We start from the raw sequence: 57110 nt of genomic DNA on the forward strand, positions 1-57110 counted from the left end.
ACAATATATTTTCAAAAGAGGCAAACCCTAGAGACACGGATACCCCATAAACAATTCCATCGTACGGTTCATCAAAATCAACAAGATGAAAAATAAAAACATATAAAATAAACCACTTAAAAAATTCTTCTAACAACCCATATGCAAGCATTGATTGAAGGAATGTGGATGAAAAAATATTTTCTTTCTCAAAAACATACTGTATAAACATAATTGGAAACGTTATTGCCATCCCAAAGATAAAAGCACGCAATACCGTTCTAATCGGCTCTGTCTCATATTGGTCACGTAAATAAAAATAGCTGAGCAGCGCAAAACCCGGGGCAATTGCTGCTGAGATAATCGCAAGCATAGAAGTGCCTCTTTTCAATCTGTTTTTATCATCGTATCATGGAAAGTGAATGATGAATATAGAGATAATTGTAAAAAAACTCGCTGGAGGGAAAGAAATGTCAAAAAAACAAATATTATTAATACACACAGGTGGAACGATTTCAATGGCTGAGGATCGCCAAAGCGGTGCCGTTTTGCCGGGGCAAGAGAATCTAATGGTAGAACAATCGACAGAGCTTAGTGATTATGCTAATTTGCTAATTGAGGCGCCATTTACGCTTCCCTCCCCTCATATAACTCCTGATCACATGCTTTCGATTAAACATTTGATCGAAAAATACTACCTTGAATCAGGTATACAAGGCGTTGTCATTACCCACGGTACAGATACACTTGAGGAAACCGCCTATTTTCTTGATCTAACCGTCCGTTTGTCTATTCCCATTGTAGTTACCGGGGCTATGCGATCATCAAATGAAATAGGCTCAGACGGCTTATATAATTTAATTAGTTCAGTGCGTGTAGCAGCTTGTGATGAGGCATATGGCAAAGGTGTGCTTGTTGTCCTAAATGATGAAATCCATACTGCTGTTAATGTCACAAAAACACATGCAAGCAATGTATCAACCTTTCAAAGTCCTCAATATGGACCGATTGGAATTGTCACAAAGGGTGGTGTGATTTTTCACCATACTCCAAAGCTAGATAAAAAATATACGCTAACCGAAATTAATAAAAAGGTGGCCATCCTCAAAGCCTACGCGGGTATGGATTCAACGTTACTTTCAGCGCTTCTGGATCTGGGGTATGACGGCGTCGTATTAGAGGCATTGGGTCAGGGAAATCTTCCGCCTCTGACGGTCGATGGAATTAAAAATTTGATTGACGCTGGAATACCGATTGTTTTAGTTTCCAGATGCTTTAATGGAATTGCCCAGGACGTATACGGCTATGAAGGAGGCGGTCGACACCTTAAGGATATGGGTGTGATTTTTTCTAACGGGCTAAACGGTCAAAAAGCACGTTTGAAGCTAATGATTGGTCTTGCTCAATCAAATAATCGGCAATATATCGCTAATATGTTTGAACAATAAAAAACAAAACCATCTCGCACAAGCTGTGCGAGATGGTTTTGTTAGGAGAGGGTACAACCGACAATCACATCCCTATCGTTGAGCTATAATTGCATTTGCTATTTGATCGCCATGAAATCTGCCGTTTTCGATAAAGATTTCATTTGCATTATTTCCAGCTGCAATAACACCAGCAATATATATACCTTTCACATTTGTTTCCATCGTATGAGGATTAAAAATAGGTCTTCCTGTTTCTTCATCAATCTCTATACCCATATTACGCAGAAATTGATGATCAGGATGGTAGCCTGTCATCGCAAACACAAAATCGTTTGGCATCGATTTTTTTTGACCTTGATGAGTATAATGGATTCGATCTACTTCAATTTTCGTTACGCACGATTCAAAAACCATGCTGATTTTTTCATTTCTTACGAGCGCCTCGAATTCTGGTAATATCCATGGTTTTATACTATCTGAGTATTCATTTCCTCTATAAAAAACCGTCACTCTCGCACCTGCTTTTTCTAGTTCAAGCGCAGCATCAACGGCCGAGTTCTTTCCTCCTATTACCGCCACATCAGTATCAAAATAAGGGTGCGCTTCTTTAAAGTAGTGAAGAACTTTGTCAAGGTTTTCACCTGGTATTCCCATATAATTTGGATGGTCATAATATCCGGTTGCAATCACAACTTTTTCAGCTAAATAATCTTTTTTCGAAGTGTTAACGATAAACCCACCCGAGGAATGTTCAGCAATACGATTGACAGTTTCAAAACGATTAATCCGAAGCTCCATTCGCTTTACTACTTCTCGGTAGTAAACCAAGGCCTGGTTTCTTTTAGGTTTGTGCTGCTCAATGATAAAAGGAATCTCCCCAATTTCCAATTTTTCACTTGAACTGAAAAATGTTTGATGGGTTGGATAATGAAAGATCGTATTTACGACATTTCCTTTTTCTATAACTAATGGATTTGAGTAATTAGTTTTTAGTGCAATTGCTGCTGAAAGCCCACATGGACCCCCACCAACGATTATTACTTTTTCTTTTTGCATTGCATGATCACTCCTGCTCTCTGCAACTCAGCTTTATTAAGACAAAAATCCCCTATTTTATGTATGATAGGGGATTTTTATCATCTTTTCAATTATGTTGTCTGCCAATTTTTACTTCAAGTCTAGGTTTTATGAACCCACTTAATCTTTTCTTTATTTTACCATTATAAAACACAAACACCTGGAGAAAAATACATTCATTTCTTTTCCACTTAGAAAAACTAAAGCTTGTTGACAAGCCATTTTTCCCATTCATTCTTCGTTTGACCAACGATGTGGTCTTCGTATGTTACTTTTAGTTTTTGCGGAAGAGAATCTACTGCAAATCCTCCAAAACCAATAGCTAATTCTGGCTTATCATTCTTCAGTCGATCAATAAGTGTCAATGTTCTTTCAATATTTTCTCTCATTGTACAAGAGAGAAATAAAAACTTAGCATCCACTGTATCGATCACGATCTCCAAATCTTCTTCAAGAATACTTGAACCAAGATAAATGACTTCGAATCCTTTTCTTCTGACAAAAAATGTAAATATCAAAAGTCCAAGCTCATGCCATTCTCCCGGGGCACACACAGCAACCACTTTTGGTAAAATCCCATTATGGGGAAAAGAATGCATCATAATTCCGATTCTTGATCGTAAAATTGATGTTGCAAAATGCTCATGAGCAGTTGTGATCATTCCTTTTTCCCATAAATCACCGATTCTTACCAGGAGCGTTCCAAGAATTTCAACGAGAACTTTATCAATGGTATAGAAGGAAAAAGCTTGATTAATCAAATCATGCGCTTTATTTTCATCAAATTTTAGCAAGGCTTCAAGTAATTCGTCTTGAATGGCTGCAGCCCGATCCATTGTTTCTTCTACAATATCATGCGGTTGTTCCATTTCTTTCCTATCAAGCAATGACACAGCCTGACTAATGGTAAATCCTTGATTGACTTTATCAACGAGCCACTTAAGAATTCGGACATGTTCATCCGTATATAAGCGATGACCAGAATCATTGCGTACAGGTACAATCATATTGTACCTTCTCTCCCAAGCACGCATCGTTCCTGGCTGAATACCGAGCATATTGGAGACGGCTTTTATATTATATTTACCTTCATCGATCTTAGCCATCTTACGTCTCCCAACTCCTCATTTAGAACTTCTCTCAAATTATAGTCTGAAGAGCTGGTTGTGTAAACTTTGTATAGGCTAAAATATAAAAAAACAATCTTTGTACAACTATAACAAAGATCGATTTTTCACCGTAATATGATGCACTTCAGACTTTGCTCCTAGCCTAAATGGCAGAAGCGTTGTTCCGTATCCATTACTGATTAATTGATATGTATTGTCCTTGACCAATAATCTGCCCTTTTCATATGGACCAAATCCGAAAACTCTGATTTGGCCTCCATGAGTATGCCCGCTAAGGACTAAATCAATCTGATTCCCGCCTGATGTTATACTATCAAGGATTCTTGGGTCATGACTCAAAAGGATGACAGGTAGATCATCCGTAATCTCTTTGTAAACAGCTGATAAATCATCCTTTTCATAGTTTATATCTCCTACCCCTGCAATCCATATTGCAGTAGATTCATCCAGATGCCATTTAACAGCTCGATTTTGCAGCGTTACAACATGGTTGCGATCTAACAGGGACTGCAGCATAAGCTTATCGACTTCTTCATCGTTATTCCCATAAACAAAAAATACAGGACCAAGCTTTCGCAAACACTTGATATTATGCTCAACCTGAGAAAATGAAACATCTTTTTCCATCAAATCTCCGCCGATCATCACTGCATCAACAGATAATTGTAAAGATTGTAACCATTCCTCAGAAAGCTTTCTTCTGTGAATATCAGATAGATAAAAAATAGAAAGTTCCTTTGATGATGTATAGCGGTCTAACTCGATCACAGTTATTTTTAAGTTTTTAGCATACGCTTCTTTCACCATATATAAACAAACTGACAAAACCATTAAGAATAGGCTGATTATGTTTTTCATCTTAACCTCCAATAAAAGTTCCGATTTACATTTTCTCAGTAAAAAAACATTCCCCCTACTATTAGGAGCAGGGGAAATGATGTTGATTGCGATGTTTATCTTCTTTGATATCTAAAATACGAAAACCGGATTTATTTAGCTTTTGGAGAAAACGATCCACATTATCTTTTTTCTCTATTTTCAAGACAATTCTCCTAACTAATTTATCTGTCTCATCAAAGGTGACAAGAGAAATAACGGATTCATGAAACTGATGTATGTTATCAGCCAATTGTGAAATTATTCCTTCGGTTTCGACTGAGGTTAACGCAATTCTAACACCTTTTTTATGCATTCCAAATGCACTTTGGAATTGATTCAATACATCCTATCGAGTCACAATTCCTTTAAATAGACGATTTTTATCAATTACGGACAATAATGGGAAATCCTGCAGCTCATACAATGTCTTTTCAAATATTTCATCACCATTCAAATAAATATTCTGGTGTGTCACTATATAGGCAGCCGTCATTTTTTTATAAAAGTTTTCTTTTGACTCATTTGATTCAAAGAAGGCTTTATAGAGGTGGTAGCGTGTCGCTACACCAACATAATGGCCACCTTCTAAAACGGGTAATCCTTATACTTGATGTTCTTCAAAAATGGACAGAACTTCCTTAACAGATCATGCGCTTGCACTGTATAACATTTACCCTTTGGAACGATAGCACCCTTGACAAACATCTGCTTCACCTCAAATTTACATTGATAATAGGAACTTCGACATAAGGTCAGAAAACTCCTTTTTCACATAAAAATATCGAGGTGTTTACTGAGAAGGGATTTTTAAAATTTGTCCAGCTTGAATATCGTTACTCGGAAGGCCATTTAACTCTCTAATTTCATTTACTCTGTTACTGGAACCCAAGTAGTTCATTGTAATTCTAAACAAAGTCTCGTTAGGCTGAACGGTATGAGTAACAAAAGCTTCTTCTTCCGCTGTTACCTCTTCCAACTCTTCAACAACCGGTTCTTCTTCTGGCTTTTCTTCTGATTCTTCTGCCTGTTCTTCTGCAGGAGGGGCAACGGCCTGTTCGCTTGGCTGAGGGATGGTATCTTCTACTTCCTCATCTGCGGGTTCTGTATTTTGTTCTTGATCTCCTGCTGCTTGATTCGATTGATTTTCACGCTGATTTTGTTCTAATTGATATGAGTCACTTTGATCAATAATTGTATTTGTTTCACCGCTCGAAGAGTTAAAGAAAAACAGATACAATAGGAAAACCGTGAGCGGCAATAAAAAAAACGATGCCAGTAGAACTCTAATTAGAGGAAATGGTTTTTTTTGTGACGCTTTTTCTGTGCGTTTTTGACTATGCAGCTCTAATCTCGAAAGCGCCTCATTCTCAACTTCGACTTTTTCTTGTTTCTTTTCTATTGGATCAATTTTTTGGCGTGACTTATTTGCCTGATCCCTATATGGGTCTTGTTTCATGTGACTCCCCTTCTTTTCTATTTTTATGTAGTGATTGTTTCATAATAACAAGGCCAAGTAGAAAATCCACAATAAAATGGAGGATAATCGTAGCCCAAAGGCTTTGTGTCCAAGCAAACACTGCCCCAATAATAAAGCTAAGTATAATAATATTTACTGCTAGATACCAATGGTTGAAATAACGAATATGTATCACCGCAAAAATGATACTTGCACATAAAATACCGAAATTAGCTTGTATAACCCCTCTAAACAGCAATTCTTCACATACAGCTATGCATGCCGCCAGTTTTGCGATTTTCCCAGGACTCAATGAAGAGAATATTTTTTCGTTAATCCCACCATCATCATAATAGTGCTGTGGCAGATGTTTCATTAAGAATAGGTCAGCTAAAACGATCCCTATTCCAGCACTCACTCCTGTAATAATAATCATTGGATTTATTTTTAGAAGGATTAAAAATTCTTTCACATGATCAAACGTAAATACCGCTGCAATGATGCCAATTACGAATAGTAAAACTTGTGTGAAAAAAAGTTGTCTGTAAAGTTCCTCTCCTGTCATTTGCGCAATCAGCTGTTGTTGTTTCTTCATTCAAGATCAGCCCGTAATAATTGAGTTAAACGGTCCTGCCAATTTGGCCAAAACGCCTTTGTATATTTCTCGGTGATAACGTCATAAAATAATTCAACCGAAAGTCCACACTGATCACAGCATTTTTCAGATGCTGATGCAATTGTCTGATCAAATGCTTGTGATAATAATATTCTGCGGCATGATGGAGCGTTCACATAGCTTTTCATCACATTCAGTTTACTAAGCTTTTCTTGTAATCGGTCAGTTAATTGTGTGTTAACCACGGAAGGCCAGTCAAGCGAACCTTTTACATGCATTTCATAATAGCGGAGAACTCTTAATTGTATCTCTGAAAGCCCGATTAATTCAGCTAGTTCGTTTTCTCCCAGATTTTTTTTTCTCACTTCCATATAACTTTTAATTTGTTGAAATGCAGGTCGCTCCTGCTCTAATAAAATCGCTGCAATCTCTTCGTCTCCCTTTGAATAAAAAAGCAATGCCAAACTGTCCTTGCCATCACGGCCTGCTCTTCCAATTTCCTGTGCATATGCCTCCATACTCGATGGCATATGAAAATGAATCACAGTTCGCACATTTTCTTTATTAATTCCCATTCCAAAGGCGCTTGTTGCGAAAACCCAGTCTAATTGACCGTTAATAAACTGGTGCTGAATTAATATTCGCTGATCCTGATCCATCCCCCCATGGTAGCTGGCAATTCGCTTTGTTGTTTTAGAATTTAGATCATTCGCTAGTTCATCAGCAATTCTTTTACTCGAAAAATACACGATTCCAGGTGAACGAACTGCCTTTATGAGAGCTGTCAATTCCTTTACTTTATCGGAAAAAGTAGTGAACTTTTTTACAAACAGTGCAATGTTAGGTCGATCAACTGGAAAAACCCATTCATCAGCTTGATCAATTTGAAGGCATTTGCGAATATCTTTACGTATTTTCTCCGTGGCAGTTGCTGTTAGGGCTAGAGTTATCGGATTATGCAGAGCTTCTTTTATAGAACCAAGCTGAAGGTAATCAGGTCTAAAATCGGGACCCCATTGCGAAATACAATGGGCCTCATCCACTACAAAAAGCTTTAGGGATAGTGACTGCAGTGCTCGTATAACCTCTTCCTGACCCAGCATTTCAGGTGATATAAAGATAAACCGATATTGTTTAATTTGCTCAAGTGCCCTTTTCCTATCTTTATAGGGTAAAAAAGAATTAAAAGCTATCGCTCTTTTTTCACCACGAACTGTTAGTTGCTCCACTTGATCCTGCATAAGAGAAAGAAGCGGAGATACAATTAGTACAGGCCCATTAAGCATATAGGCAGGAAGCTGATAGCATAAGGACTTCCCTGTCCCAGTAGGAAGCATAGCAATAGTATCTCTTCCTTGCAAAATACTGTTAATCACTTCTTTTTGCCCTTCTCTGAATGAGCTGTATCCGAATATTTTTTTAAGTAGCTCTTCCACTTATTATTCTCCCTTCGATCCTTAACCAATACAAGACGAATTTGAAAAAAGCTTACGCCTGGCAGCTGCTCTTTCATTTCCCGCAGTCTACTATGATTAGCACGGGACACAACAGACCTGATCTCCTTTTGCAGAGGAGGATTCACATAAGAATCAATTGGGAAATCAGGGACCATTAAAGCCAGTTCAATAATATGATCTTCAATCGTGCTTTCTTTTAATCGACGAAGGAGGGCAATCTCATTTATCAGTTTGTTCTTTTTTACTAGATGATATGTTTTCTCTGTTGAGGAGGTTAAAACTAGTGATTTTTCAATACCATCCTGCAAAATATATCTTAACAGCCTGCATTTTTGAGGGTTATTATTTATGATTCCGATACTGTAATGAACGATATTTAAAAATCGAAAATGAGCTTCGTCTTCATTGACATTAAAATGCATAGCAAGCTGCTGAAGCGTTTCTCCAACCAACTTATATCCTGATAATTGGTGAATAAGCCAGTCTTGTTTGTCAGGAAATGTTTCTTGATGGCATATAAACGAAAGCTCCTTATGTAAGTTTTCTGTCCAATGTTTACGGTTATTTTTCCAGCTATTAAAGGTCTTTCGAACCCACCCTTGAATGTTCGGATCCCGCTGGACTGGATAAAACCGTTGTTCATCATGATTGAAATTTGATAATGATTGCACAAGCAGCGTTAACCGTCTCCAAAATAAGGTGGCTTGATCATGATACGCCCAACCTTTGAGATTTGACGGGAAAATATGATTTAAAAAAAAATCATCCACCTGAATTTTTGCCGTTTCAGTTATATCATAACGATCTTTTCCTTTTTCAAGCAAATATCCTTTTTCTCTCAGGCTGCTAACATTATGATCAAATCTCTCCCTTGATAGAGATGGAAATACTTGAAAAAACTCAGTAACTTCATATAGATGGGCATCCTGAATGGTTTGAGACGTCTTCTTACCAGTAAGTAAATGAAATACCGCTGAATGGCTCCGATCTCCTTTAAACGCTCGAAAGCACGTAAGTAAAATGGCTTCTAAGTATGTCATCAATAAACCCCTTTACCTAATCGATCTCACTCTATTTTATCATGAATTTGTCGATCTTTGCCGGTTTTCTTTCCTATCCAGAAGGGTAAATATAAAGGCAAGTAAACATAAAGGATAAGTGGGAAAAACTTTTTTTGTTGAAAATGTTAACGAAGCACTTTAGAATAGTAAGTGATACATTTCACGATGATATAATGACAACGTTTCAAATGATTTATTGACCAGGAGGGGTAACAATTGGCAAAATACACGATTGTTGATAAGGATACATGCATAGCATGTGGTGCTTGCGGAGCAGCTGCTCCAGATATTTACGATTACGATGATGAAGGTATTGCATTTGTCATACTTGACGACAACGAAGGAACTGTTGAAGTACCAGACGTTCTTTTTGACGATATGCTTGATGCATTCGAAGGCTGCCCGACTGATTCAATCAAGGTTGCTGACGAACCGTTTGATGGAGATGCATTAAAATTTGAATAATACTTCACTAGATGCCGAGCAAAGGATTTAATAAATCCATGCTCGGTTTTTCTATTTTAAAAGCTTCATCTTTTAGTCGCTGTTTGTAAAAGCCAGTCATACTTACACGAATTTTTCTAGCGGAGATAGATGTTGATCGATCCTATTATAACAATGGAATTGACGAGTGCAGAAATCAACCACTTCTTTAACACGTCTACCATCACCCTTTAATTCTCTGATGCATTCCCACTAAAATAACAAGTAAAAATGCCGGCGAGTAAATTTCATCTCGCAGGCATTTTGGCTTTACTGGCTATTTGGTCAGCCCTTATTCAATGATTCCTTTATTTATCCCAATAGGAACTGCTATCGGATGAGTGAAAAGGAAGCCATCTAATGAATCAAGCCCGACATTTTCAAATTTCACCTCTTTATATCCAAAGGATTTTGCTGTTAATAAAAGAACTTCTATTAACGGAAGAAGATCTTTTTCTCCCATAGATTCCGGGATGAGTTCTTGATCAAATGAGATGTTTAGTAAATCTCCTGATTCTTCAAATGACGCTGTCACATCTTTTGGAATTACAGCCGAATAGCGGTCATTTGGAGATTCACGCATTGCTTCAAAGGCAGCATCAAACGTTAAAAAGGATTGATGAGAGGGTACATAATGGTACTTCCCACTTTCCATCTTCATAATATAATATCCTTTGCTCTCCAGCGATAACTCGATTGGCTTCATTTCTTCGAACGAACCGATTTCGGCCGGTAAACCATCTCGATTGATCACGTTAATTTTTTCATATCCACTATTCATAAACGATTCTTTGAGTACCTCTTGAAAAATTAATTCTGCAGAGGAAGATTGACCATACAGCTCTTCATTTTCAACTGTAAAAAAAATGGTCTCTCCCCTAGCACTAAAATTCCCGGTCATTGGATGATACGATACTAATCCCATTCCTTCTTCATCGATCCTGTCAGCCCACTCATTATATAGCGTAGCAGCATCTTGACCTTCATCCCTTACAGGCAGCTTAAAAGTAAATGAAATAACAATTCCATCTTTTGTAACTAAGCCAACGGTTAAATTAGCCATACCATTCAGCTCATTTGCATAAAGCGCTTTTCCTATCGGTACTTCAGGTTGCTGCATCATGGAATATGTGGAGTCATCATTATTTTCAATTGATCTTTCCATTTGAATGCTTGCTTCATCTGTGCTCTGAGTGGATTTTTCGGATAGGTTCTCAGAGAAGCTATCTGCAATCTCATAATCTGCTGCGTTTTTATCTTGATTATTTGAACGGTCTTCACCGGTAAAATTACTATACTGCTCAGATCCTGACTCTTTGCTTACATCTGATAATTGAACATTCTCATTAAGATTGAAGAAAGAGGGAATTACGAGAAATAAGAACAGCAGTGTGGCTAAACCTGCCAAAACAGATGCCCATATGCGCTGATTGGACCTGGTTCTATCTGAACGCTTTCGAATCGAATTATATACATCTTCTGCTCTCGTTTCACTTTTAATCGAAGGCAGCTTTCTTAATAGGTTCTCTATTTCTTCATCGCTCCAAATTGATTTTTTCACCCTTTTCTCCCTCCTTCCTTTCAACTTCAGACATTTTATCTCGCAGTACTTTTATAGCCCTGTGCTGTGTTGTTTTTACTTTTCCTTCTGTCCACCCAAGTACTTCCGCTGTCTCGGCTATACTTAGCTCTTGTATATAACGCATTATTACAACTAATCGTTGATCGGTTGTACAGCTGTCCATACATTCATAAAGCCTTCTAATTTCTTCTTTTTGCTCAACAATTTCCTGAAGAGGTGGGCTTGGAGCAGAAATTTCACTTTTCGACCAGTCAAAATGTTCTAGAATGCGCTTTTTTAAAGTAGATTGTTTTCTAAAATGATCGATCGCAACATTTTTTGCAATCGAAAAAAGCCAAGTTTTCTCTGAGCTTTTCCCTTGAAAGCTTTTATATGACTTCAATACTCGAATAAATACCTCTTGCATAAGATCCTCTGCCGTATCACGATCTCTCACTAAATAGATCAAAAACTGAAAAATGTCCTGCTGATAGTCCTTATATAATCGTTGAAACACGGAGTTCATCACTCTTTCCTCCCCGTTCACTCTATTTGTCGTATTATTCTTTAAAAAGTTTCACATACATCCAACTATATCTCTTCTCTAAATAAAATGGAAGATACTTCAGATTTTCTATTTGTCGATTAACGTTTTTTAAATAAATCTTAGTCAATGGTTTTAGAAATAAGAGTATTTATATAATGATAAGGCTATGTTAAAGATCATTATTGATTTTTGCACGATGTTGATTGGAGCGTAAGGCGTAAGACGCTTGCTTAGATAAGCGATTCAAAGGGAAAGCCCACCGAGGAGCGACGGACCGCCCGCGGAAAGCGAATGCCTGCGTGCTGCAATCAACAGGCAGGTTTAGCAGAACTAATCATAAAAAACCAACTCTGTATAGAGTTGGTTTTCTTATGATAACATCATTTGAATTTATCATGATTTTTTAGCTTTATTTAAAGAGTTTATTAATATAAATTATCCTATGGTAAATAAAAGCGGAAAGTAGTTCCTTTGTTGAGTTCACTTCCTGCCTTGATCGAACCATGATGAGCTTCAACCAGGTTTTTTACTATCGCGAGACCAAGACCTGTACCTGCTCTACCTCTTGTTCTTGCTTTATCGGCTTTATAAAATCTTTCAAAAATAAAGGGCAAATCTTCTTCTGGAATACCAATGCCTGAATCAATAACCTCCAAACATAAGCCTTCAGCAGTTTCAGATATGACCACCTCTACCTTATCTCCATCGTACGTGTGGCGGAGTGCGTTGTCGACTAAATTCGTGATCACCTGTTCAATTCGGTCCGGATCGAATTTCCATTCCATCTCGCGGGGAATATGCGACACAACTGCCAACTCAACATTTTTCTCCCTCGCAACGCCTTGGAATTTATGCACAATTCTTTCTATGAATGAATACACGGGTGTATCATCCATTTGGAGTGTGATGTGGCCAGCTTCCATACGGGCAAGATCTAATAGCTCGTTCACAAGTCGTCCCATTCGAAGAGATTCATCATAGATAATTCGCGCAATTTCCCTTTTTTCCTCTTCACTCTGGGCGATGTCATCAACAATCGCCTCGCTATAGCCTTGCAGCATTGAGATGGGTGTCCTGAGTTCATGTGATACATTGGCGATAAAATCCTTACGCAGCTTGTCAAGACGGCGTTCTTCTGTCATATCCCGTATGACAGCCACCGCCCCGCGCACCGCTTTATCGCTCGACAAGGGACTAATAATGGTCACAAATGTCCTACCTTGAACAATAATTTCACCACTCTGCTCCTCTTCTGTTTCCATTACTAAGTTCAATAATTCTTTAAAAGTTGTCGGAATAGCTTCTTTTGGTGACTTGTCCTGGTCAAGATACCAATACTGGAGAAATCGTTCGGCAGGGGGATTGGTAATTAATATGGTCTGATCACGATTAAATGTGATAACACCATCTGCCATAGAGCTTAAAATACTAGAAAGCTGTTCTTTTTCCTGACTTAATGCATCTAGATGATGCTTGAGCTGTCTTCCCATTTGATTAAATGCTGTTGCAAGCTCTCCAATCTCATCTTGTGTTAAAATTGGAACTTTTGTATCAAATTTTCCTCTTGCTACTTCAAATGCTCCCTCTCTCATTTTTCTAAGTGGAGCCGTAATTCTTGTAGATAAGAAAAATGCGAAAATTGTGGTTAAGATAATCGCAATTCCAGCAGCAAGAACGATAATTCTTGTTGTTTGTTCTGTTGTCTTTTGAATTGCCTCAAGGGATTGGTAAATAAACACCGCTCCCTGTTCCTCTGAAGATGGTTCGATCGGGACACCAATAACTTTCACATTATCATAACGATTAGACGTCATATCATTTTCAAGAGACAGTTCTTTTTTCACAACATTATTTTCCCTCAAAACAGATGTAAACATTGGATCATTTAAGATGCGATTATAGAGGCTCTGATTGGATGGCAATGATGAACCGGAAAAATACGTACCTTCTTCGCCAAATACGATGATTGCATAAACTGGTTCGTCAACTATCTCTTTCACAATTTGCAAGCTTAAATCTCTATCTGGGTAGCTTTCAATAATTCTTGCGATTTTTTCAGCTTCATAGGTCAGCGATTCTTCTACTTCTTCGACATGATAGTTTTGGAAAAATTCCAATAATAGTATGGTTAAAATAAATAGCACAAAGGAGACAAGCAGCAGAATAGTGATCCACAGCTTGCCTACAACACTACGCCATATCCTCATTCATCTAATACCTCGAATTTGTAACCAACTCCCCAAACCGTTACAATCATTTTACCAGCTTGTTCAGAAACACGATTCAACTTTTCACGGAGTCGTTTAACATGTGTATCTACCGTTCTTAAATCACCAAAAAATTCGTAATGCCAAACTTCTTTTAGTAATTGTTCGCGGTCGTATACTTTATCCGGACTTTTTGCCAAAAAAAGCAGCAGCTCGTATTCTTTAGGCGTTAATGTTACCTCATGACCATCGGCAGTTACTCTGTGCGCGTCATTGTCAATTACTAAGTGAGGGTATACGATCATATCCTTTGCTTTTGTATCTGTTTGTATATAATTTGTTTTAGATGATCGTCTTAATAGCGCTTTCACCCGCAGCACAACCTCGCGTGGACTGAATGGTTTGACTATATAATCATCCGTTCCTACTTCAAATCCTTGTACCCTATTGGATTCTTCACCTTTCGCCGTTAACATTATGACAGGTGTCGCTTTAACTTCACGTAGTTCTTTACACACTTCAATCCCATCTTTACCCGGCATCATTAAATCGAGCAAAATACAATCAAAATCCTCTTCGATTGCCATTTCGAGTGCTTGATCACCATCTTCTGCTTCTTTTACGGAATAACCTTCTCGTTCTAAGTACATTCTTAACAGTCGGCGAATTCTTTCTTCATCATCCACTACCAATATATATTCTGTTTCATTCATTTTTGCGTTTCCTCCTTAGACGTTTAAGCATGGTATGATCACAAAATTATGATTATTGAAAACAAGCCCCCACATAACGTGAGGGCAATTATAGTGTGTTGATTAAGCGTAAGAGTGCAAACCTGCAATAATTAGATTGACAGCAACCAGATTAAACATAATAATAACAAAACCAATTACAGCCAGCCAAGCAGAGCGATTTCCTTCCCAGCCGCGTGTCAGTCTAAGATGTAAAAAGGCCGCGTAAAATAACCACGTGATTAGCGCCCATACTTCTTTTGGATCCCATCCCCAGAAACGAGTCCATGCGATCTGTGCCCAAATCATTGCAAAGACCAGCCCACCAAGTGTAAAAACTGGAAAACCAATCAACACGGAGCGGTATCCGACTTCATCCATTAAATTCAAGTTCACTCTTTTAACAAGCGGCTGCAGCAGAGCTGAAACGCTTTTACGTGAAATTAAACGAGTAAGCAGGTATAGAACGGTTCCCACAATGAATGACCAGATAACTGTATTCAGCCTTGAAGCATTCACAATAGCTGGCATCTCTATAGAAGAAGCAAAGGCCCCTTCTGTCAGGAGTTCACCTTGATTTGGTGTAACCAGTGCAGGCATTCCATACTGTGCCACTTCCTGCTGCTCTTCAGTATTTACGTATGTAAACTCTGTTTGATAGCCTGCCAGCTGAAAGGTTGTTGATGATGCAACGAAGCCAACTACAATGACTAGACCATAAAGAACTGCTTCAAGCCAAAAAGTTTGTTTCCCTTTTTTTGTTAAGTCTACATCTTTAAGAAGATAGATTAACCCTGCAACAAAACTAATGGCTAAAATGGCTTCACCAGCAGCAACTGTTGATACATGAATGGCAAGCCAATCACTTTGCAGTGCTGGAATAAGCGGGCTAATATCCCGTGGAAACATACTTGAATAGGCAATAATCAATAATGCAATTGGAAGTGCAAAGACACCCAATACATGTACACGGTAAATAAAATAAATTATGATAAACGCTGCAATAAGCATCATCCCGAAAAAGGTAATAAATTCGAAGAGGTTGCTTAAAGGTGCATGTCCAGCTGCCATCCATCTAGTAATAAAATAACCTAGCTGTGATATAAAACCTATAATTGTTATTGTAATGGCAATTGTTGCCCATCTATTCTTCCCAACTTGTTGCTCTCTTGTTTTTTTGGATTTTATTGATCCTGCAAAAAATGCGGTCGCAATTAAATACATCACAAAGGCAACGTAAAGCAATGTGCTGCTAATGCTTGCTAGTTGTGTCAAGACTATTCTCCTCCCCTGCCTCACGAGCTTTTATGTTGTTATCCTCAATCTCTTGTTGATCTGTAATTTCTTTCAATCCAGTACCTTTAAATGCATGAGCTACATCCTTTTTTATACCAAACCAGTTTTTATTTGTATGACCAGCAGCCAATAACCTGCCGTCATCTGTTACTTTAACCCATAGACGACGATGGTTCCAGTATGCACCTTGAACAACGCCGATCATAAAAATTGCGCCTCCTAAACCTAAAATCCAAAGGGTCAAGTCTTTTCTAACGGTTAAACCAGAAACATTTCTGGTCTCAATGCCTGCAAAGTTAAGTTTGTATTCGTTTTCTCCGAGCGGTTCAAGGTTTTCTTGAATGGCAATAAACGCCACTTCACCCTCAGGCTTTTCAGGTGAAAATAACTTAAACAGGAAAGCAGGATTATTCGGTACAGGAGATTGGCTTTGAGGTTCCCCGTTTTCAAATCCTGTGAAATCAGCATAATAACCCATCAACTCCGCACGGAAGCCTTCGTTTAGCTCATAAACGTTTTGCGGTTCAAAGAGGTCTACTGTGAGCGAGCCAACATTTTCTTCCGTCTCTTTGTTCGTCATATTAAAAGACATAGAACGAAATTCATCCAGTTTGTAATTAACTTGATAAATCGCGAAATGATCAAACTTTAAAGGTTCGTTTACTTGAATAGCTTTTTGCTGTACAAGCTCCAGCTCGCGTTGATCACCAGCAATCCCTTCTTCTTCTCTTTTATAAAGCATCGCATCTGTCTGGAAATTTTTTACGATAGATCCAACTCGATCAATTGCTGCGTTAAAAACCTCTGGATCTTCGTCGGCATCATAGAATTCAACAACGAACTTTTCGCTTTCCAAAAAATACTCCTGGTCAGTGCCCGGGATTGCCACCGTATCACCTTCGCGTATCCAAAGCGTCTCATCTACGTACATGCCTGGAACAAACCTTAGCATAGCTCCGATTAAAAAGATGATTAGACCTGTATGATTCACGTATGGACCCCATCTGGCGAAACGTCCTTTTTCTGCTAATAGATGCCTATCAATCTCTTTTACATTATAGCGCTTTTCTTTTAGCTGCTTCTTAATCGCAGCCATGGCTGCATCTGGGTCCTCTACCTTTTGTTCTGTATATAAGCGCTGCCTTTTCATAAATGATTCGTGCCGATTCACTCTCTGATTCTTTAACGCTTTATATAGAGGGACTACCCTGTCCAAGCTTGCAATAATAATAGAAATACCAATCGCAGCGATTAGCAGCATATACCACCAAGAATTGTAAAGATCATGAAAGCCTAGCACATAATACACTTTACCAAACCACCCGTAATGTTCTTCATAGTATTGCTCGGGTGGAATTAGCGGTGGAATAAAAAGCACTTGGGGAAGAATCGTTCCAAGTGATGATACAATTAGTGTAATTACAATTAACCATACTCCCACTTTAACCGAGGAAAAGAAATTCCATACTTTGTCGACGACTGAAGCATTATAGGTTTGTGATCGCCTTGCCGTTCCTTCATAACGCATGACATCACTTGTTTTTTTGTTATCAGCTGCTGTAGTGAGCGCACGGCCACAAGCGTTGCAAAGCTCTGTACCTTCAGGATTTACATGGCCGCATTCACATTTTATTTCCTTCATGCAAAAGACCCCTTAATTTATGGTTTGATCATGTCCATGTAAGAAACGATATCTTCCTCGGACATCTCTCCTGTAATAACTTTGACTATTTCACCCTCTGGATTTATGAGTAATGTTGTTGGAAGCGGACCAATTGTATACGCATTTTGGACGTCTTTTTGTGTATCAATCACAACCGGAAATGATAAATTATACTGTTCTGCAAAATTACGTACCTGATAATCGGATTCTCCAACATTTACCGCGATGGTTTGAACACCTTGGTCTTTAAATACATCATATTGGTTTTCCATGTAGGGCATTTCCTTTTCACAAGGTTTACACCATGTTCCCCAAAAATTCAAAAACACACCTTGTCCTTCGTAATCCGATAATCGATGGGTTTCTCCATTTAAATCGGTTAGGGCAAAATCAGGCGCATGATCTCCAGCCTTTACGAGATAACGTTCATCCCCTGCAAGCGTAGAGTAGAGCGTGTATACTACAGCTGCAATCAAGACAGCTAGGATCGAGACCCGCATTATAAGTCGCCTTTTTTTGCGATCGCTCATCTTGATGATCCTCCTTTACGGTTTGTGCTACTTTTTCGTCATGCAAACATTCATTGTCATTATAGCATTTACTTGAAGAAATCAGTCGCTAGTATATGAATGAACTGTGAAAACTACAATCTTTGTATAAGATTGTAGTTTTTTGTAGGCTTGCTATTCAATTTATTTTGTTCCGCTCTCAGCCAAAGCTCGAAGCTGTTTTACTTCATGAGGAGTCAGCTCTCTCGCATCACCAGCATTTAATCCTGCCAGATTCAAAAAGGCATATCGCTCTCTTTTTAGTTTTTGCACAGGATGCCCAATGGCGTCAAACATTCTGCGAACTTGTCGGTTACGCCCTTCATGAATGGTTATTTCTATAATTGTTTTATCTTTTTTCTTATCAGCTGACAGCACTTTAGCATTCGCAGGAGCCGTCATTCCATCCTCAAGCTTAATGCCTCTCTCAAGCTTTCTTAGTGACTCTCTTGATACAAGCCCCTTCACCCTGGCAACATACGTTTTGTGAATTTCATATTTTGGATGCGTAAGCAAATGGGCAAACTCCCCATCATTTGTAAGAAGAAGCAAACCGGATGTATCATAGTCTAAGCGCCCTACAGGGTAGATTCTTTCCTGAACATGCGGGAAAAAGTCAGTTACTACTTTACGCTTCTTATCGTCGTTAACTGCCGATATAATGCCTGTTGGCTTATAAAGGAGAAAGTACACTCTATTTTCTCTTTCTATCTTGATTCCTTCAACCTCTATTTTATCTGAAGGCCCTACTTTCACGCCCAGTTCCTTGATGACGGTACCATTTACTTTCACTTTGCCTGCTTGAATAAGTTCTTCTGCTTTTCTGCGTGATGCGACACCAGCATGTGCGATCACTTTTTGTAAACGTTCCATTTCATTGCACCTCATTTTAAGAGTTGTCTATCCTTAGTGAATTATGGCACAATCCATTGGAAAAGCAAACAAAAGATGACAAGAAAAAGTCAACGATCCCTTATATGGTGACGTTTTTTCATAATATTTGGTGAAGAAAAAGCTATTGGAAGTCACAAATAAATACTCTATACTAAAAGATAGCAATGCGAGAAGGATAATGGTGATACATATGGAATACAGTGTAAAGGTTGATGCATTTGAAGGTCCCTTGGATCTATTGCTTCATTTGATACAGGGGTTGGAAATAGACATCTACGACATCCCAATGGCGGATATTACGGAACAATATATGCTCTATATTCGCGCCATGAATGTGCTTGAATTAAATGTAGCAAGCGAATATTTAGTAATGGCGGCCACTCTTCTGGCGATCAAAAGCCGAATGCTCCTTCCAAAGCATGAAGAAGAATGGAATGACGATGAGCTTGACCTTACAGAAGAAGATCCTCGTGATGAACTGGTCTTACGCCTAATTGAGTACCGTAAATATAAGATGGCTGCTGTGGAACTAAAAGAAAAAGAAGAATTAAGAGGCAGTGTTTTTACAAAAGCACCTTTAGATTTATCGGAATATGAAACACAAAAAATTGACTCAACAGAAGGTCTCGATGTAAGCCTTTATGATATGCTTGGCGCTTTCCATAAGCTGCTGAGAAGAAAAAAACTGCAAAAACCCTTATCTACACGGGTAACGAGACAAGAAATATCCATTGATAAAAGAATGAAAGAAATTATGATGGATCTCAGGAAGAACCTTGGACAAAGAAAATTTCAAGATCTCTTTCCCGTTGCAGAAAAATCACATATGGTCGTATCGTTTCTTGCTGTTCTCGAGCTAATGAAAAGAAACGAAATATATGTGCAGCAAAGCAAGAATTTTTCCGACATCTTGGTAGAGGCAATAGAAGGAGTGACAATGGTTGGACAAGCATGAAGCACAAAGTATTATAGAAAGTCTGCTTTTTGCAGCTGGTGATGAAGGTCTTAATACCTCACAGCTTTCAAATGTATTGATGATCGGTGAAGAGGCTATTACAGAATGGATGGGTGAACTAAAGAATAACTATATAAGTGATGCCTCTAGAGGTATTCAAATTGTAGAGCTTGCCGGGACATTTCAATTGGCTACCAAAAGAGATCATGCAAATTATATTAAAAGACTTGTGGAAAGCCCATCAAATTCCAGCCTATCCCAGGCAGCGCTCGAAACATTGGCAATCATTGCCTATCGTCAACCGATTACAAGAATCCACATTGAGGATATTCGCGGTGTGAAAACAGACCGCCCGCTCCAAACACTCGCATCAAAAGGATTAATCAAAGAAAAAGGACGAGCTGAAGGGGCAGGGAGAGCCATACTATACGGAACGACAGACGAATTTCTCGATTACTTTGGTCTTAAAGATTTATCCGAGCTACCGCCGTTGCCGGAGGATGTTAAGGATTTAGAGGGTGATGAGGAAACCGATCTGTTTTTTAAATCCCTTCACAATACACTAACAAATGAGTAATGTGAGAGACTCCTTGTATGATCTATACAGATATCCATCTAACTAATCTGCCTTGAGGAAATGTTAATTTAGGAGAGACATGATGATTAATAAATTGGTGCAAACAAAAATTAAGGACGCTTATACGTTTCTTGGTCATACTGTACAAGAGCTTGAAACATTTCTAAACTGTGTAACGCTTGAATCACTTTTAGCAGAAAAAAACGGCGATATTGAGTATTATAAAGGGGTTATGAGCGGATTAAGAAGACTGTTGGTTTATTGCGAGGAAGGCTATGACGCGACGAGTATAATAATGAGGTCCTCTCCTTTTTCACCATCGTCAGCTGAGCATACCCTTTATGGTGTATATCATAAATGCATTCAAGAATTTTACGCTCCGCACAATGATTTATGGTATGAAGACAGTCGTTCTGCCTTCACAGGGAAACAAGCAATTCACTTCAGACAAGCGCTTCCAGAAAGCATTGAACGATTACTGCTTCGTTTAGAAACTCCCTTCCAAACACTCCGTGAAGAGCTCGAATATTATGATACGGAATTTCGCACGAAAATGATGCAAACAAATAGATAAATATTAATGATCTCAACTGGTTTCTTCCTGGCAAACTGCCTCTGGAAGAAACCGGTTTTTATTTTTGTCATGAGTTCTCCATTTTCACATAGGCTATTGTTATCATGATTAGATGGACGGTGAATATGGTGAAAAACGTGTTTCTTTTGGTGCTGACAATCTTTATTGGTCTTCATGTTTTCGTCACTCCTTCAGTTGCCGTATCCCCCCCGTCCCCTTCCGCTATTCAAGCGATCCTCATTGAGGCAGAAAGCGGACGAGTTTTATTTGAAAAGGATGCCCATTCTGAACAGCGGATTGCGAGCATTACTAAAATAATGACCGCACATTTAGGCGTTAAACATGGAAACCTAAATGATTTAGTGACAATTAGTGCAGCAGCCTCCACAACAGAGGGATCAAGCCTGTATTTAAAGGCGGGACAAAAGGTTACCTTGAATGATTTATTGTACGGGTTGATGCTGCGCTCAGGAAATGATTCCGCAGTCGCAATTGCTGAACATATTAGCGGCTCAGTAGAAGAATTTTCAAAGCTAATGAATAAAGAAGCAAAGCGGCTTGGAATGAAAAACTCACATTTTACAAACCCACATGGATTAGATCTTGATGACCAGCACTACTCAAGCGCCTACGATATGGCCCTGTTGACAAGGGAAGCTATGCGCGATGATACATTTAAAACGATTTTTGGCACAAAAAGTCATCGAGCAGAAAGTATTGAACCCAACCCTGTATGGGGAAATAAACATCGTTTAGTCAATGGTATGTATCCTCATACATCCGGTGGTAAAACTGGCTTTACCAAATTGGCTGGTAGAACGCTTGTTACTTCTGCTAATCATAATAATATGTCTTTAATCGCTGTAACCCTTCGGGCATCAAATGATTGGAATGACCACATGAGCCTTTTTGAATACGGATTTCATACATACGAAAATAAACAAATACTATTTCCTGGTACACTCCCACCTTTTCCAGGTCAATCTGCTACAGAACAATATACACTTGTGAATGGATTTAACTATCCCCTCACAAAAGAAGAATCAACATCACTTATCATTTTAGCGAGGCTATCACCAGACAAGGACCAGTCTTCTAAAGTATTGGTGAAAATGGGAGATAAAATCCTGTACGAAGAGCCTTTAATCAAAGAATACAGGGAGGCAGAACCATCTTGGTGGCAAAATTTTATCAAAAAAATCCAATTCTGGTAGGTAAATTTTATGGTTAACCTAATATGGATCTTCATGATTCTCTTTGGCATTGTATACAGTATTTTTAATGGGACAATTGATGATGTGAATACCGCTATGTTCGAGGCTTCTACCCAGGCTGTACAGCTTATTATCGGCTTTATCGCTATTTTCACCTTTTGGCTTGGAATGATGGAAATTGCAAAGCGTGCAGGATTATTAGATCAGCTTACCAGGCTAACCCGTCCTTTGCTTAGAAAAATTTTTCCCGATTTATCCCCATCCGACCCGGCATTAGGGTTTATTATGTCTAATTTAACAGCAAACTTCTTCGGTCTTGGCAATGCTGCAACTCCATTTGGCTTGAAAGCAATGAGTGCGCTGCAGGAACAAAATCCAAATAAAAATAGCCCCTCTAGATCAATGGTTACGTTCCTATGTTTGAATACTGCAGCTCTTACTCTTTTCCCAACAACTGTTATTTCTTTAAGAATGTCACACGGAGCCCTTGATGCTATGGACATCGTGATCCCCGCTTTTCTAGCAACCTGTGGATCGTGCATAACAGCCCTACTACTTGATCGTCTTTTCTGGTCATTCTCTAAGCGAAGAAAGAAGGTGTAGAAATGTCCATTCTCGCGATCATTTCTTCATTATTTCTTCCAGCGTTAATTTCGTGTATCTTACTGTTTGCTCTTTATAAAAAGGTAGATGCATACGGAGCATTTACAGAAGGTGGAAAGGAAGGTATACGGCTTTCCATCTCCTTGCTTCCCTTCTTACTCGGCATGCTTGTTGCAATCAATATACTTCGCGCCTCGGGGTTCTTAGATGCTTTTAATCACGCATTAGCACCTATCCTCTCTTTTTTTTCCTTACCGCCTGATTTATTGCCTTTAATGTTAATCAGACCCATTTCAGGATCTGCTTCACTCGGCATGCTTGCAGACTTAACTGCCACCTATGGTCCAGAGCACTTTATTTCCAGGGCTGCAGCCATTATTCAAGGCAGTACAGATACGACGCTTTATGTTCTTACTGTATATTTTGGTGCAGTAGGAATTAAAAAAATGGGACGAGCCCTTTCAATTGGGCTATTAGCTGACGTAGCAGGAATGACAATTGCAATCATTATTACAATCTGGTATTTTTCTTAGTAGTGTATCGAACGTGTCTTATGCTAGTATATAAATTACGAAAGGAGGCGGTATAATGACTAAGTCCTATCCGGATGCGTTCATAGAATATCTTGTTCATTTCCATGGCGATCGTGATTACTTTGAATGTCATGAGGTTCTTGAAGAATATTGGAAGACGCACACGCCAATGGCCCGCGATTCAATTTGGGTTGGGTGGATTCAGCTTGCAGTAGCACTCTACCATCATCGAAGAAATAATATGAACGGGGGGCTTCGAACCCTTGATAAAGCAATAATGAAGTTTCGTTTACACGAGGATGAAATCGTTTCTTTCGGCATTGAAGCTACAACGTTTTTAGAACGATTACAGTCATTAAGAGCCTCTATGGCCTCCCATACTCCTTATATTAGTATTCAATTACCCATACATGACCGAGAGCTTGAGAAACATTGTCTCTCACTTTGTGAAGAGCGAGGGTTTCTTTGGGGAGATATAAGTGATTTGAAGAATCCGATGATCGTAGAACGACATAGTCAGAGAGACCGAACAGAGGTTATCCACGAGCGTTTAAGCGAATTAGCGAAACGGCACATCCACAAAAACCACTGACTATTTTAAACTACACCTCCAATTGTTAGACAAAGCTAACAATTGGAGGTGTAGTTTTTTTATGACAAAATATTCGATAGAAACCAAGCTAGCGGAGAATTTCTTTGGCTTATTAAAGTCTGAATTACTTTATTTAAAAGAATTTGAGAGTATAGAGCAGTTTAAAATAGAATGGGTGAATAACATTTATTACTATAATCACAAACGGATTAAGCCAAAATTAAAAGGCATGAGCCCGGTTCCATACCGTACTCATGCCCAAGTAGCTGCTTAAAATCCAAGGCTAGCTTTATGGGTTCAGATCATTTTAAGTCAGTGGTTTTTCATTATCCATTCCAATTTTAAGCTCTTCCTGTGTACACTTCGTTAGGAAACCTTCTGTAAAGGATGTACTAATAAACGATTTATCTGAGTACATGTCCTGCAGCGCATTAATCATCTTTTTTCCGACACCTTCATTACGGTGTGACGGACTAACAGAAATATGCTGAATGAGCACCTCATGAGCGTCAAGTTTAACACCAACAAGTCCGATAATATCTTCTTCTTTCCATAAAAAAAGCTGACAGTTCTTTTCCTCTTCATACATCTTCATGGACTGCTGAAGCATTTTTAAATCCTTTTCGGTCGGCATAAAGGACATAAGTCCCATTGCGATTTTTTCAAAGGATTTTTTGTATCTTATTAGCATAGCTACCCCTCATTGTGGTTATGATATTGTGTTTTTAGTGACAAGCAGGAAATTTAACTTTTTCCTCAATCGTTCTTTATCATACTAAAAAAGGGTGAGTATTTCAACCGAGTAGAAACGCATTCATTCCACAATAAAGAACCAATAATAGGCTCCCCATCCAATCGCGATTATAAGAAGAGCAATAAAAAGAAAAATATTTTGTTTCCGCATTCTTACACTCCCAGTTTACATAGTATTTTTACTGTAGTTTTTATATCCATCTATTCACTACGTTCTCAAACTGTTTTATGGAGCGGTACATCTAAGCGGAGTAAATCTTCGTTTGTTTCTCTTTTTATAACTAGAGATGCATTTCCATTTTCGACAAAAACGACAGCTGGTCTGGCAATTCGATTATAGTTATTAGCCATTGCATAACCGTAAGCCCCTGTGCAAAATACCGCTAGAATATCTCCAGGAGAAGCTTGTGCAATCGGCAGATCCCAAATAAGCATATCACCTGATTCACAGCATTTCCCTGCAATTGACACTGTATTTTCTCTTTTAGCTTCAGGCTTATTCGCTATAACAGCTTCATACCGTGCATCATATAGAGCAGGACGAATATTATCACTCATTCCACCGTCTACAGCTAAATAAGTGCGAATATCCGGAACTTCTTTTGTAGAGCCAATCGTATAGAGAGTGGTTCCTGCATCACCGACTAAAGAACGTCCTGGTTCAATCCAAATTTCCGGCATATTAAGTCCTTTTTCACCCATCATGCGCTTTACTTCCCCAATGATATCTTCCACATAATTAGAGGGAGCAATCGGTGTATCCTCTTTAGTATAACGGATTCCAAAACCACCGCCCAAATTGAGCACCTCTGAAGTAAATTGATACTCTTCATGCCATTCAGCAAGTTTTTGTATCATTTTTTCAGCAGCTTTAATAAACCCTGTTGTTTCAAAGATTTGAGATCCAATATGACAGTGCAAGCCCATCAAATGTAATGATTGATTATTTAATGCATGATTTAACGCTTCTTGCGCTTGCCCATTATGAAGATCAAATCCAAATTTTGAATCCTCTTGACCAGTTAGAATATAATCATGTGTATGTGCTTCGATACCGGGCGTTACACGGATAAGGATCGATGCTTTAACCTGCTTTCGCTCACAGAGTGATTGGAGCAGATTCATTTCATGAAAATTATCCACAACAAAGCAGCCAATTCCATAATCAAGAGCCATTGTGATTTCTTCGGCACTTTTATTATTTCCATGAAAGTGGATTCGTTTAGCTGGAAAGCCTGCTTTTATTGCTGTATAAAGCTCTCCTCCCGAAACCACATCTAGACTGAGCCCTTCTTCTTCAATAAGCTGAATCATCGCGATCGATGAAAAAGCCTTACTTGCGTAAGCGACCTGAGCGGTTACCCCAAGCCTTTCAAAGGTCTGCTTAAATCCTCTTGCTCTCTCCCTGATCAATGCTACATCATAAACATATAGCGGTGTCCCGTATTGTCTTGCTAACTCGATGGTGTCAACTTCACCGATTGTTAAATGTCCTTTTTCATTTGCAGATGACGTTCCGTAGTAATGCATGGTTCAGTTCCTTTCTTTGCAGGACCGATCTTAAGTCCATTCATAATTATAAGAACTGTACCATAATCATGCATTGAGTTGCAACGTCATTCCCCGGTTTTGCTCTGTCTTACTCTATTATTTGTTTTCACAATCATTGGGCGCAGCATAACATGCGTCATTGGCATACGAATCAGGATATGCATGAGCGCTCTTGGACGAAATGGGACAAGCGGCCACAAATATGGACTATTGAAGACTTTCGTCTGGATCAAAAAGAGGATTAATACAGTTACACCTATTACCAGTCCTTCCACATGAAAAATCCAGACAAGCAGCATTAATCCTAAGCGTACAATTTTATTAGCAACGCTTAACTCGTAGCTTGGCGTGGCAAAGGTTCCAATTGCTGCAAGAGACACATAAAGAATAACTTCCGGCACAAACAATCCAACATCAATGGCTATTTGACCAATCAACACCGCTGCTATTAAACCCATTGCGGTCGATAGAGGGGTCGGGGTATGAATGGCTGCAATTCTTAAAAACTCGATCCCTATATCCGCAATAAATAATTGTAAGATTAAAGGTAAAGATGTATCATCCTTCATTCCTAAAAAGGATAGTGCTTCTGGACGGAGTGCAGGATCAATGGCAAATAAGTACCAAAGCGGCAGTAGTACTAATGATGCCACGATGCCTGTAAATCGAATCCACCGCACAAAGGTCCCTACTGCAGGGGATTGACGATATTCCTCTGCATGCTGTACATGATGGAAATAAGTAGTGGGGGTAATAATAACACTTGGAGAAGTATCGACATAAATCAGCACATGCCCCTCAAGCATATGTGTAGCAGCAATATCAGCGCGTTCGGTATATCTCACCATTGGGAAAGGATTAAATCCCTGTTTCACAATATATTCTTCCACGGATTTATCACTCATGGTCAACCCATCAATATCAATCGCAGATAGCTCTTTTTTAATCATATTGATCAAATCTGGATTTGCGAGATCCTTTATGTATCCCACTGCTACGTCTGATTTTGAACGTTGTCCAATTTCCAGCATATCGAAGCGCACACGCTCATCACGAATTCTTCGCCTTGTAAGAGCCGTATTAATCACAATGTTTTCGACAAAACCATCACGTGAGCCGCGAACGACCTTTTCGGTATCAGGCTCCTCAGGCTGACGTCCAGGATAACTCCTTAGATCTATGATATATGCTGAATCCTCACCTGAAACTTTAACAGCAATAAGGCCAGCAAATACTTGTCTAATTAAATCCTCTACTGTGTATACCTTTACAACCTGCTGATGAATTAATCGATTATAAATCGTGTCAGCTATGTTTAATTTGGCATTCTTATCATAGGGTGTCTCTATAAGTTCTTCCAAAAGATTCATTATGTACATAGAGTCAGAAAGCCCGGTAACCGTATAGACATGAACATCTACACCATCAATAATCATTTTCCTAACATTAAAATCATAGCTTTCAGTTAATCCGGCTCTTGTCTTCAATATTTCATCTAAATGATCTGCTTTTAATGGCAACGATTGCATATTCCCGCTCCTTTTATTTATATGGAATAAACAGCAGCCAATAAAACAACGAGCCGGCTACTTTCCCGAATACAATGGCATGCATAATTGCTTGAAGCTTTGAAGCCATGCCAAGTCTTCTTGTTACAATTGGAATTACATCTAGTACTTCTGTTAAAGCAGCTGCTAGCATCCCGATAAAGGTACCTGCAAGCAAACCTACGAGTGGCACGAGCCAAATCGCAAACTCCGTCGACACTTCGTATATACTGCCAGCCAATCCCGTCATTGCCCCAGTAATTACTGCCCATTCAAGTGATCTTAGATGGACACGGGAACCTACCAGCTGGATTAATCTCGGAATGATGCCAAGCACTGCCAGGAATGCTACAAACCCTCCTCCAACGGCTATCCCTGAAGCAAAGCCGATAAAGGATACGAAAAGATTACTGATCATTATTTTGTGCCCTTCTTTTTCGTTCAGCATCAACAATATATTCATCAAGCGATTGCTCGTAATTATAAACTTCAACCTCTAACGGACTGGGCTCTTCATTAAATTTCTTTTGAAATAAATGGTTAAAAAATAAAATCATTCCTAATCCTAGTCCAAAGGAATATGGAATTTGAAACCAAAGCGGGTATTCATTTTCCTCGCCAGTCATCATCTTGACCATACTGATTTGTGTTTCTTTCATACTGACATCTTCATGAAAATACATAATTGTAAGTCCTGAACCTACAAATAACAGACTCCATACAAATAGAAAAAGGAGAAGAGGACTTCTCTTTGGTGAACCAGAAAGATCGACTAATGTTGCTGTTGCTCCCATGATCTCAATATGGATGTTTGGCAAATGCTTCTTCATTATACGAATGAGATCAATCTGTTCCACTAATACGTATGTTTCAGTAGTATTCTTATGAATATGCTGAATAGGAATGGATTGAATCTTACGTTCGTTCACACCACCTGCAGCTATATCCACAACATCTTTTAAAAGGATGGTCTGTCCTTTTTGAAAAGAGATTTTATTTCTAAGCTTAAGATAAACGGTTTGAGACATGCCCCTCTTCCCCCCTCTCCCTTTTATGCTTCTTTAGCGTCACCTAACCAATCCCTAATTGATTGCAATACTCTTTTTTCAATTCGCGACACTTGAACTTGTGATATTCCTAACCGTTCGGCAACCTCTGATTGTGTAAAATCCTTGTAATAGCGAAGGAAGATAATAACGCGATCTCGTTTTTCTAGTGTCAATAACGCCTCTTTCAAGGACAGCTGGTGAAACCACTGTTCTTCCTCATTTGAAGCCATTTGATCAAGCAGTGTGATAGGATCCCCTTCATTTTCATATACGGTCTCATGAATAGAAGTCGGTGCTCTTGACGCTTCCTGCGACAAAACAATGTCATCAATTGAAACCTCAAGATCGTTTGCAATTTCCGATATCGTTGGCAATCTTCCTAGTGAATTAGCAAGCTTTTCTTTTGAACGCCTTACTTTAACGGCAAGCTCTTTTACTGATCGGCTTACTTTCACTGCTCCATCATCTCGCAAAAAACGCTGAATTTCTCCAATAATCATTGGCACAGCATAGGTTGAAAATTTCACACTATAGGATAAGTCGAATTTATCAACCGCTTTTAGCAGCCCAATCGAGCCAATTTGAAACAGATCATCTGCATCATGTCCTCGATTTATAAAGCGCTGTACCACAGACCAAACGAGCCGAACATTGCTCTCAACCATTCTGCTTCTTGCCTCTTGATCTCCCGCTTGGCTTAGTCGAATCCATTCCCTGACGGTTTCATGACTAACGGCTGTTGATTTCGCGCTCATACTACCTCATCCTCAATGTGCTCCTGCCTGAACAGTGGCAAGATGCTTAATCATTCGAATTGTGGTTCCTTCAGAGACGTCTGAAGTAACGTTTACCTCATCCATAAAATGCTCCATAATGGTAAAACCCATACCCGATCTTTCCATTTCTGGTTTTGTTGTAAACAACGGCTGCATGGCTTCTTCTATATTCTTCATCCCTAAGCCTTTGTCACGCACTTCTATAGACAGGACATTTTGATCCATGTTTAATGACAAATAAACCCATTCATCAGAACGTCCTTCATATCCATGAATAATGGCATTTGTGACAGCCTCACTTACAACTGTTTTTATATCCGTTAATTCACCTATTGTAGGATCATACGGTGCTACAAAGGCTGCTACGACCATGCGAGCAAATGCTTCATTATCACTTATTGATAAAAATTGAAATGTAGCTTGATTTCTCATTACGCCACCCCCAGACGTTCTAATGCCCGACTTTCAGATGACTCAATAATCATGATGCGAAACAACCCTGACATTTCAAACAAGCGTTTAACCGGCTCGGAAATGGAGCAAATGATCATGCTTCCGCCTTTTTTCTGAAGAGATTTGTATCGCCCGAGCATCAATCCTAGTCCAGAGCTATCCATAAACTCCAGCTCCGCAAGGCTTAAAATCAGATGCTTAATGTGATTCTCCTCCATTAAGAGCATAAGTTCTTCACGAATTTTTTCTGTGACATGGTGGTCGAGTTCTCCTTGCATACGAAGCAGCAGCACATCTTTTTTAATTTCTGCTTGAACAGTAAAGCCCATGCGAATTCCTCCCTTTTAGTGGTTCAGTGGGAGTATTCCCTCTCATGCAATACTTTTCCTGCATGTTGACAATAGTAGAAAAAACTAGTGTGAATTCGACGTTTTATTTTTGTCCTTTCAGCATTACATTCATACTTCTCATCCAGAGCTCAGTGAATGAGGCTTTTGTGACCTTTTCCTTTGCCACAATTTTTACCGACGACATTTCTTTTCCACCGACATAAAGTGTCATCGTACCGATTTGATCCCCCTCTTTAAGGGGCACTTGAAGTCCTGATGAAATTGTACGGACTTTTTTAACGTTTTGTTTACTCTCTTTAACCGGTGACAACCATGTTAATGGTTTATCAAGTACACCTATCAAGTAAAAAGGCGACCCCTTATCAATTGGAACTTCAGCTACCTGAGCCCCTTCTTTCAGCAATGTGTTACTTTTATAGTGAGTAAATCCATAGTCAAGCATCGAGCCAACGGTTTCATTCCGTTCCTTCGCAGTTGGAGCACCAAATACGACAGCGACAAAGCGCATATTGTTCTTCTTGGCTGTTGCCGTTAAACAATACATGGCCTCTTTTGTAAATCCTGTTTTTAACCCGTCTGCTCCTTTATAAAAGCGAACAAGCTTATTAGTATTCACTAGCCAAAATGGATCCTCCGTATCCTTTCGAAGGTAATCCTCATAGATTCCAGTAAAAGTCAAGATCTCCTCATGTGTCAGCAGCTCTCTTGCCAGCTGTGCCATATCGTAGGCTGAACTGACATGATTGTCAGCAGGGAGTCCCGTTGCATTTTGAAATACAGTATTTTTAAGCCCTAAGGATTTCACTTTTTCATTCATACGTTTTACAAAATCTGCTTCCGAACCAGCAAGATGCTCAGCCATGGCGACAGAAGCATCATTAGCTGATGCAACCGATATGGCTTTGACCATATCACGTACGGTCATTTCTTCTCCTGCTTTTAAATATATCTGGGACCCTCCCATTGAACTCGCTTTTTCACTTGTTGTGACGATATCCTCCCACGTAATTTCTTTCTTTTTGATGGCTTCCATTACAAGAAGTAAGGTTGCGATTTTTGTCATGGACGCTGGCGAAAGCTGATCGTTACTGTTTTTTTCCATCACGATCATTCCTGAAGATTGATCCATTAATATCGCTGATTTTACTTCTTCCAAGGGGGAAGCTTTTTGTTCATTGGCCATCATTGTTTTTGGCATAACTGTAAAAAGCAGCAGTGTACAAGCAAAAAGCTGTATCCATTTTGTCATTTTTATCGCACCCTTCACGAACGATTTCTTTTGTTCATTTTTTCCTTGAAAGAAAGCTTTTATACATGGATATCGATATATCAAAATACTTTTCATTAATAACCATATAACCACCTAAAATTAGACAGTTATCTTTTTTGTTAAAGGGGCTCTTTTAAGCTCAGGATATAAAAGCTTCAATTAATCATTTGAAAACAGAATAAATGATTCTATTGATTGATTTAAAAACGTGAGAAACAACTACTATTGAAGTAATAAAAGGATTGATCAAAGTGAAATGATTCATGCGTCTAACGATTAAATAATTTAAATAATATTGTATTTTTTATTAGAAATTTCCTCTCATATAATAGAAAAATTATCTTTACTGAGAACCTTTTGTTCTTTATAATGAAAAAATAGACCCGTTTCATCCAATCTAAAGAACAAAATTTTATACATACTTGTCTGCTTTTATCGATATAATTTATCCATTTATTGGTTTATTCTTTTCGGATATTTCTTTCTTTTATAAAAAATTAATTAAGAGAGACAACATAGGCAAAAGTGATACTTGATCGATTTCATTAATCACTTTCTTTGATTTGGTACATTTCTTTGTAAGGGGGAGAGTTAAATGAGGAAATTGAAGCATTGGATAGATTGTAAATTCTTTAAAAAGCATAGATACAGCTACTACACAGATACATGTATTGTTTGCGGTAAAAAGAAAATCAGGAGACATCATTCTGATGAAAGACACAGCGGATAAGTAAATGGAGTATTAACAAAAAAGGAGAATGGGCTGAGACCTCAGCCTAGACTAACCTAATTACTGAGACAATATAAAACACCTTCGAATTGGTACACTAGTAGTAAGTACTAAAATCGGAGGTGTTTTTGCGTGGGCAAAAATATATATTCTAGTGAAACCAAATGGACAGTTGTAAAAGACAAAATGAGTGGTCAATTAACGACAAAAGATAATGGAGAAGTATGGAATTATAAATAAAACACAGATTGACACATGGATTAGATGGTTTCGATCCAACGAAATCCACCGGTTCGATCAACCGATTGGCAAACAATATTCATATGGACATGGCCCTGAATATGCCAGCGAGAGTGAAAAGAAAGATCGTCAAAATGCTCATCTGAAGATGGAAAATGAAATCCTAAAAAAGTATTTGGAACTGTCAAAGGAGTTGAAAAACGAATAGTTCTTAAGATTGTAGAGAAATTTCGTAGCAAATATAAGGTCAAGGCGATATTATCAGCTTTAAATGTGTCTCATTCTAATTTTTATCGCTGGTTGAACGAAGACCCTCCAACCCATTCTTCTATAGAAGAAGCAATTATCGAGTTATGCAAGAAAACAAATTATCGTAATGGACATCAAAAAATCAAAGCTCTTCTTCAAAGGGAATATGGGATCAAGTTGAATCGCAACACCGTTCAGAGAATCATGCAGGAGCATCACTTACAATACCGGGTAAAACCGAAACGGCAATGGGCATCACAAGATGAATCAGTCGTTGTTGCCCCGAACTTGCTGGAACGAAATTTTACCGCTACAGCTCCAAATCAAAAGTGGGTAACGGATATCACGTATATTCAATATGGAAGTTTAACGTTGTTTCTATCAACCATTATGGACCTGTTCAACAATGAAATTGTCACGTACAAACTAGCTGATCATCAACAGACGCCACTTGTGATGGGAACATTAGCTTACGCTTTACAGTCTCGAGGAAATCCTGAAGATGTTATGATTCATTCAGATCAGGGGAGCGTGTGTGTATACTTCTTATGCTTACCAACATTATGTAAAAGAGAATCACCTGATTAGCAGCAGTATGTCTAGACGCGGCAACTGTTGGGACAATGCCGTGATTGAGTCCTTTCACTCCAACCTAAAGTCTGAGGAATCCCAGTACATCAAATTTAATTCGATGACTAAGGTCGAGGCTATAAAGAAAGTGAATGACTACTTACGTCATTACAATGAAGAACGAATTCAAGAAAAATTAGGCTACCTGGCACCCAAAGAATTTGGGGTAAGGCAGCCTAAAAATGTTGTTTTAAATATGTCTTAAATGCCTAGGTCAGTCTATCCATTGTCCTTTTTATACTCCAATCTTTCAAAATACTTCATATGCGCAGTACTTTTTTGATTCACACCTTGAGCGTTACAAACATTTTATTTCACTACTTCTAGGATACTATTTGTTTTTTCTACTCTTTCTTCATTTATGACCGTGGCATTTAACAGCCTGTCGGATATCTCATTAATATTTTCCGTATCTGTGTAAAGTGTAAATAATGTATCACCAGCTGAAACTTTATTTCCAATTTTTTTATGAATTTCTACTCCGGTTGCATGATTTATAACGGAATCTTTATTTTCTCTTCCTGCTCCAAGCATCAATGAAGCCATGCCCACTTCTTCCGAATCTATCTTACTTATATATCCATCGCGAGGAGATTTTACTGCAATTTTAAATTTATGTTTTTCATTAAAGATTGAGTCGACTTTTCCGCCTTGAGCTTCTAAAAACCGTTTAAACGTTTGGAGTGCTTTGCCTGATGCAAGGGATTCTTCGATCGCCTTGACGGCTTGATCCTCTGTAAAATCACCAGTTGAAATAAGCAGCTGTTTAGATATTTCAACTGTAAGCTCATATAGATCCTCTTCATATTCACCTGAAAGTAATTCATAAGCTTCCAATACCTCAAGGCGATTGCCGACATACCTGCCAATCGGCTGGTCCATGTTGGAAAGTACAGCGATCGTTTTTCGACCGAGCGATTCACCAATGCTAACCATAACACTTGCCAATTCCCTTGCTTCATCAATGGTTTTCATAAACGCTCCACTGCCGACTTTAACATCAAGCACGATAGAGTTAGCACCGGAAGCAATTTTTTTACTCATAATGGAAGATGCGATTAGTGGAATAGAATCGACTGTCCCTGTCACATCTCTTAATGCATAAAGCTTTTTATCAGCCGGCACAAGATTAGCTGTTTGACCTGCGATAACCATTCCTGTCTCTTGGATGGTCTTATTAAACTGCTCTTTCGTCAGCTCAGTATTTAGCCCTTCAATGGCTTCGAGCTTATCAATGGTTCCTCCTGTATGTCCAAGTCCTCTCCCAGACATTTTTGCAAGCGAAATGCCAAGAGAGGCAATAATCGGTGAAACCGTTAAGCTTAATTTATCCCCTACGCCCCCCGTACTATGCTTATCAACTGTTTTGCCTTTAATAAATGATAAATCCATTGTATCTCCTGAACTCACCATCGCATTTGTTAATAACGAGGTTTCTTTATTGTTCATTCCATTGAACCATATTGACATTAAAAAGGCCGATGCTTGATAGTCTGGAATTTGTCCTTTTACAAATCCATCGATAAAAAATTCAATTTCCTCCTTTGTCAGCTCTGCACTTCTCTTTTTCTTATTGATTAAGTCTATTATTTTCATTGATACAACTCCTATCACAAATTTTTTTGTTTTTTATCGAATAATATCCTGAAGAAAGCTCGTTCCAAATGGCGGCATTTTCACATTGAAATTATCTGCTACTGTTGCACCTATATCCGCAAAGGTTTCACGAATTGGTAATTTTCTACCTGCTGGTTGGCGCTTGGAGTAAACTAGTAATGGCACATACTCTCTGGTGTGATCCGTGCCTGCGTGTACGGGATCATTCCCATGATCTGCCGTAATAATTAACAAATCATCATCCGTCATTTTTTCAAACACTTCCGGAAGCCTTGCATCAAATGCTTCTAATGCTTCTCCGTACCCTTGTGGATCACGCCGATGGCCATAAAGTGCATCAAAGTCCACCAGATTTAAAAAACTGAGCCCAGTAAATTCACGGTCAAACGTCTCAATGAGTTTATCCATTCCATCCATATTATGCTTTGTGCGAAGTGATTCGGTTACACCTTCACCATTATAGATATCAGAAATTTTTCCAATTGCAATGACATCGTAACCACTTTCTTTTAGCTCATTCATAACCGTACGTTCAAAAGGCTTTAATGCGTAATCATGACGGTTAGATGTACGTTTAAAATCTCCCGGGTTTCCTAAAAACGGTCTGGCAATAATACGACCGACAAGATATTTATCATCCAACGTCAGCTCCCGGGCGATTTCACAAATACGATAGAGCTCTTCAATTGGAATGATCTCTTCATGCGCAGCAATTTGAAGCACTGGATCAGCAGAAGTATAGACAATGAGCGCTCCTGTTTTCATATGCTCTTCACCAAGCTCGTCCAAAATGGCAGTACCACTCGCTGGCTTATTGCCAATCACTTTTCGACCTGTCTTCTCTTCTAATTGCTGAATTAATTCTGTTGGAAATCCATCCGGATAAACCTTAAATGGTTTATCAATATTAAGGCCCATTATCTCCCAATGTCCTGTCATTGTATCTTTGCCGACAGATGCTTCCTTCATTTTTGTATAATAAGCGAGAGGTTGATCAGCACGATCAACCCCTTTTATATTTTTTATATTAGAAAGTCCCAGCTTTGCTATATTAGGCATGCGCAGTCCATTCATGTGTTCAGCAATGTGGCCCAGCGTGTCTGATCCTATATCATTAAACTGTGCTGCATCAGGGGCCTCTCCAATCCCTACTGAGTCCAATACCACTAAATGAACACGTTTGTATGTATAATGTGACATAATTTGTTCCTCCTTTTTTAATTTCATTCTATTTTACCCAGTTCACAGATATTATGCCAAGCAAATTGTCTGAAGTCTGACAACTTAAATTTCACCCAAATCATGCTCTTGGGTGAAATTTAGTATAGACCTCGCGCAACCTGGTCGTTGAAACATGGGTATAGATTTGTGTGGTCGAGATATCTGCATGACCAAGCATCTCCTGTACAGCTCTTAAGTCCGCGCCATTTTCTAGCAGATGTGTTGCGAAAGAGTGACGCAATGTATGTGGTGTTAGCTCCTTTTCTATCTTTGCTTTCTTTGCAAGCCCTTTCAATATTTTCCAAAAACCTTGTCTAGTAAGTCTTCTGCCATGCTGATTTAGGAAAAGTGCCTGCTCAGAAGATGACCTCAGCTGGTTTCGCGCTTGGTGAATATAGATATTGAGCATGTCAGAAGCGGATTTGCCAATTGGAATAATTCGTTCCTTGTTTCCTTTTCCAATACATCGAACAAAGCCCATCTCTAAGTGGATATCATCTAAATTTAATCCAATCAGTTCACTTACACGAATTCCCGTTGCATACAAGACTTCAAGCATTGCCCGATCACGATAGCCGCTTGACTTTGATAGATCAGGTGCCTCTAGTAGACTCTCTACCTCTTCAATATTCAACACCTTCGGTAGCTTTTGTTCCAATTTAGGTGTTTCAAGATGCTGTGTTGGATCATGCTCAGTTCTTCTTTCCCTTATCATAAACTGATGAAATGAACGAATCGATGATGTATGTCTTGCTATGGTTTTGGCTGATTTCCCTTGTTCTTTAAGATGGGAAAAAAACTGCAATATATGGAATCGTTTCACCGAGTCAAAAGAAGTGATTTGCTCGACCTTATCCATGTAATTGATATAGGCGTTCAAATCTCGTTCGTATGATTGTATTGTATTAGCCGCAAGGCCTTTTTCGACTACCATAAATTGAATGAAATCACGAAGCTGATCTCTCATTTACAAGCCTCCCCTATTAACAGCTACTACCATTGTAGTATGCTTTTACCTTGTTGTCATCTATCATCTAAACAAGCTCGCTCATTTGTTTACACATAAAAAAAGCCAAGCTCAGGCGGCATGGCTTTTGTTCACGAATGGTTGGCATTTTCGTCATCTGAAGTCGATTCTTGACAGCGATGACAAATGCCGTGAAATGTTAAACGGTGATCCTTGATTTTAAAATTCCAATCACGTTCTACTATATGCTCAACATCCTCTAACAGGTCCTCCTGAATTTCATCTACCGAGCCGCATTCAAGGCAAATTAAGTGGTGATGAAAATGGGCAGCTCCTTCTTTCCGAAGATCATAACGTGATACACCATCTCCGAAGTTTATTTTATCGACTACTTTCAGTTCGGTTAAAAGCTCGAGTGTACGATATACAGTTGCTAAGCCGATTTCAGGTGATTTTTCCTTAACGAGGAGGTAAACATCTTCGGCACTTAAATGGTCTTCTTCATTCTCTAATAAAACTCTAACGGTTGCTTCCCGCTGCGGGGTCAGCTTGTAACTCGCCGAATGCAGTTGTTTTTTAATTCTTTCAATTCTGCTTTCCATGATTAGCCCTCCCTCGCACTGTCATACACATTATATCAGATGGAGGTCCTAATGCAAACAATAATCATTATAAATTAGATATGATAAATATTATTAAATAATAATGATTATTATCAATTATGAGGGTGAAACCACTTCATCCAAAGCGGTGGAATATAGGCTTCTATTAAACCGCCAATGGCAACAAGTATAACCATACATGTCAACACTAGCACATATCGAATACAGCTTGTTCGAAAGGATGGAGCAAATGACTGTCTTGTCACAATACGTCTCCAAATATGCAATGTGAAAATCATGGCATGTACACTCATGATTACGTATGCAGGAAAAAGCAAAATGTTTTGAGGAAGTACTACACCGGCTGAAATCCATAATCCTTGCCACCCATATTGGGCCACAAAAACACCTGATGTAAACCCAAACATCATACCCTTTATAAAAATGACAAACCATGCTACTGGCAAACCGATTAGCGTTAATCCTGTACACCATATAAGAACGATTAAGCCGATATCAATAAGTGTGTAGGACTTTACTTGCTCGTTAACACTTGGCCAAAAACCATTTTCTTGACCTTGATAAGCTCTGAAAGGGTCTAACAATGGATGTAAATCCTCTACTGGAAGACGATGAACAAGCAGTGCCCCCGTCAGCACTCCTCCGCCAAGGAGTGCCATAATAAAAATATATAAGGACGCATGCTGCTGAATATGTAGCAGTATATAGTGTGATGTTCGTTTTTTCATGCATTGCTTCCCCCTCACAACTGGATTCGTCCCATTGTATGAGGAAAGCTGCGTAATCATGAATCGTTTTTATTTTACTCTTTATTTACTGTTTTCTCTCAAGTTTTCTAATCGTAAATATTGTACAGCGTACGCTGTTTTCGCATCAAAAATGCGCTGATTGGCGACACAGACCTCTGCTTCTTCAAGCGTTAGTTCAAAGAGCTCTACAAACTCATCTTCGTCTACTTCCTTTGGTTCTTCAATTCGATACAGCCCTTTTGCCACAAATACATGAACAAGTTCATCCGCAAAGCCGGGTGATGTATAAAATGAAATGAGGGGAAGTAGTTCTTGACAGCCATACCCTGTTTCTTCTTCCAGCTCACGAGCAGCTGTAAGAATCGGTTCTTCTCCTGGTTCAAGTTTTCCGGCTGGAATTTCTAAAATGGAACGCTCCAACGCCTTTCTGTATTGCTCTACCATAATAATTTTCCCCTCATCCGTTAATGCGATGACACATACTGCACCTGGATGTTTAATGATTTCTCGGGTTGACGTTTTTCCATTTGGCAATGACACCTTTTCTACTTGCAAATTGATGATTCGCCCTTCAAACAATACATCCTTTTTAATTGTAACCTCTTCAAATTTTTTCATGTTCCATGGCCTCCTCTATCTTTGCATAATTATTGTACCAGTAGTGTACTAGATTTTCCTGCTTGACGGACGAACAAGTTTGAACGAAGCTAGGAATGTGAATATATTCAGAAAAGACGTTTTATAAAAAGGAGCGTTACGATGGAAAAAAGAACATTTGGTAACAGTACGCTAAGCAGCTCCGTTCTTGGACTTGGCTGCATGTCTCTTGGAACGAACGAAAAAAAAGCCCAGGCAATTATAGAAACTGCGCTTGAGGGGGGCATCACCTATTTTGACACGGCCGATTTATATGATTACGGTGTAAATGAAAAGATTGTAGGACAAGCGTTAAAGAATGTCCGCGAAGAGGTTGTGATTGCTACTAAAGTAGGGAATCGATGGAACGAAGCTCAGGACGGATGGCGATGGGATCCGTCAAAATCATACATACAAGAGCAGGTAAAATCGAGCTTACAGCGTTTAGAGGTTGACTATATCGATCTTTATCAGCTTCATGGCGGAACACTCGATGACCCAATTGATGAAACGATTGACGCGTTTGAAGAGCTTAAAGAACAGGGGTATATTCGTGAATACGGGATTTCTTCCATACGTCCGAATGTGATAAAGGAGTATGCTGAACGATCCTCCATCGTATCAAATATGATGCAATACAGCCTATTAGATCGTCGTCCGGAAGAAGAAGCGTTTCCACTATTGTCTCAGCACAAAATTTCTGTGGTGACCCGCGGGCCATTAGCAAAAGGCGTACTTTCTGATCAAATTTTGGCTAAAGTAAGTGAATCGATCAAAAAAGAAGGCTATTTATCCTACTCCTATGACGAGCTTAAAGAAACACTTGAGTCTTTATATGAGCGATTCCATCGTTCCCGTTCGATGACAGAAATTGCTTTGAAGTTTAATGCTTTCGATCCATTGGTCGCATCTGTCATTACCGGCGCAAGCTCTGTCGAACAAGTAAAAACAAATATTCAAGCCATTTCAGGCGATCCGCTATCTAATGAAGAATATACACTTTTGAAGAAATTAACGAAGGAAAACGGCTATTCAGCACATCGTCTTTCTTAAATATAAACTCTTTTAAAATTGCCTGTTGATTTCCGCTTCAGGCGCTCGCTTTGCGCCTGTGGGGTCTCCCTTTGAATCGCCTTTCTAAGCAGGAGTCTCACGTATCCGTTCCAATCAACATATAGCCAAAATCAACAATGACCTTAAACATAGCGAAATAAAAACTAAAAACAGCTTGCGTCGAATATCCTGCAAGCTGTTTTTAACTATTATTTTTTATAATCCTGCCAATTTAATGAGCTTTCTTCAAGCAGCTCCTCAAATGATTTATTTTTCTCTTTAAAACGGCGCTCCTCTGCTTTTTGCTTCGCTTCCTCTTCCTTGCGTGCCGTCTCTTGATCTGTTAATGCTTGCTTTGTCAATTGCAATTTACTAAGCACATCATTTGAGAGAGAGTCTTTCAAGGTTGGAGAACGCTCTTCTGTTTTTTTTCTTACAGGCTTCGCTTTTTTCATTAAAATCCCTCCCATTCGCTTTCATTTTACAAGAAAGATTCTATGGAGAAAAGAAATTAAAAATGGTTTAAAACGAGTTCATGATGATTTCATCAGAAATATGCAGCGTTGGCTCTGTTGTTGATACGATTTCGTCGACACTATACCCTTTCGCGACCTCAACCAGAACAAGTCCCTTTTCCGTTACATCAATCACTGCCCGCTCCGTAATTATGCGATTTACTACCTCTTTTCCTGTTAATGGCAAGGAGCATTGTTTTAAGATTTTCGCCTGCCCGTCCCGGTTAATATGCTCCATAATCACAATGATTTTTTGTGCACCATGTACTAAATCCATCGCACCACCCATTCCTTTAATCATTTTCCCAGGAATCATCCAATTGGCCAAATCACCATTTTCTGAAACTTCCATACCTCCAAGAATCGCTATATTCACATGACCTCCGCGGATCATTGCAAATGATTCAGCACTATCAAAATAAGCGGCCCCTGGGACAGTCGTCACCGTCTCTTTCCCTGCATTAATTAAATCTGCATCAACTTCTTCTTCCGTCGGATATGGACCAATTCCAAGCAAGCCATTCTCAGACTGTAAAACAACCTGTTTTTCTTTAGATAAATGGTTGGCTACTAATGTGGGCATACCAATGCCAAGATTTACGTAGTCTCCATTTTTGATTTCTCTTTCCGCTCGCGTTGCAATAATTTCCCGCACTTGATTTTTATCCATGATTCGCTTCACCCTTTCTGCGTTCCCGTTACTTTGAAACCGTTCTTCTCTCAATTTTCTTTTGCTGCTTACCCTCTATTAGATGTTGCACATAAATACTAGGCGTATGAATTTCATTTGGACCAAGCTGACCAATTTCCACCAGCTCTTCAACTTCTGCGATTGTGACCTTGCCAGCGGCTGCGATCATCGGATTAAAATTACGTGCCGTTTTACGATAAAGGAGATTTCCCATTTTATCAGCCATCCATGCCCGCACGAAGCTTACATCTGCAGTTAAGGCCTCTTCTAGTACATATTCTTTCCCGTTAAATTGGCGAATTTCTTTTCCTTCTGCGACAAGTGTACCCACGCCTGCCGGAGTAAAAAAGGCCGGTATGCCCGCACCGCCAGCACGAATCCTTTCAGCGAGAGTGCCTTGCGGAACAAGCTCTACTTCAAGTTCTCCTGAAAGAACCTGTCTTTCAAACTCTTTATTTTCCCCTACATAGGAGCCGATCATTTTACGAATTTGCCGATTATGTAAAAGTACACCCAATCCCCAGTCGTCAACCCCGCAATTATTCGAAATGACTGTTAAATCCTTTACACCAATATCGCGCAGAGCAAGAATTAAGTTTTCAGGAATGCCGCAAAGTCCAAATCCCCCCACCATGATGGTTGCCCCATCTTTGACATGAGCCGCAGCCTCTTCAAAGCGTTGATAGATTGTCTTCATTTCGTATCCTCCTTTTCATTTACACCAATTCGACCACGGTCGCCACGCCTTGACCTCCACCTATACATAGCGTAGCCAGTCCCAGTTTCGCTTCGCGCTTAGCCATTTCATAAATCAGTGTGACTAAAATACGTGCTCCGCTTGCTCCAATCGGGTGACCTAATGCGATGGATCCGCCATTCACGTTTAATAGCTCTTTATTAAAAGATAGCTCGCGGTCGACTGCTAACGATTGGGCTGCAAACGCCTCATTTGCTTCAATAAGTTCAAGCTCCTCCATTGTAATAGAAGCCTTTTTCAGTGCCTTATGGACCGCTTGAACAGGACCAATTCCCATGATGCTTGGATCAACACCCACACTTGCATTTCCTCTGATCGTAACGAGTGGCTTTATACCAAGCTCATCGGCCTTTTCTCTTGACATGACCACCATTGCAGCTGCCCCGTCATTGATTCCTGATGCGTTTCCAGCTGTGACCGTACCATCTTTTTTAAAAGTAGGGCGCAGCTTTCCAAGTGAATCAGCTGTTGTCTCCGCTTTGGGATATTCATCGACTTTAAATGCTACCGGCTCTGCTCTTCGTTGGGGAACCATGACCGGAACAATTTCCTGTTCAAATCGTCCGCTGTTAATCGCTCTAGCAGCCTTTTGCTGACTTCGGGCGGCGAACGTATCCTGCTCTTCTCTTGTTAATTTGTAGCGGTCGCATAAATTTTCTGCGGTAATTCCCATATGATAATTATTAAATGCGCACCATAACCCGTCTTTGATCATGCTGTCAATGAGTGTTTGATCCCCCATTTTAAAGCCTTCCCGTCCATTTTTTAATAAGTATGGGGCTTGGCTCATATTTTCCATCCCGCCCGCTATGATAATCTCTGCGTCTCCTGCGATAATTGCTTGAGCAGCTAAATGTACAGCTTTTAACCCAGAGCCACACACTTTATTAATCGTCATCGAAGCAACATGCTCTGGAATTCCCGCTTCGATCGATGCTTGGCGGGCCGGGTTTTGTCCTAATCCTGCTTGAAGTACATTACCCATAATCACTTCATCTATCTGTTCAGGCTTTATTCCGGCACGGGACACTGCTTCTTTTATAACTGCGGCACCAAGCGATACAGCACTTACATCTTTTAGGGTTCCATTAAACGATCCAATCGCTGTTCTCGTCGCACTAACTATAACCACTTCTCTTGACATATCTTTGCCTCCTTTATAAGCTTCTCATAGACAGATTCTATGAAAGCGCTTTAATCCCTTCTTTTTCTCTGTAAAAGATTGTTTATATGCAAAATTATCGTTAAGTGTGAAATATTTTTATCACTATCTATAACCTTAAAAATCAGTAAAGGGGAGAGCACTATGCATTTGCCTAAAAAGGTAACTATTATTGAAGTAGGTCCAAGAGATGGACTGCAAAATGAATCTTTATTTGTACCAACTGACAAGAAACTTGAATTTATTCATCAACTTTCAGCTTCTGGTATAAAAGACATAGAAATCGCTTCGTTTGTATCACCAAAGCGGGTCCCGCAAATGAAAGATGCCAATGAAATTTTAAAAGCCATTCCTCCCTCTCTCAAATCCATTGTTCTTACGCCAAACAAACGTGGAATTGCTGATGCTTTAACAGCCGGCGCTCAAGCAGTGGCCGTTTTTATCGGTGTCAGTTCCTCCTTTAACCAGCATAATATCAATCGTTCAACCGAAGAAGCGATGCAGGAGCTTCTTCCAATCATTGAAGAGTTAAAATCAAAGGGAATTTTTGTTCGAGCCTGTATTTCCACCGCTTTTCACTGTCCATATGAAGGAAAAATAGATTCCCTGAAAACACTGGCTCTTTGTAAACAATTTGTATACTCCGGTATTGATGAATTGAGCATTGCGGATACTATCGGCATGGCTACACCAAAAGAAACGTATGAATTATTTACCATGCTAAAAGAGCAGCTTTCGAACGGTCTTTTAACCGCTCATTTTCATGATACGAGAAAAATGGCGCTTGCTAATATTTACGCTGCACTGCTTGCAGGCGTTGATCGCTTTGACAGTTCTGTTGGAGGATTGGGCGGCTGCCCATTTGCTCCTGGAGCTAGCGGAAATGTGGCAACAGAAGATGTGGTGTATATGCTTCACGAAATGGGGATTGATACTGGGATTCAACTCGATTCACTTGTTGCTGCGATTGATATTATTAAACCGTATGTATCAAGATCGTTTACAAGTGGATACTATACAGCAAGAACAAATCATTCATCTTATATGAGTTAGCATATTGTCCGATACTTTTGCCTCTTGTTTTCTTCCTTCTCCTGCTACTATTTATATATGAATGATGAACACCATGATCGAGGTGAGCCAATGAGAAATAGAGGACTAACGGTTGCTGGAGGCGTTGCAGGGATTTTGTGTGCAACAGCGGCAGGATTAGGTGTTTATATATCTAATCGAATTATGTACATGGTAAAAAAAGAGGATGCATTAATTTTGGAGAGAGAAATTAACGCAAAGCGCCTTGTTCCAGATCGATATGACCAGCTTCCGAAAGAGGAGGTTTGGATCCACTCTCCTAGCGGCTATCAAATTAAAGCAGTATTCATTCATCCCTATCCGACAAAGAAATACGTCATTTTTTGTCACGGCGTAACGGAAAACAAAATCAATTCCGTTAAATATATGAACCTTTTTTTAGAAAAAGGCTTTAACGCTGTCATTTTCGACCATCGCCGTCATGGTGAATCCGGTGGGAAAACAACCAGCTATGGATTTTATGAAAAATTCGATTTAAAAGCGGTCGTTGATGCTTTACTAGAACGTGAAGGAAACAATGTACGGTTTGGCATACATGGAGAATCGATGGGCGCTGCTACAGCGCTCTTATATGCTGGTTCTGTAGAAGATCGAGCAGACTTTTACATTGCTGATTGTCCATTTTCTGATTTTAGCGAGCAGCTCGCCTACATGATGCAGAAAGGACGAGAGCTGCCTCGCTCTTCTAAGCTGGCTATTTCACTCGCAAACTTTTTTATCCGGCTGCGTGATGGTTATAGGCTCCAGTCCATTGCTCCAATTGAAGCGGTTGAACATATTAATAAGCCTGTGCTTTTTATTCACAGTGAAAATGATGGCTTTATTCCGTCTCATATGACAGAAGCCTTATTTGAACGAAAAAAAGGGTCTAAGAAGCTGTTTATCGCACCAAATGGTGATCATGCGCAATCTTATACCGCCAATCAAGAGGAATACAGTCAATTGATTAGTGATTTTTTGGAGGAAAATGGATTATTGGAGCCTGGCATGGTAGTGGAAAATGAAAAAATCGATGTACCATACAACAAGTAAGTCCGCTGCTCACATGATAGCAGCGGACTTACTTGTTGCAGCATTTTTACTTATTGCGAAAAGCCATTCTTCCATTTATCGTTTGGCCCGGGCTTCTGAGCTGATACATACCAGCCTGTGTCGAATAATCGATTTTGATTTCTTTATCGTAAAAAACCATTTTTGATTTTTCAACCAAGATCGGCATTTCATTCGTTTCTATAAAAAGATCTTCTCCTTCAACAGGCTCATCCACATACCATAAAATTGGTACACCGTTCATGACACAGCCCGTTCCTTCTGTATCATATTTTAATTTTAAATATCCATTTTCACGGTTTTGTTGAGAACGGATTTTTTCTGCTGCAGCTGCTGTGATTGTAATATTCATCTTCATCAGCCCCCTTTATATGCACAGTATAGCATGTCTGCATTTCTCCTCTCTAGTATCTTGCTTTTTAGGGACGTTTCCAGTAGGATCATCATATACGTGGCAGAGGTATTGTAAAGGAGGCTTTGAAATGGAGAAAGTACAAATTAAAGTGATGGATAATGGTTCATTCCGTGTAACGGGAGATGTTGAGCTAGTCGACATGGACGGGAACAAATTTCCGACAAAACCAGCGTTTTCGTTGTGCCGCTGCGGACTTTCACAAAATATGCCATTTTGTGATACTGCTCATAAAGGAAAATTCGAATCCTGTGTGCGCGCTGAAACCGGTTTAAACGAATCATAGAGGACTAATCCTCTTCGCTGCCTGCTCTCAACCCGCTTTAACTGAGAGCTTAAGCAGTCGGATCAAACACACTCAATGGCTTTTATCGCAGTAAATTCAATAACCAATCGCTTTCCTCTCCCATCTTGAAGCCGCAGTGACTGCGTCATACGATCAACCGATGCGATCAGACCGCTATTTTCCACGTAGATCCGCCCGTCGTGATGAACGATTCTCACGAGCCTCTTCTCTGCAATAGCTGTTTTAATTGTATTATTCCACTCTTCTATGCTCTGCTCATCCACCTCTTCTTGTTGCTCAAACCGGTCACGTTCGGCCCAGTCCTTAATCATTTTTACATGCTCTGGCAGCATCATAGATGTCCATTTTATGGTTCCTCTATCCCTTAGCATAATCTGTACCTTCTCTTTCTCCTGATTTATGACCGCCAATTAATGTTGCCCTTCTTCTCGCCGTACCTGCTTTCGTATAAGACACACCTCTTAATAAAGAAGCAGAGCCATATCGCTCCCGCACATCATCCATTACGTAGCCAAGCCGGTGCCGCCGTTCACGGTTTATATTAAATAAATCAAGTTGGAGCGACCTGTCGGGTACAAGATTCGTTAGCGAAATCGAAATTTTCCGCACTGGCTGCAGCTGAAGATTTTCCTTTAATAATTCTAAACAAATCTGATACAGTTCCATCGTAATGGCCGTTGGCTCTGTCAAAGAACGAGACCGGTGGAAGGAGGCTGCCGTTGCACGGTGGCTGTAGCCAATTCCAAGGTGGAGCGTACGCCCTGCTAAGCGCTGTCTTCGCGTTCTGCGTGCCACCTCTTCACACATTTCCAGCACAACATGCTGAATCTCTGTAAGCTCCGTATAATCTCGAAGCAGAATTTGACTTCTTCCAAAGCTAATTTGACCGTCCATAATTGGTGCACCGAGCTCAGATAAGTCAATTCCGTGCGCATGATAGTACAATTGATTTCCCATCACACCAAATTCCGCTTCAAGACGGTCAAGGCGATGATTCGCCAAATCTCCTACCGAGAAGATCCCCATACGATTCAATCGCTTTTCCACTCTTCTTCCGATTCCCCACATGGCAGAAAGAGGGGAAATCGGCCATAGCTTTGTTTCAACATCCTGATAGGTCCACTCTGCAACTCCGTACCGTTTTGCTTCAATGTCTAAGGCAAGCTTTGACATCAGCATATTTGGACCAATTCCAATTGCACATGGAAGCTGAAATTCTCTCATCATGTCATCTGTGATGTGTCTCGCCACTTCCCAGGCATCTCCCCACAGTCCAGCTGTGCCATCTATCTTTAAAAAACTTTCGTCAACGCTGTAAATATGAATAGATTCCTTTGGCACATAGCGATGAAACAGCTTGGTGATTTCAGTGGAAATGCGTAAATATTGCTTCATATCAGGCTCAATGAGCTCAATACGCACATCGGTTGGAAGCTCATGCAACCTCGATCCTGTTCGAATGCCAAATTCCTTTTTCAGACGTGGTGAAGCAGCTAATACCACACTGCCTTTTTGATTCTTGTCACCCACAATGGCGATTCTGCTCGTTAATGGATCTCTCCCCATCATCACCGCTGTGCAGCTTGCATAAAAGCTCCGTATATCCACACAAAGAATTTGATGATTGGGCATCCCGCTATAATCCAGCACATTTCTCACCACCCGAACATTTGTTCTTATATTATCAGCGTTTATCTAAATAAACAAGTGGGACTTGGTGGAAACAAAGGGATCCATTATAATTAGAAAAGCGGAAACGCCCGTTTAGCCCCGACAAGCACAAGACGAGCAGACTAATTGTCATCATACCCTAAACTGACTAGTACAGCTGCCACAAAATACACTTTCTTATAATTTAAAATGAGGGACTGAAATGGAACAAAAATGGATTGAAAAACAATTGACTCGAGTATTCAAGCAATACGGAAGAACTCTTGAGGAGCAGCCGCTGTCTGAACAGGATATAAAAAGGCTTGTTGCGCAGGTAAGCGATCGTTACCAAACTAAAGCAGACGGAACGATGGACGATTGGCTGCACGATATCATCTATAGCTACGTGACAAATGAAAATTAAATAAATGATAGAAAAGGACAGGTTAAGTGGCGCATCCACGCACTAATCTGTCCTTTAGCTTATGCATTTATTTTTGGTTAAATCCCTTTTTTCCAACTGTTTCAACAAGTGTAGGAAAAAGAGCATGCAGCTTGCTTCCCGCATTCATCCACCATGGGAGATTCACTTCTCTTCTATTTGTGAACAAAATATCGACCGTTTTTTCAGCTACCTTTTCCGGATTCAGCATCATGCGTTGAATAGAGCGGGCATATGTTCCTGACTGATCAGCTTGATCGAAAAAAGAAGTGTTGATCGGTCCTGGGTTAATGGTCGTGACTGCAATTCGATCCGATGCTACTTCCATGCGCAAGCTGTTTGAAAATCCAATAACAGCATGCTTTGTTGCCGCATAAATACTCGATTTTGGCGTAGCAAGCTTACCTGCCTGTGAAGCCACATTCACTATATGTCCTCCTCCACGCTGCTTCATCGTCGGCAGCACGGCTTGTGTTAAAGCAATAAGCGCCAACACGTTTACTTGAAACATTTCCTTCGTCACAGAAGGTGGTGTGTTAACCAGCGTTTCGAATAAACCAAAGCCTGCATTATTAATTAACACGTCGACTCCTCCTGACTCCTTCTCAATTTGCTGGATGAGTACAGGAATCTCTTCTACCTGGGATAGATCACGTACATATGTCCACACCTTTTCCCCATGAAACGCACGACATTGTTTAGCCACGTCTTCAAGCCGTTCTTCATTTCTCCCTACTAAAATAACAGATGCTCCCCGCATTGCACACTGTTTGGCAATTTCACCGCCAAGACCGCTTGAAGCACCTGTAATCAATATTATTTTACCTGTTAAATCTTTACTCATAAACGTGCCCCTTTGTTATATGAAGCGCCCGGTACACAATCGAACCGTCCGTTTGCTTTATCTCTTCAATTTCTTTTCGCTCAAGTAAATAATCAAGCTGAGCCACCGTTTCGGACAATGTAAGGCCAAGCTGTTCTTTATAAACTGCAGGAAAAAGCAATACACACAGGTCAAATGCCGTCATTTCTTTCTCTGCAAGCAACTCTTTAACATGCATGGCCCGGTCATGCTGCTTTTTAAGACGTTCTTGAATGAGCCCGTGCGAATCGGTGACGAGAGGACCGTGCCCCGGCAATACCGTTGTAATCGGCAGCGTTAACAGCCTTTCAAGTGAAGCGTTATATTGCAGTTGAGAAAGCGGCCGTGCTTCACCCTCAGCATGTGGAGGTTCGACCAGCGGATTGGACGAAACCTTATCCAACAGAACATCCCCTCCAATGAGAATCCCATCACTTTCACGCAGTAAAGAGATATGCCCTTGCGCATGCCCTGGCGTTTCAATAACCGTCCAGCCCTTTTCCCCAGGAAGCCCATCCTGATCAGCTAAAACACCGTCTAATCCTCGAAGTCCCAGCATACTTAGCGGCACTTTCATTTTATCAATAAGGATAAAATAAGAAGAAGGCAGCCCTACCTGCTGAAAAAGCGATCGATAAAATTGGTCGTGATCCTGCATAAAAGAGCTTTCGCGCGTTAACCAGCGATTGGTTTCTTTTGCTCCCCATACAGTAGCTTGATCAAAGCACTCAATTAACCCAGCATGATCAGGATGATGATGCGTTAATACGATCTGCTCAATATCGGTTGGGGTAAGCTCTAGCTCGTTCAGTTGATCTAGCAAGGATCTCCACGCTTCCTCTGTCTTCGGTCCGGTATCAACAAGCGTTAGCCTCTCCCCTTTAATTAAATAGATATGTACATCCCCTACCGCAAAAGGTGTTGGAATCGTCAGTTGTGCAATTCCATTATGCCATTGAATCATTCTGTTGCCTCCTTACAAAATGAACAATCATTCATTTTCTATTAAGTGTAGCTTTTTTTTCATAGAATGTCGATGGCAAATCACAAAAAGTCTTGACATTATCCAAAACGATCCGCATAATCACTTGTAATTAAACAATTGTGATCGTGTTGACAAGGACAAGTATATGACAGAGCAGCGAAAGAGAGCGAAGTTCAAAGGCTGAAAGACTTTGCCGTTATCCTCTTCATAGAACCTACCTTCGAGCGGCAGGAAAACCTGCCCGTTACCCGCGTTATGGGACAATAAAGCGTGCTGATCAAATCAGATCAAGCAAATCAAGGTGGTACCACGGAAGCAACCCTTTCGTCCTTTTACGGGATGAAAAGGGTTTTTTTATGATCAAAAAGGGGGAAATAACATGAAAATGGTCTTTGTGGGAGCAGGATCAATGGCAGAAGCAATGATACAAGGAATCGTTCAGGCTCCGCGTCTCAAACACCTTGATGTATGGGTGACAAACCATTCAGACTCCCAGCGATTAGCCTATATGAAAAAAAACTATAACGTAGAAACCAGCTACGATCGCAAAAACATATTTGCACATGCAGATATCATCGTCCTTGCTATGAAACCAAAGGACGCAGCGGAAGCTATGCTTCAACTGAGAGAATACCTTAATAAAGAATTGCTTGTAATCTCGATTCTAGCTGGACTGTCACTCGAATTAATCAATGGGATGCTGGGAGAAAAGATCGCAGTGGCCAGAGCTATGCCAAACACATCGGCAACAATTCAAGAATCAGCAACAGGTCTTTCATTTAACGAGTACATTACAGAGCATCAAAAGGAAACAGCGATCTCGATCTTTTCATCTGTTGGTTCTGTCACCATCGTACGAGAAAACCAGTTAGACCTAGTAACAGGACTTGCCGGAAGCGGTCCTGCCTATATTTATTATGTCGTTGAAGCAATGGAACAGGCTGCTGTCGAGCTCGGACTTAGCGCAGAAGAAGCAAAGCCTTTTATTTTACAGACACTGGCTGGAGCATCTAAAATGCTGCAAAACACACCAAAACCCCCATCAGTGCTGCGAAAAGACATCACAAGCCCTGGCGGCACAACCGAGGCAGGAATTAAAAAACTAGAACAGTATCAAGTAAAAGAAGCAATCAAAGCCTGCATAAAAGAAGCCACCCTCCATTCAGGCAAACTACGTGCACAATTCGAACAAAACAATAAAATATATTGAAAAGCGGAAAGCGGTTGTTCAGCTGCGACGATCACAAGACGAGGCGACTAATTGGCGCTCTTTGCCGATAAGTCGACTTGACTTGTGACCACGAGAGGTTGGGCGTTGCAGCTGGATCTCATGAAAAGCGCAGGCGTCTTGCTCAGTCCCGGCAAGCATAAGACTCAATGCCCTGGTTGACGTTTTTTCTGACTTGGGCATTGTTGCTTATGACCTCGGGGGACTATCCGTCGGAGCTGGAAAAGTGAAGGCCCATAATTTTGCAGGCAGTGAGCATTTACAAGCCGTCAGAGAAATTTGCAGGCCGTCACCGAAATAGACCATGAAAAGCGCAGGCGGCTCATTCCGGCATGGCATAGGGCCTCTGGGATCTAACCAGCTTTCACATAAAAAATTTGTACAACCTTCACTACTTATAAAAAGGACGAGATGATCATGCTGACGGCAATTTTGTTACTTGTGGCTCTATTTTGGCTCGTTATCGCGATTGATACATGGAAAGGATTGCGTGAGCTGCCGACACTCGACAACGAACCTCCAACGGCGATCGTCGGAAAGATCAGCGTCATTGTTGCTGCAAGAAACGAAGCCCATACAATCGAAAAAAGCATTCGTTCACAGCTCCAGCAAACCTATCAATCAATTGAATGGATTCTTGTAAACGACCGCTCTACAGATGGAACTGGAATCATTATGGAGAAGCTCGCACGGCTAGACAGCAGAATACACGTTCTTCATATTGACAATCTTCCTGCAGGCTGGCTCGGGAAAAATCATGCCCTATACCGCGGCTATATGCAATCCTCAGGCAGCCTGCTTGTGTTTACCGATGCTGATGTCCATTACGAACCTGATCTTCTAACAAAAGCCGTCGCCTTTTTTACCAGACAAAAGCTACATCACCTAACGCTTTCACCAAGCTTGGAAGCAAGGAGTTTTCTATTAAAAGGATTTATCGCTTATTTCCTGTTTGGTTTCTCTTACTACAAACGCCCTTGGTCCGCTAACCGGGAACACAGTAAAACCGGAATAGGAATCGGTGCCTTCAACATGCTCGACCGCAAGACTTACAAAATAATCGGTACCCACCAAGCGATTCGCATGCGCCCTGACGATGATTTGCAGCTAGGTATGCTCGTGAAAAAGCACCGGCTCAAGCAGCGCCTTGCAACTGCACTTCCACTGCTCAAAGTGGAATGGTATCCATCGCTTCACGAAGCGGTAAAGGGTCTTGAAAAAAACACCTTCGCCGGACTTCATTACCGATACAGTATGGTCTTGTTTGCCATTTTCGGTGTTTTCATATCACAGCTCCTGCCGTTCTTCACCCTATGGCATGGCGATCCATTCAACCAACTGCTTAGTGCAATCATTATTGTATTAATTATCAGCATCTACTACCCTTTAACCAAGAAAATGACGTCTTTCTTAAGCTGGCATATCCTGTTGTTTCCCCTCTCAGTCCTACTGTTTCTATACGCGATCACACGAGCAACGGTTTTGACATTCCTTCGAGGCGGCATTCAATGGAGAGGGACGCATTATCCTTTAAAAGAATTAAAAAAGCGTATAAAATGAACAGCTTGTGTGTATAAATAGAGAAAACTCTTTGGAGTCGCTACTAAGTATATTTAGATTAAAACATCTTCGCTTTGTGTACCTAGTTTCGATGAACAATTATCTTTTATACGTACTTATTGACAATTCCGAGTAAACTGGTTAGAATAATTTATAAATTAATAATAATACGGAAATTTCTTATCCAGAGAGGTGAAGGGACTGGCCCGATGAAACCTCAGCAACCATATTTTGTATGGTGCTAATTCCAGCAAAGCATAGCTTTGGAAGATAAGAAGAGGTGTCTTTTTATACAAAAAACCCTCTTCTTCGGAAGAGGGTTTTCGTATATCGAGAGGGGCTTATGATGAACAATCACGAAACGTATTTAGAGGTAAATGATTACTTAGATTTGTACAACTTTGCAAAAGCTAATGACGATGAATCATGGAAGCATGAAATTATTGAGAAACTTAAGAATTTTGATCATAGCGGAAACAGGAAAAAAGAATCCATTGTCTTTCATAAACTTCTGAGCAAATACAGAAATGTTAACGAAGAAATTCTAGAGCTCTATCAGCAATTACGTATTGAGCCTGAAAACCGTTCTTTAGAAGAAAAGATTTGGAAATTAAAGCATCTGCGTTTACTGTTGGGACGTCGTATTCACTCGGGAAAAAATTAACATTACAATTCTAGCTAAATGAAAAAGACACCTTGTAAACCAAGGTGTCTTTCCTAGGTCTCAATCATTAAGCATTCTCTTTCAGCTTCATCATCATATCCATCATCGAAGTCATCATTTCATCACATTCTTGTATTTTAGCCATCATCTGCTCCATATCCATATCCCGCATCATGTCTTCTGAATCATTCATCATCATTCTCATGCACTTCATTTCAACCATCATTCTTTCCATCGATGTCATCATCATCATATTCATAAACTTGTTTTCCATTGTCATTCCCTCCATTAGATAAATTTGATGCCGCCTAGAATAACAAATTCTAGGATTCATACATTCTACCTATCTGGCAATAGTTTACGTCCATTCATTTTCTTTTTCCCTTAATTAGCATCAAAGAAACCTAATTCTTGCTTTCAAAATAAAAAAAGGTTTGCCCCTATTGTAAGGAAGCAAACCTATTCATTGATTACATTACCATTTTCTGAGCTTCAAGAAGCTGATAGGTACGTACTTTTCGCGGAAGAAAGCTGCGAATTTCTTCTTCGTTGTAACCAATCTGAAGTCTTTTTTCATCAAGCATGATTGGGCGGCGAAGCATACCAGGATTTTCTTCAATTAATTTATACAACTGTTGAAGCGGCAATGAATCTAACTCCACATCAAGCTCTTGAAATGTTTTAGATCTTGTTGAAATAATCTCTTCTGTTCCATCTTCTGTCATTCGAAGAATCTCTTTAATTTCACTGACGTTTAATGGTTGAGAAAAAATATTTCTTTCAACGTAAGGAATCTCATTTTCTTCAAACCATGCTTTTGCTTTTCTGCATGATGTACAACTAGGTGATGTAAATATCGTTGCTGCCATGAATAATACACTCCCCTTTGTCTATTTCAATGATAGATTTTATAAATAGAAAAACAAATATGTCATAATCACTAAGATTTTTCCTCGATATTAAATATCTTGAATTAAAGATAGTTTACTACCTATCTACCTTTATGTCAATATACTTTAGAATTATTATGGTGAAAATTGTACATCCCTATACAATGATTAAAGAGAAAAGTTAACAATAAAAAGAATCATCACCCATTATCATATACGTTGTGTAAGACTGGATTCAAAAATCCCGCTTACACAAAAAAAAGCATACTAATATACAATTAGATGCTTTTTTTGAGAACCGGATTTTACTTATTCAAACCTGTTCAGTTTTTGCTGCACATAATTGGTTTGTTACCTGTAAAAGCAGTTGTGCCCCTTCAGTAATATCCTCCATTCTCGAATATTCTTCAGGTGTGTGACTTTTTCCATCCTTTGATCTTACAAAAATCATGCCCGTATTACAGAAATCCGCCATAATGAGCGCATCATGAAAAGGACCGCTCATAAGAGTTGGCACGGAAGGATTTATTTCTTTTCCTTCCTCAACTAATAAATCAATAAGTTTGTCTGAGCACAGTTTAGGCTCTAGATCTGAGTCCATTTCAATTTTATATGCAAATTGAAATTCATCTGCCAGCCTTGATAAAGCAAATTCGAATTTTTCAAACGCTTCATTTCTGCGTTTTAGATCAATATCTCTCAAATCAATGGTGAACCTCACTTTTTCTGGTATGACATTTCTTGAGTTGGGATATACGTCAATATTCCCTACTGTTCCTACCAATGGACTTCCTACATAGGAACTGACGATTTGATTAAATTCAGACATAGCGTACGAAGCAAACAGAAGTGAATCTTTGCGCATAGCCATTGGGACTGAGCCAGCGTGACCAGCTTCACCGATAATCTCCACTGTAGCCCATAGCGGACCGGCGATGCCTTCTACAACACCGATGGATGCGTCTTGCTTTTCTAATACTGGTCCCTGCTCGATATGCATCTCGATAAAGCAAGCAATTTTATCAGGTGGATAGACAGAATCCTCTGCTTTATCAGGATCACAGCCAAATAAGCGCAGTGCCTCCCTCTTGGTGACACCATCACGATCCTTGCTCTCCCATTCCTCTTCTGTGACCTTACCGGTAAGTCCTCTTGATCCGAAAAGTCCATTATTGAATCTGCAGCCTTCTTCATCTGAAAATGCAATCACTTCTATTGGAGTGTCAGTAGAAACTTGATTTTCTATCATACATTCGACAACTTCAAGTGCGCCAACCACCCCGATTGTCCCATCAAATCTCCCTCCATTTGGTTGGCTATCTAAATGAGAGCCAACCATGACTACTGGCTTATCGATTGATGAGCCCTCCAATCTCCCAATCAAATTACCAAAATGGTCAATTTTTGTTGTTAATCCTAACTGATTCATCCATTCTTGAACCAGCAAAACGGATTCCTTATGCTTCTCAGTAAAAGCAACTCGATTCACACCGGTTTCACCAAATTTCCCTATTTGCGCTAATGCTTCCATTCTCTTTTTAATTCGATCTTGGTTTACTTTCATAAAACCCCTCCAAATGTTCCTTTTAAGTTATACAAATAGGTTTTTTCCCCAAGAGTAACAATTTTTCCAATGTAAAACGATTCGTTTACTCTTTCGAAGCTTTTAGTTTTTCAATATAAAGTACAATCGCTACGGTAATGACTACGCATAATACAATTTGTATCAAACTAAAGATTGGTGAAAATAAAATAATTAAACCTACAATAAGAGCAATAGTGCCATAAAGCGGTACTTTAATAGCAAATTGACCTAATACTCCGCCAAATATTGCAGGGAGAACATATCCTAATGCTGTTTCAACCGGGGCCGGCAATATAGAGACAATGTATGAACCGCTCAATACAACGAAAATAATCACAATAATATTTGTTAATGATGCAATTGCAATTCCCAATGTACCGGAAATTTCAGCTTTTTTTGTGCCCGGTTCTGCACCAACAGCATTTTGAGCAGCTGCTGAACACGGCAAACACATATTTGCAATGTTGCCAGTCAAAAAACCAATATAAGTACCAGATATCCCTAAAGTCGGATAGTATGTAACCGGTTCTAATACCCACATAATTCCCACGAAGGCAGCATAGCCCACAAGTCCTGCGATGATCGGGGTCCAGCCAGGATGGGCTCCTAAAACAAACGATAAATACAAAGGAGCCATTAATGAAGCAGCAATTAGCACCCATAAGGTTAACCGTCCCCAAAAATGGGATCTGCTATGAAAAGCTTCCATTTCTGCTGATTGTGAAAGTTCG

General features: G+C 39.7%; 66 protein-coding genes, 1 pseudogene and 1 riboswitch (2 of these 68 running past the window's edge). Of the genes and pseudogenes, 21 read left to right on the plus strand and 46 right to left on the minus strand.

Features of this window, described 5'->3' with window-relative positions; genetic code table 11:
• Nucleotides 1–352 carry the 5' portion of a glutamic-type intramembrane protease PrsW gene (prsW, locus tag KP78_RS14745; RefSeq protein WP_041090128.1) on the minus strand. It extends 338 nt beyond the left edge of the window, so 352 of the gene's 690 nt are visible here — the first part of the coding sequence; the start codon lies at nt 350–352; its stop codon lies off the left edge, out of view.
• Nucleotides 353–449: 97 nt separating this feature from the next.
• On the opposite strand from prsW, the gene KP78_RS14750 reads away from it, so the two are divergent.
• Nucleotides 450–1427 (plus strand): asparaginase, encoded by a 978-nt coding sequence (locus tag KP78_RS14750; protein ID WP_041090129.1) that lies wholly within the window; start codon nt 450–452, stop codon nt 1425–1427.
• Nucleotides 1428–1499: 72 nt separating this feature from the next.
• Here the strand turns inward: KP78_RS14750 and KP78_RS14755 are convergent, their stop codons facing one another.
• From KP78_RS14755 to KP78_RS14790, 9 genes are all read right to left on the minus strand, one after another.
• Nucleotides 1500–2465, minus strand: coding sequence for a YpdA family putative bacillithiol disulfide reductase (locus tag KP78_RS14755; protein ID WP_041090130.1), 966 nt, complete (start codon nt 2463–2465; stop codon nt 1500–1502).
• A gap of 221 nt (nt 2466–2686) precedes the next feature.
• Complete coding sequence (locus KP78_RS14760) at nt 2687–3592, minus strand: MerR family transcriptional regulator (protein ID WP_041090131.1); 906 nt, start codon at nt 3590–3592, stop codon at nt 2687–2689.
• A 108-nt stretch (nt 3593–3700) separates the two neighbouring features.
• Complete coding sequence (locus tag KP78_RS14765; RefSeq protein ID WP_041090132.1) at nt 3701–4474, minus strand: metallophosphoesterase; 774 nt, start codon at nt 4472–4474, stop codon at nt 3701–3703.
• A gap of 61 nt (nt 4475–4535) precedes the next feature.
• Nucleotides 4536–4808 (minus strand): hypothetical protein, encoded by a 273-nt coding sequence (locus KP78_RS21125; protein WP_327063187.1) that lies wholly within the window; start codon nt 4806–4808, stop codon nt 4536–4538.
• Between the two features lie 33 nt (nt 4809–4841).
• Nucleotides 4842–4988, minus strand: coding sequence for a CBS domain-containing protein (locus KP78_RS21130; RefSeq protein WP_327063188.1), 147 nt, complete (start codon nt 4986–4988; stop codon nt 4842–4844).
• Between the two features lie 297 nt (nt 4989–5285).
• The gene (locus tag KP78_RS18750; RefSeq protein WP_052474855.1) at nt 5286–5951 is read right to left on the minus strand and encodes a LysM peptidoglycan-binding domain-containing protein; all 666 of its coding nucleotides are present in this window, start codon (nt 5949–5951) and stop codon (nt 5286–5288) included.
• A complete protein-coding gene (locus KP78_RS14780) occupies nt 5932–6546 on the minus strand; it encodes a type II CAAX endopeptidase family protein (protein ID WP_041090133.1) in 615 nt (204 codons plus the stop codon). Before KP78_RS14780 ends, KP78_RS18750 begins: the two co-directional genes overlap by 20 nt.
• Nucleotides 6543–8003, minus strand: coding sequence for a RecQ family ATP-dependent DNA helicase (locus KP78_RS14785; RefSeq protein ID WP_041090134.1), 1461 nt, complete (start codon nt 8001–8003; stop codon nt 6543–6545). Before KP78_RS14785 ends, KP78_RS14780 begins: the two co-directional genes overlap by 4 nt.
• Nucleotides 7940–9064: a YpbB family protein gene (locus KP78_RS14790; protein WP_041090135.1), complete on the minus strand. Its 1125-nt coding sequence runs from the start codon at nt 9062–9064 to the stop codon at nt 7940–7942. Before KP78_RS14790 ends, KP78_RS14785 begins: the two co-directional genes overlap by 64 nt.
• 237 nt (nt 9065–9301) lie before the next feature.
• Here KP78_RS14790 and KP78_RS14795 point away from each other — a divergent pair, with 237 nt between their 5' ends.
• Nucleotides 9302–9550 (plus strand): ferredoxin, encoded by a 249-nt coding sequence (locus KP78_RS14795; protein ID WP_041090136.1) that lies wholly within the window; start codon nt 9302–9304, stop codon nt 9548–9550.
• Between the two features lie 310 nt (nt 9551–9860).
• Here the strand turns inward: KP78_RS14795 and KP78_RS14800 are convergent, their stop codons facing one another.
• From KP78_RS14800 to rluB, 8 genes are all read right to left on the minus strand, one after another.
• Complete coding sequence (locus KP78_RS14800; protein WP_041090137.1) at nt 9861–11129, minus strand: hypothetical protein; 1269 nt, start codon at nt 11127–11129, stop codon at nt 9861–9863.
• The gene (gene sigX / locus KP78_RS14805) at nt 11104–11676 is read right to left on the minus strand and encodes an RNA polymerase sigma factor SigX (RefSeq protein ID WP_131272632.1); all 573 of its coding nucleotides are present in this window, start codon (nt 11674–11676) and stop codon (nt 11104–11106) included. Before sigX ends, KP78_RS14800 begins: the two co-directional genes overlap by 26 nt.
• A 440-nt stretch (nt 11677–12116) precedes the next feature.
• Nucleotides 12117–13883: an ATP-binding protein gene (locus KP78_RS14810; RefSeq protein WP_041090139.1), complete on the minus strand. Its 1767-nt coding sequence runs from the start codon at nt 13881–13883 to the stop codon at nt 12117–12119.
• Nucleotides 13880–14596 carry a response regulator transcription factor gene (locus KP78_RS14815; RefSeq protein WP_041090140.1) on the minus strand — a complete coding sequence of 239 codons (717 nt, stop codon included), beginning with the start codon at nt 14594–14596 and terminating at the stop codon, nt 13880–13882. The genes KP78_RS14810 and KP78_RS14815 overlap by 4 nt, the downstream gene beginning before the upstream one ends.
• Before the next feature lie 102 nt (nt 14597–14698).
• A complete protein-coding gene (ccsB, locus tag KP78_RS14820) occupies nt 14699–15838 on the minus strand; it encodes a c-type cytochrome biogenesis protein CcsB (protein ID WP_052474904.1) in 1140 nt (379 codons plus the stop codon).
• 28 nt (nt 15839–15866) lie between these two features.
• Nucleotides 15867–17552 carry a cytochrome c biogenesis protein ResB gene (resB, locus tag KP78_RS14825; protein ID WP_041090142.1) on the minus strand — a complete coding sequence of 562 codons (1686 nt, stop codon included), beginning with the start codon at nt 17550–17552 and terminating at the stop codon, nt 15867–15869.
• 17 nt (nt 17553–17569) lie between these two features.
• Entirely contained in the window at nt 17570–18103 is a 534-nt protein-coding gene (gene resA, locus KP78_RS14830; RefSeq protein WP_041090143.1) for a thiol-disulfide oxidoreductase ResA, read from the minus strand.
• Nucleotides 18104–18265: 162 nt separating this feature from the next.
• A complete protein-coding gene (rluB, locus tag KP78_RS14835; RefSeq protein WP_041090144.1) occupies nt 18266–18994 on the minus strand; it encodes a 23S rRNA pseudouridine(2605) synthase RluB in 729 nt (242 codons plus the stop codon).
• Between the two features lie 211 nt (nt 18995–19205).
• Here rluB and KP78_RS14840 point away from each other — a divergent pair, with 211 nt between their 5' ends.
• The 8 genes and pseudogenes from KP78_RS14840 to KP78_RS14875 form a co-directional block, all read left to right on the plus strand.
• Nucleotides 19206–19970, plus strand: a complete 765-nt coding sequence (locus tag KP78_RS14840) for a segregation/condensation protein A (RefSeq protein WP_131272638.1) — start codon at nt 19206–19208, stop codon at nt 19968–19970.
• A complete protein-coding gene (gene scpB / locus KP78_RS14845) occupies nt 19957–20547 on the plus strand; it encodes an SMC-Scp complex subunit ScpB (protein ID WP_041090146.1) in 591 nt (196 codons plus the stop codon). Before KP78_RS14840 ends, scpB begins: the two co-directional genes overlap by 14 nt.
• Nucleotides 20548–20629: 82 nt before the next feature.
• A complete protein-coding gene (locus KP78_RS14850; RefSeq protein WP_041090147.1) occupies nt 20630–21121 on the plus strand; it encodes a DUF3907 family protein in 492 nt (163 codons plus the stop codon).
• Nucleotides 21122–21225: 104 nt separating this feature from the next.
• Nucleotides 21226–22335: a D-alanyl-D-alanine carboxypeptidase family protein gene (locus KP78_RS14855; protein WP_235420954.1), complete on the plus strand. Its 1110-nt coding sequence runs from the start codon at nt 21226–21228 to the stop codon at nt 22333–22335.
• Between the two features lie 9 nt (nt 22336–22344).
• Nucleotides 22345–22938, plus strand: coding sequence for a nucleoside recognition domain-containing protein (locus KP78_RS14860; protein WP_041090148.1), 594 nt, complete (start codon nt 22345–22347; stop codon nt 22936–22938).
• A gap of 2 nt (nt 22939–22940) precedes the next feature.
• The gene (locus tag KP78_RS14865) at nt 22941–23471 is read left to right on the plus strand and encodes a spore maturation protein (RefSeq protein ID WP_041090149.1); all 531 of its coding nucleotides are present in this window, start codon (nt 22941–22943) and stop codon (nt 23469–23471) included.
• 55 nt (nt 23472–23526) lie between these two features.
• Nucleotides 23527–24063, plus strand: coding sequence for a DUF309 domain-containing protein (locus KP78_RS14870; RefSeq protein WP_041090150.1), 537 nt, complete (start codon nt 23527–23529; stop codon nt 24061–24063).
• A 91-nt stretch (nt 24064–24154) separates the two neighbouring features.
• Nucleotides 24155–24337, plus strand: a pseudogene (locus KP78_RS14875) (IS3 family transposase); the annotation flags it as partial.
• A 33-nt stretch (nt 24338–24370) separates the two neighbouring features.
• On the opposite strand, the gene KP78_RS14880 reads toward KP78_RS14875, so the two are convergent.
• From KP78_RS14880 to KP78_RS14920, 9 genes are all read right to left on the minus strand, one after another.
• Complete coding sequence (locus tag KP78_RS14880) at nt 24371–24754, minus strand: GNAT family N-acetyltransferase (protein ID WP_041090151.1); 384 nt, start codon at nt 24752–24754, stop codon at nt 24371–24373.
• Between the two features lie 278 nt (nt 24755–25032).
• Complete coding sequence (gene lysA, locus KP78_RS14885) at nt 25033–26346, minus strand: diaminopimelate decarboxylase (RefSeq protein WP_041090152.1); 1314 nt, start codon at nt 26344–26346, stop codon at nt 25033–25035.
• Between the two features lie 86 nt (nt 26347–26432).
• Nucleotides 26433–27896, minus strand: a complete 1464-nt coding sequence (locus tag KP78_RS14890) for a spore germination protein (RefSeq protein WP_041090153.1) — start codon at nt 27894–27896, stop codon at nt 26433–26435.
• Nucleotides 27897–27909: 13 nt separating this feature from the next.
• Nucleotides 27910–28332 (minus strand): stage V sporulation protein AB, encoded by a 423-nt coding sequence (locus tag KP78_RS14895; protein ID WP_041090154.1) that lies wholly within the window; start codon nt 28330–28332, stop codon nt 27910–27912.
• Entirely contained in the window at nt 28322–28942 is a 621-nt protein-coding gene (locus tag KP78_RS14900) for a stage V sporulation protein AA (RefSeq protein ID WP_041090155.1), read from the minus strand. The genes KP78_RS14895 and KP78_RS14900 overlap by 11 nt, the downstream gene beginning before the upstream one ends.
• Before the next feature lie 23 nt (nt 28943–28965).
• Nucleotides 28966–29718 (minus strand): RNA polymerase sporulation sigma factor SigF, encoded by a 753-nt coding sequence (gene sigF / locus KP78_RS14905; protein ID WP_041090156.1) that lies wholly within the window; start codon nt 29716–29718, stop codon nt 28966–28968.
• Between the two features lie 12 nt (nt 29719–29730).
• On the minus strand, nt 29731–30171 hold the full coding sequence (spoIIAB, locus tag KP78_RS14910) for an anti-sigma F factor (protein WP_041090157.1): 441 nt from the start codon (nt 30169–30171) through the stop codon (nt 29731–29733).
• Nucleotides 30171–30521, minus strand: a complete 351-nt coding sequence (gene spoIIAA / locus KP78_RS14915) for an anti-sigma F factor antagonist (protein ID WP_041090158.1) — start codon at nt 30519–30521, stop codon at nt 30171–30173. The genes spoIIAB and spoIIAA overlap by 1 nt, the downstream gene beginning before the upstream one ends.
• 103 nt (nt 30522–30624) lie before the next feature.
• Complete coding sequence (locus tag KP78_RS14920) at nt 30625–31791, minus strand: D-alanyl-D-alanine carboxypeptidase family protein (RefSeq protein WP_041090600.1); 1167 nt, start codon at nt 31789–31791, stop codon at nt 30625–30627.
• Between the two features lie 965 nt (nt 31792–32756).
• Between KP78_RS14920 and KP78_RS20145 the strand changes: the two genes are divergently transcribed.
• The 3 genes from KP78_RS20145 to KP78_RS19405 are packed head-to-tail and all read left to right on the plus strand — an operon-like array spanning nt 32757 to nt 33866.
• A complete protein-coding gene (locus KP78_RS20145) occupies nt 32757–32990 on the plus strand; it encodes a hypothetical protein (protein WP_106388582.1) in 234 nt (77 codons plus the stop codon).
• Nucleotides 32991–32998: 8 nt separating this feature from the next.
• Nucleotides 32999–33619, plus strand: coding sequence for an IS3 family transposase (locus KP78_RS14930; RefSeq protein ID WP_235420969.1), 621 nt, complete (start codon nt 32999–33001; stop codon nt 33617–33619).
• Nucleotides 33620–33626: 7 nt separating this feature from the next.
• The gene (locus KP78_RS19405) at nt 33627–33866 is read left to right on the plus strand and encodes an integrase core domain-containing protein (RefSeq protein ID WP_084220101.1); all 240 of its coding nucleotides are present in this window, start codon (nt 33627–33629) and stop codon (nt 33864–33866) included.
• Between the two features lie 104 nt (nt 33867–33970).
• Here KP78_RS19405 and KP78_RS14935 read toward each other — a convergent pair whose 3' ends face one another.
• The 6 genes from KP78_RS14935 to KP78_RS14960 form a co-directional block, all read right to left on the minus strand.
• Entirely contained in the window at nt 33971–35257 is a 1287-nt protein-coding gene (locus tag KP78_RS14935) for a thymidine phosphorylase (RefSeq protein ID WP_041090159.1), read from the minus strand.
• Nucleotides 35258–35290: 33 nt separating this feature from the next.
• Complete coding sequence (gene deoB / locus KP78_RS14940) at nt 35291–36478, minus strand: phosphopentomutase (RefSeq protein ID WP_041090160.1); 1188 nt, start codon at nt 36476–36478, stop codon at nt 35291–35293.
• Between the two features lie 100 nt (nt 36479–36578).
• A complete protein-coding gene (gene xerD, locus KP78_RS14945; RefSeq protein WP_041090161.1) occupies nt 36579–37466 on the minus strand; it encodes a site-specific tyrosine recombinase XerD in 888 nt (295 codons plus the stop codon).
• A gap of 131 nt (nt 37467–37597) precedes the next feature.
• Nucleotides 37598–38068 carry a ferric iron uptake transcriptional regulator gene (fur, locus tag KP78_RS14950; protein WP_041090162.1) on the minus strand — a complete coding sequence of 157 codons (471 nt, stop codon included), beginning with the start codon at nt 38066–38068 and terminating at the stop codon, nt 37598–37600.
• A 113-nt stretch (nt 38069–38181) separates the two neighbouring features.
• Entirely contained in the window at nt 38182–38817 is a 636-nt protein-coding gene (gene spoIIM / locus KP78_RS14955) for a stage II sporulation protein M (RefSeq protein WP_041090163.1), read from the minus strand.
• A gap of 81 nt (nt 38818–38898) precedes the next feature.
• Entirely contained in the window at nt 38899–39456 is a 558-nt protein-coding gene (locus KP78_RS14960) for an NUDIX hydrolase (protein WP_041090164.1), read from the minus strand.
• Nucleotides 39457–39597: 141 nt separating this feature from the next.
• Between KP78_RS14960 and KP78_RS14965 the strand changes: the two genes are divergently transcribed.
• Nucleotides 39598–40527, plus strand: a complete 930-nt coding sequence (locus tag KP78_RS14965) for an aldo/keto reductase (protein WP_041090165.1) — start codon at nt 39598–39600, stop codon at nt 40525–40527.
• 209 nt (nt 40528–40736) lie between these two features.
• Here the strand turns inward: KP78_RS14965 and KP78_RS14970 are convergent, their stop codons facing one another.
• The 4 genes from KP78_RS14970 to KP78_RS14985 form a co-directional block, all read right to left on the minus strand.
• A complete protein-coding gene (locus KP78_RS14970; protein ID WP_041090166.1) occupies nt 40737–40982 on the minus strand; it encodes a YqkE family protein in 246 nt (81 codons plus the stop codon).
• Between the two features lie 67 nt (nt 40983–41049).
• The gene (locus tag KP78_RS14975; RefSeq protein ID WP_041090167.1) at nt 41050–41712 is read right to left on the minus strand and encodes a 3-oxoacid CoA-transferase subunit B; all 663 of its coding nucleotides are present in this window, start codon (nt 41710–41712) and stop codon (nt 41050–41052) included.
• Between the two features lie 28 nt (nt 41713–41740).
• Entirely contained in the window at nt 41741–42430 is a 690-nt protein-coding gene (locus KP78_RS14980; RefSeq protein ID WP_041090168.1) for a CoA transferase subunit A, read from the minus strand.
• Between the two features lie 19 nt (nt 42431–42449).
• A complete protein-coding gene (locus KP78_RS14985; RefSeq protein ID WP_041090169.1) occupies nt 42450–43634 on the minus strand; it encodes an acetyl-CoA C-acetyltransferase in 1185 nt (394 codons plus the stop codon).
• Between the two features lie 162 nt (nt 43635–43796).
• Here KP78_RS14985 and KP78_RS14990 point away from each other — a divergent pair, with 162 nt between their 5' ends.
• A complete protein-coding gene (locus KP78_RS14990; RefSeq protein ID WP_041090170.1) occupies nt 43797–44705 on the plus strand; it encodes a hydroxymethylglutaryl-CoA lyase in 909 nt (302 codons plus the stop codon).
• 90 nt (nt 44706–44795) lie between these two features.
• Nucleotides 44796–45776, plus strand: a complete 981-nt coding sequence (locus KP78_RS14995) for an alpha/beta hydrolase (protein ID WP_052474857.1) — start codon at nt 44796–44798, stop codon at nt 45774–45776.
• A gap of 46 nt (nt 45777–45822) precedes the next feature.
• Here KP78_RS14995 and KP78_RS15000 read toward each other — a convergent pair whose 3' ends face one another.
• Complete coding sequence (locus KP78_RS15000) at nt 45823–46146, minus strand: iron-sulfur cluster biosynthesis family protein (RefSeq protein WP_041090171.1); 324 nt, start codon at nt 46144–46146, stop codon at nt 45823–45825.
• A 130-nt stretch (nt 46147–46276) separates the two neighbouring features.
• On the opposite strand from KP78_RS15000, the gene KP78_RS15005 reads away from it, so the two are divergent.
• Nucleotides 46277–46492 carry a CDGSH iron-sulfur domain-containing protein gene (locus KP78_RS15005; RefSeq protein WP_041090172.1) on the plus strand — a complete coding sequence of 72 codons (216 nt, stop codon included), beginning with the start codon at nt 46277–46279 and terminating at the stop codon, nt 46490–46492.
• Nucleotides 46493–46554: 62 nt separating this feature from the next.
• Here the strand turns inward: KP78_RS15005 and KP78_RS15010 are convergent, their stop codons facing one another.
• Together KP78_RS15010 and KP78_RS15015 are read right to left on the minus strand one after the other, a co-directional pair.
• On the minus strand, nt 46555–46884 hold the full coding sequence (locus KP78_RS15010) for a YolD-like family protein (protein ID WP_052474858.1): 330 nt from the start codon (nt 46882–46884) through the stop codon (nt 46555–46557).
• A complete protein-coding gene (locus tag KP78_RS15015) occupies nt 46871–48163 on the minus strand; it encodes a Y-family DNA polymerase (protein WP_052474859.1) in 1293 nt (430 codons plus the stop codon). Before KP78_RS15015 ends, KP78_RS15010 begins: the two co-directional genes overlap by 14 nt.
• Nucleotides 48164–48386: 223 nt before the next feature.
• Here KP78_RS15015 and KP78_RS15020 point away from each other — a divergent pair, with 223 nt between their 5' ends.
• The gene (locus KP78_RS15020; RefSeq protein WP_041090173.1) at nt 48387–48587 is read left to right on the plus strand and encodes a YqzH family protein; all 201 of its coding nucleotides are present in this window, start codon (nt 48387–48389) and stop codon (nt 48585–48587) included.
• A gap of 67 nt (nt 48588–48654) precedes the next feature.
• Here the strand turns inward: KP78_RS15020 and KP78_RS15025 are convergent, their stop codons facing one another.
• The gene (locus KP78_RS15025; protein ID WP_041090174.1) at nt 48655–49449 is read right to left on the minus strand and encodes an SDR family NAD(P)-dependent oxidoreductase; all 795 of its coding nucleotides are present in this window, start codon (nt 49447–49449) and stop codon (nt 48655–48657) included.
• Nucleotides 49442–50431 (minus strand): MBL fold metallo-hydrolase, encoded by a 990-nt coding sequence (locus tag KP78_RS15030; protein WP_041090175.1) that lies wholly within the window; start codon nt 50429–50431, stop codon nt 49442–49444. Before KP78_RS15030 ends, KP78_RS15025 begins: the two co-directional genes overlap by 8 nt.
• A 400-nt stretch (nt 50432–50831) precedes the next feature.
• On the opposite strand from KP78_RS15030, the gene proC reads away from it, so the two are divergent.
• The 3 genes from proC to KP78_RS15045 all read left to right on the plus strand — a co-directional run bounded on the left by proC (nt 50832) and on the right by KP78_RS15045 (nt 53904).
• Nucleotides 50832–51662, plus strand: a complete 831-nt coding sequence (gene proC / locus KP78_RS15035; protein ID WP_041090176.1) for a pyrroline-5-carboxylate reductase — start codon at nt 50832–50834, stop codon at nt 51660–51662.
• 435 nt (nt 51663–52097) lie between these two features.
• Entirely contained in the window at nt 52098–53240 is a 1143-nt protein-coding gene (locus KP78_RS15040) for a glycosyltransferase family 2 protein (RefSeq protein WP_041090177.1), read from the plus strand.
• Between the two features lie 177 nt (nt 53241–53417).
• A riboswitch (SAM riboswitch) is annotated at nt 53418–53517 on the plus strand.
• Between the two features lie 66 nt (nt 53518–53583).
• Nucleotides 53584–53904: a hypothetical protein gene (locus tag KP78_RS15045; RefSeq protein WP_235420955.1), complete on the plus strand. Its 321-nt coding sequence runs from the start codon at nt 53584–53586 to the stop codon at nt 53902–53904.
• 67 nt (nt 53905–53971) lie between these two features.
• Here the strand turns inward: KP78_RS15045 and KP78_RS15050 are convergent, their stop codons facing one another.
• The 4 genes from KP78_RS15050 to KP78_RS15065 all read right to left on the minus strand — a co-directional run.
• Entirely contained in the window at nt 53972–54178 is a 207-nt protein-coding gene (locus KP78_RS15050) for a hypothetical protein (protein ID WP_041090178.1), read from the minus strand.
• A gap of 196 nt (nt 54179–54374) precedes the next feature.
• Nucleotides 54375–54773, minus strand: coding sequence for a transcriptional regulator SpxA (spxA, locus tag KP78_RS15055; protein WP_041090179.1), 399 nt, complete (start codon nt 54771–54773; stop codon nt 54375–54377).
• Nucleotides 54774–55107: 334 nt separating this feature from the next.
• Nucleotides 55108–56358, minus strand: coding sequence for a Zn-dependent hydrolase (locus KP78_RS15060; RefSeq protein WP_041090180.1), 1251 nt, complete (start codon nt 56356–56358; stop codon nt 55108–55110).
• A gap of 85 nt (nt 56359–56443) precedes the next feature.
• Nucleotides 56444–57110 carry the 3' portion of a hypothetical protein gene (locus tag KP78_RS15065; RefSeq protein ID WP_041090181.1) on the minus strand. Its footprint extends 38 nt past the window's final position, so the window shows 667 of its 705 coding nt (coding positions 39–705); its start codon lies beyond the right edge, outside the window; the stop codon is at nt 56444–56446.

The organism is Jeotgalibacillus soli (genome assembly GCF_000829435.1).
Lineage (GTDB): Bacteria > Bacillota > Bacilli > Bacillales > Jeotgalibacillaceae > Jeotgalibacillus > Jeotgalibacillus soli.

What these genes read in the sequence shown, in the direction of transcription:
- KP78_RS14750 (WP_041090129.1), top strand. Translation starts at nt 450, where the DNA reads ATGTCAAAAAAACAAATATTATTAATACACACAGGTGGAACGATTTCA.
- KP78_RS14755 (WP_041090130.1), bottom strand. Translation starts at nt 2,465, where the DNA reads ATGCAAAAAGAAAAAGTAATAATCGTTGGTGGGGGTCCATGTGGGCTT.
- KP78_RS14760 (WP_041090131.1), bottom strand. Translation starts at nt 3,592, where the DNA reads ATGGCTAAGATCGATGAAGGTAAATATAATATAAAAGCCGTCTCCAAT.
- KP78_RS14765 (WP_041090132.1), bottom strand. Translation starts at nt 4,474, where the DNA reads ATGAAAAACATAATCAGCCTATTCTTAATGGTTTTGTCAGTTTGTTTA.
- KP78_RS21125 (WP_327063187.1), bottom strand. Translation starts at nt 4,808, where the DNA reads ATGCATAAAAAAGGTGTTAGAATTGCGTTAACCTCAGTCGAAACCGAA.
- KP78_RS21130 (WP_327063188.1), bottom strand. Translation starts at nt 4,988, where the DNA reads ATGACGGCTGCCTATATAGTGACACACCAGAATATTTATTTGAATGGT.
- KP78_RS18750 (WP_052474855.1), bottom strand. Translation starts at nt 5,951, where the DNA reads ATGAAACAAGACCCATATAGGGATCAGGCAAATAAGTCACGCCAAAAA.
- KP78_RS14780 (WP_041090133.1), bottom strand. Translation starts at nt 6,546, where the DNA reads ATGAAGAAACAACAACAGCTGATTGCGCAAATGACAGGAGAGGAACTT.
- KP78_RS14790 (WP_041090135.1), bottom strand. Translation starts at nt 9,064, where the DNA reads ATGACATACTTAGAAGCCATTTTACTTACGTGCTTTCGAGCGTTTAAA.
- KP78_RS14810 (WP_041090139.1), bottom strand. Translation starts at nt 13,883, where the DNA reads ATGAGGATATGGCGTAGTGTTGTAGGCAAGCTGTGGATCACTATTCTG.
- KP78_RS14815 (WP_041090140.1), bottom strand. Translation starts at nt 14,596, where the DNA reads ATGAATGAAACAGAATATATATTGGTAGTGGATGATGAAGAAAGAATT.
- ccsB (WP_052474904.1), bottom strand. Translation starts at nt 15,838, where the DNA reads ATGTATTTAATTGCGACCGCATTTTTTGCAGGATCAATAAAATCCAAA.
- resB (WP_041090142.1), bottom strand. Translation starts at nt 17,552, where the DNA reads ATGAAGGAAATAAAATGTGAATGCGGCCATGTAAATCCTGAAGGTACA.
- resA (WP_041090143.1), bottom strand. Translation starts at nt 18,103, where the DNA reads ATGAGCGATCGCAAAAAAAGGCGACTTATAATGCGGGTCTCGATCCTA.
- rluB (WP_041090144.1), bottom strand. Translation starts at nt 18,994, where the DNA reads ATGGAACGTTTACAAAAAGTGATCGCACATGCTGGTGTCGCATCACGC.
- KP78_RS14840 (WP_131272638.1), top strand. Translation starts at nt 19,206, where the DNA reads ATGGAATACAGTGTAAAGGTTGATGCATTTGAAGGTCCCTTGGATCTA.
- KP78_RS14850 (WP_041090147.1), top strand. Translation starts at nt 20,630, where the DNA reads ATGATTAATAAATTGGTGCAAACAAAAATTAAGGACGCTTATACGTTT.
- KP78_RS14855 (WP_235420954.1), top strand. Translation starts at nt 21,226, where the DNA reads ATGATTAGATGGACGGTGAATATGGTGAAAAACGTGTTTCTTTTGGTG.
- KP78_RS14860 (WP_041090148.1), top strand. Translation starts at nt 22,345, where the DNA reads ATGGTTAACCTAATATGGATCTTCATGATTCTCTTTGGCATTGTATAC.
- KP78_RS14865 (WP_041090149.1), top strand. Translation starts at nt 22,941, where the DNA reads ATGTCCATTCTCGCGATCATTTCTTCATTATTTCTTCCAGCGTTAATT.
- KP78_RS14870 (WP_041090150.1), top strand. Translation starts at nt 23,527, where the DNA reads ATGACTAAGTCCTATCCGGATGCGTTCATAGAATATCTTGTTCATTTC.
- KP78_RS14880 (WP_041090151.1), bottom strand. Translation starts at nt 24,754, where the DNA reads ATGCTAATAAGATACAAAAAATCCTTTGAAAAAATCGCAATGGGACTT.
- lysA (WP_041090152.1), bottom strand. Translation starts at nt 26,346, where the DNA reads ATGCATTACTACGGAACGTCATCTGCAAATGAAAAAGGACATTTAACA.
- KP78_RS14890 (WP_041090153.1), bottom strand. Translation starts at nt 27,896, where the DNA reads ATGCAATCGTTGCCATTAAAAGCAGATCATTTAGATGAAATATTGAAG.
- KP78_RS14895 (WP_041090154.1), bottom strand. Translation starts at nt 28,332, where the DNA reads ATGATCAGTAATCTTTTCGTATCCTTTATCGGCTTTGCTTCAGGGATA.
- KP78_RS14900 (WP_041090155.1), bottom strand. Translation starts at nt 28,942, where the DNA reads ATGTCTCAAACCGTTTATCTTAAGCTTAGAAATAAAATCTCTTTTCAA.
- sigF (WP_041090156.1), bottom strand. Translation starts at nt 29,718, where the DNA reads ATGAGCGCGAAATCAACAGCCGTTAGTCATGAAACCGTCAGGGAATGG.
- spoIIAB (WP_041090157.1), bottom strand. Translation starts at nt 30,171, where the DNA reads ATGAGAAATCAAGCTACATTTCAATTTTTATCAATAAGTGATAATGAA.
- spoIIAA (WP_041090158.1), bottom strand. Translation starts at nt 30,521, where the DNA reads ATGGGCTTTACTGTTCAAGCAGAAATTAAAAAAGATGTGCTGCTGCTT.
- KP78_RS14920 (WP_041090600.1), bottom strand. Translation starts at nt 31,791, where the DNA reads ATGACAAAATGGATACAGCTTTTTGCTTGTACACTGCTGCTTTTTACA.
- KP78_RS20145 (WP_106388582.1), top strand. Translation starts at nt 32,757, where the DNA reads ATGGAGAAGTATGGAATTATAAATAAAACACAGATTGACACATGGATT.
- KP78_RS19405 (WP_084220101.1), top strand. Translation starts at nt 33,627, where the DNA reads ATGTCTAGACGCGGCAACTGTTGGGACAATGCCGTGATTGAGTCCTTT.
- KP78_RS14935 (WP_041090159.1), bottom strand. Translation starts at nt 35,257, where the DNA reads ATGAAAATAATAGACTTAATCAATAAGAAAAAGAGAAGTGCAGAGCTG.
- deoB (WP_041090160.1), bottom strand. Translation starts at nt 36,478, where the DNA reads ATGTCACATTATACATACAAACGTGTTCATTTAGTGGTATTGGACTCA.
- xerD (WP_041090161.1), bottom strand. Translation starts at nt 37,466, where the DNA reads ATGAGAGATCAGCTTCGTGATTTCATTCAATTTATGGTAGTCGAAAAA.
- fur (WP_041090162.1), bottom strand. Translation starts at nt 38,068, where the DNA reads ATGGAAAGCAGAATTGAAAGAATTAAAAAACAACTGCATTCGGCGAGT.
- spoIIM (WP_041090163.1), bottom strand. Translation starts at nt 38,817, where the DNA reads ATGAAAAAACGAACATCACACTATATACTGCTACATATTCAGCAGCAT.
- KP78_RS14960 (WP_041090164.1), bottom strand. Translation starts at nt 39,456, where the DNA reads ATGAAAAAATTTGAAGAGGTTACAATTAAAAAGGATGTATTGTTTGAA.
- KP78_RS14965 (WP_041090165.1), top strand. Translation starts at nt 39,598, where the DNA reads ATGGAAAAAAGAACATTTGGTAACAGTACGCTAAGCAGCTCCGTTCTT.
- KP78_RS14970 (WP_041090166.1), bottom strand. Translation starts at nt 40,982, where the DNA reads ATGAAAAAAGCGAAGCCTGTAAGAAAAAAAACAGAAGAGCGTTCTCCA.
- KP78_RS14975 (WP_041090167.1), bottom strand. Translation starts at nt 41,712, where the DNA reads ATGGATAAAAATCAAGTGCGGGAAATTATTGCAACGCGAGCGGAAAGA.
- KP78_RS14980 (WP_041090168.1), bottom strand. Translation starts at nt 42,430, where the DNA reads ATGAAGACAATCTATCAACGCTTTGAAGAGGCTGCGGCTCATGTCAAA.
- KP78_RS14985 (WP_041090169.1), bottom strand. Translation starts at nt 43,634, where the DNA reads ATGTCAAGAGAAGTGGTTATAGTTAGTGCGACGAGAACAGCGATTGGA.
- KP78_RS14990 (WP_041090170.1), top strand. Translation starts at nt 43,797, where the DNA reads ATGCATTTGCCTAAAAAGGTAACTATTATTGAAGTAGGTCCAAGAGAT.
- KP78_RS14995 (WP_052474857.1), top strand. Translation starts at nt 44,796, where the DNA reads ATGAGAAATAGAGGACTAACGGTTGCTGGAGGCGTTGCAGGGATTTTG.
- KP78_RS15000 (WP_041090171.1), bottom strand. Translation starts at nt 46,146, where the DNA reads ATGAATATTACAATCACAGCAGCTGCAGCAGAAAAAATCCGTTCTCAA.
- KP78_RS15005 (WP_041090172.1), top strand. Translation starts at nt 46,277, where the DNA reads ATGGAGAAAGTACAAATTAAAGTGATGGATAATGGTTCATTCCGTGTA.
- KP78_RS15010 (WP_052474858.1), bottom strand. Translation starts at nt 46,884, where the DNA reads ATGCTAAGGGATAGAGGAACCATAAAATGGACATCTATGATGCTGCCA.
- KP78_RS15020 (WP_041090173.1), top strand. Translation starts at nt 48,387, where the DNA reads ATGGAACAAAAATGGATTGAAAAACAATTGACTCGAGTATTCAAGCAA.
- KP78_RS15025 (WP_041090174.1), bottom strand. Translation starts at nt 49,449, where the DNA reads ATGAGTAAAGATTTAACAGGTAAAATAATATTGATTACAGGTGCTTCA.
- KP78_RS15030 (WP_041090175.1), bottom strand. Translation starts at nt 50,431, where the DNA reads ATGATTCAATGGCATAATGGAATTGCACAACTGACGATTCCAACACCT.
- proC (WP_041090176.1), top strand. Translation starts at nt 50,832, where the DNA reads ATGAAAATGGTCTTTGTGGGAGCAGGATCAATGGCAGAAGCAATGATA.
- KP78_RS15040 (WP_041090177.1), top strand. Translation starts at nt 52,098, where the DNA reads ATGCTGACGGCAATTTTGTTACTTGTGGCTCTATTTTGGCTCGTTATC.
- KP78_RS15045 (WP_235420955.1), top strand. Translation starts at nt 53,584, where the DNA reads ATGATGAACAATCACGAAACGTATTTAGAGGTAAATGATTACTTAGAT.
- KP78_RS15050 (WP_041090178.1), bottom strand. Translation starts at nt 54,178, where the DNA reads ATGGAAAACAAGTTTATGAATATGATGATGATGACATCGATGGAAAGA.
- spxA (WP_041090179.1), bottom strand. Translation starts at nt 54,773, where the DNA reads ATGGCAGCAACGATATTTACATCACCTAGTTGTACATCATGCAGAAAA.
- KP78_RS15060 (WP_041090180.1), bottom strand. Translation starts at nt 56,358, where the DNA reads ATGAAAGTAAACCAAGATCGAATTAAAAAGAGAATGGAAGCATTAGCG.